Source organism: Streptococcus sp. STC1396, from assembly GCF_058933875.1.
Map to the genome: position 1 here is coordinate 1 of NZ_JBZYCU010000012.1, position 56,390 is coordinate 56,390.

Here is a 56,390-nt window from a genome sequence, read left to right on the forward strand (position 1 = left end):
TTGACTAAAATTGCCACCTCAGAACTTGTTTTACTGACATCAATTCCAAATACTGCACGCATGACATTACCTCTTTTGTCTTGAATAATTCCATGTTTTAGTGATTTTATTTTCAATACGCGACGTTGAGCGTCCCACATACTTTGATCAAACTCCACCTAAAACAAGGTGTCTTGCCAGTTTGTCAAGCGACGTCTAGCGCCATAGAGCCCTACGACTTTACAAGACACCACTACTTTAACATAAAGAAAAAGTAGTGAGTACTCTCTCCCGTCGGAGATTTCTTCACTACTAATCTTAGTATGTTTTCTACAACAAAATAGGCTCCATAATCCCTGCGGTGGATTTACCCACTACAGAAATTATAGAGCCTGATTTTTCACCATTTTCAGCAACATGGCAAGGTCTACATCGCGGTCATCCATTACAAGCATGATGAAACGGAGGAGAAAATCATGCAAGCCTTTGGCAAGATTAAGCATTTCATCAAAGCTAAAACGGCCCGCAAGGGAGCAATGGAGCTTTCGGTAGAAGTATTCTGCAAGGATGAAAATCTGGCTTTTGTGGATAAAATCCGAGCTATCGAGGACATCAATGATATTACCCTTATCCAGTATAATGGTGAATACCACGGCTAATCTGGTTATTTATCCTATTTTCCCACAGCTGTTATGAGCTATACTCGTTTACAGCTGTGGATGACCTAGGGTATGCTGAGAGCTTTTGTATTCTTCTGAAAGGAGTAAATAGTTATGACAATTTTATTAACAGGTGGAACAGGTTTTATCGGAAGCCATACGGTAGTGGAATTGCTTGATGCTGGTTTTGAGGTAGTTCTAGTTGATGACTTTTCTAATAGTTCTCCCGAAGTTCTGAATCGATTAAAAACCATCACAGGACAAAACATTCCTTTTTACAGAGGATCAATCTTGAATAAAGATTTTTTAGACAATGTTTTTTATGAAAATGATATTCAGGCGGTCATTCATTTTGCTGCCTTTAAGGCTGTTGGGGAATCTGTAGAGCAACCTCTGAGATATTACCATAACAATATTTCTGGTACCCTTTCTTTGCTGGAAGTAATGGTCAAGCATCATGTAAAAAACATTGTTTTTAGTTCCAGTGCCACGGTTTATGGTATGAATAATCAATCCCCTTTAACAGAGGATTTACCCACATCAGCGACCAATCCTTATGGACAAACCAAGCTGATGATTGAGCAAATCTTAAATGATATAGCGCAGTCAGATCCAGAATGGTCAGTGACCATTCTCCGTTACTTTAATCCTATAGGAGCTCATTCCAGTGGTTTGATTGGAGAAGCACCAACAGGAATTCCTAATAATCTAGTTCCCTATATTACACAGGTTGCGGCTGGGAAATTAAAGGAAGTGAAGGTGTTTAGTGATGACTATGATACACCCGACGGGACGGGCGTACGTGATTATATTCATGTTGTTGACCTAGCAAAAGGCCATGTCTTAGCCCTCAAACAAAATCTAATAAGCCAAGGAAGTGCAATTTATAATCTTGGTACAGGTAAGGGATATAGTGTGCTAGATCTGATCAAAGTCTTTGAAAAGGTCAATCAGGTAATAGTTCCCTATAGTATCACATCGCGTCGTTCTGGCGACATTGCGACTTGCTTTGCTGATGCCAGTCGAGCTCGAAAAGAACTGGGCTGGATAGCTGAAAAAAACTTGGAAGACATGATGCGGGATTCCTGGAAGTGGCAAATCAGTTTGCACGATTGAATAGATAAATCGACAAAAGTTGTGGGACAAACGTGGTTTAAAAAGCTTTGACAATAGCAGCATATCATATCCTAGGTGCGACATTTGTCTTTAGCCAGGAGCAGGTCTTAAAGTAAAGGGCAGTCGTTCTCCTATGACGGAGAATCACTGGGCCGGATAGCAGACGATTTTCTTCTTTTTGAGGAAAATCTGTAATTGGAAGGCTATATCTTTCGGAAATGTTCTCTTATAAAAAAATTTTATGGCTGAAGCTATAGCAAAAAGAGCCTAATTTTGGTAAGATTAAGGGACTTGGAAAAGACAGGCGAGCAAGCCTAGGAGGAATAAAATGAACAATCTATTAGTTCTACAATCGGACTTCGGTCTGGTAGATGGGGCTGTGTCAGCTATGATTGGAGTGGCTTTAGAGGAATCGCCGACGCTAAAAATCCAACATTTGACCCATGACATCACCCCTTACAACATCTTTGAAGGAAGTTATCGGCTCTTTCAGACAGTGGACTACTGGCCAGAAGGAACGACTTTTGTCTCGGTCGTGGATCCAGGTGTTGGTTCCAAACGTAAAAGTGTGGTTGCCAAGACCAGTAAAAATCAATATATCGTAACCCCTGACAATGGAACGCTATCCTTTATCAAAAAACATGTCGGCATCGTAGCCATTCGTGAGATTTCTGAAGTGAAGAATCGCCGTAAGAATACCGAGCATTCTTATACTTTCCATGGGCGGGATGTCTATGCCTATACAGGTGCTAAGCTGGCCAGTGGGCATATCCGCTTTGAAGAAGTTGGACCTGAGTTGAGCGTTGAGGGAATTGTGGAAATCCCTGTTGTAGAAACAACGCTAGCGGAGAATTTTGTTGGTGGTGCTATTGATATCCTGGATGTTCGTTTCGGCTCTCTCTGGACCTCTATCACCCGCGAAGAATTCTGCACCTTAAACCCAGAATTTGGAGACCGTTTCGAGGTTACCATCTACAATAATGACATGCTGGTTTATCAAAACCAAGTAACCTATGGCAAATCCTTTGCGGATGTCCGAATCGGTCAGCCGATTCTCTATATCAATTCACTTTATCGGGTTGGTTTGGCTATCAACCAAGGTTCCTTTGCCAAGGCCTATAATGTGGGCGTCGGTGCCCAATGGCATATTGAGATTAAGCGCATAGAAAATTAAAGGAGAAGAAAATGAATAAGAAATTTTTAGATACAAAGTTTACCATTAAAGAAGTTGTTGCAACAGGAATTGGAGCTGCACTTTTCGCAGTCATTGGTATGATCAGTGTTCCGACACCAGTGCCCAATACGAGCATTCAGCTACAATATGCTGTTCAGGCACTCTTTAGTGTCGTCTTTGGTCCACTTGTCGGGCTTTTGATGGGCTTGATTGGCCACGTTATCAAAGACGCTATGGCTGGCTACGGTCTCTGGTGGTCATGGATTATCGCTAGTGCCTTCTTTGGTTTTATTCTTGGTTTGTTTAAAAATCGCATCCGTGCAGCAGAAGGTGTTTTTGAAGTGAAAGACATCGTCAACTTCAATATCTTCCAGCTTTTGGCCAATGCTTTTGTCTGGCTCTTGCTCGCTCCGATTGGCGACATCTTGATTTATAGCGAGCCAGTCAATAAGGTCTTTATACAAGGCTTTGTGGCAACTCTTTCCAATGGAGTGACAGTTGCTGTAGCAGGAACCTTGCTCTTACTAGCCTACGCCCGTACTCAGACGCGCTCAGGTAGCCTTAAGAAAGATTAATCGTACTAGATGTTACAGAGTCTGGGACAGACTGCCATGAGGGCTGCTGCGTCCACACTCACAGAATAATGAAACCTGAGAAGATTACGTATAAAAAAGATTTCAATTTTTAAAAATCTTAATTATTAGGCCCTTCAAATCTATAATTAAATGCGAAAAGCGAACAAAGCAGAATTCTGATTACCAGAAAACTAGTTTTGTTCGCTTTTTATATTTGAGGTCGGACTTTTGTCCCAGACTCTTTTTGTATTTACATCGAGGAGTTTTAGATTGACTTCTTGTAAGTTGTTATCATTGACATTTCATCATGGAGGTGTATAATAGTTGTAACAAATAACATTACAATTTAAAAGCGAGGAAATTTATGACATACGAATACAATAGCCGCATTCATTTGGCAGAAGTGGTTTTGAATGTTAAAGATCTGGCGAGCCAGACCACATTTTATCATCAAGTGATTGGTTTAGACCTTCTTTTTCAAAAAGAAGATCAAGCGATTTTGGGTGTTGGAGGAAAAGCACTTGTCCATCTGATTCAGACTGAGCAAATGACAAGTGTTAAAGATAGCTATGGGCTTTATCACTTGGCGATTCTCCTGCCAAGTCAAGAGGATTTGGCGAATATTTTCAAGCATATCGCCGAGTTAGGAATTCCCCTAATCGGTGGAGCGGATCATGGATATAGTGAAGCCCTCTATCTGGAAGACTTGGAGGGAAATGGTATTGAACTCTATCGAGATAAGCCTGTATCTGAGTGGGACATTCGTGAGGATGGTCGTATCATCGGTGTAACGGAGGAGCTAGATGCGCAGAATATATATGAGCTTGGTCGAAAGTTGGAGCCTTTTGTCATTGCTCCAAAAACCCGGATGGGACACATTCATTTGTCTGTTAAGGATAGCCGCCTTGCTACAAAATTTTATCAAGAAGTGTTTGGCTTGCAGGATAAATTTACTCTGCCATCAGCTAGTTGGATCGCATCGGGAACTTATCACCACCATCTAGCAGTGAATGAATGGGGTGGGAAAAATTTGGCACTGCGAGAAAAAGCCTTCCCTGGACTGGCTTACTACGTTATTGAAGTAGAGAGTAAGGAAGACTTACTTGGCATCTACAAGCGGGCGCAAGAGCAAGAGGCCGCGGTCACTTGGCTTTCCTCTAATGAACTGGAAGTCACGGACATGAACGGGATTGTGACCCGTGTGCGAAAGGGATAAGGAAGATCAAGTTTTTATTCATGTATTCAGATAATCAAGTGAAAAGGAGGCTGGGACAAAAGTCCTAGCCTCTCAATTGTTTTTGGATTGTCGAGCAAGACGCAGTGGTTGAGTGGACTCTACTAGGCTGATTTCATCAGCTTTTACAGCCCTACTCAACTGTGCGGAGGTGGGACGACGAAATTGAATTCTAACGAATTACCGATTTCTGTCTCACTTTCTTTTTTCTTAGGTCTATAAAATAGCTCCAGCTATGATTTGCAAATAAAATATAACTTTATGTAATATATATATTGCATTATTTAAGATATATTGTATAATGGACTTATGAAGATGAAAGGAGCGTAGATATGAATAAGAAAGTGAATGATCTGCATGTACTGCTTATTTGTCTTGTATCGGTGACAATTCTACTAGTTGTGGGCATGATTCAAAAAAATCAAACCTTTATCATACTCGCTTGTGCTGATGTCACCCTTGGCTGTACTTTCTACGCCATAGGTGGGCAAAAGAATGATGATAAGGATGGTGACCATGGCAAAAAATCTTAAGCTCAAGATGGCACGGGTTGAGCATGACATGACCCAAGGTGACTTAGCTGATGCTATTGGCGTGACCCGTCAGACCATAGGCCTGATTGAGGCAGGCAAGTACAATCCCAGCCTTAGTCTATGCTTGGCCATTTGTAAATGCCTCAATAAAACGCTGGATCAGTTGTTTTGGGAAGAATAGTAGGAAAGTGAGTAAGAAAATGAAAGACAAATCACAAAAAGTCTATACAGACGAGCGGACTCTACAACTTGAACGAAAATTAGGCAATGAAGTTGCTTTTTTCGCGATTATTTTGCTTGTTATTTCTATTTTTATCAAAATCATGATTTGGCAGGTGCCAGTAGAAGGCTACTTACCAGAAATTCTAGTTATTTTGGGTATGGAAATGTATGCTGGAATTCGTAGCTGGCAATTGGGACTTGATATCAGACGCCACAAGCCATCTACTGGGCTTAAGAGTTTCAGAAGTCGTTTGGCTAACGGGGCTATCTTAGCAATTGTAATCGTGGCTGTTCAGATGTGGAGTGGAAATTCAGTTATTCGACCATTCTTTCGTCATCATCCAATCTTGCAATTTATTTTTATTTTAGCTTTGATGACTGCCTTTTCTAGCATACTTGATCAGTTGGTAAATTATTTTTATCAGAAGAGACAGGTTTTATTGGACCAAGAATTAGAAAATGATGAGAATTAGAATCAGTGAATCTTCAACTTATAAATAAGAAAGTGAGAAAGAAAATGAAGAAGCAGCCTGTTATAAAAGATGAACGAACAGAGAAATTGGACGGTAAAGTTGCGGGAGAACTAGTGCTAGGAATGTTTCTTTTCTTGGCTATCTCTGTGTTTTTCAAAGCCTATGTCCTCCATCTAAGCTTGCTGGCCTATCTGCCAGAAGGTATTCTGCTTACCCTGGTAGGTCTATATGCCTTGCTTCGTCGCTTAAGTCTAGGGATTGATGTTCGTGATATGGTGAGAGAGGAAAAATGGCCAGAGCGTTTTGGCGGTGGAGTCGTCTTTGCTTTCATCGTTATGGGTATTGATTTCTTGGGTCAGCGAGAAAGTCTGGCTAGCATGTTGAGCCTTTTGTATCTGCTCAAGCTGGCTCTTGCAATGGTACTGTTTATGCTTGGAAGCTTGACCATGGACAAGATCAGTCTTTACCTAAACGGCAAAGGTCAGGCAAAGCTCGATCAGGAATTGGAGGATGAAGAATGACTTGGTGGAAACGATTGATCTGGGTTGGCTGCGCTTTTTTAGCCTTGGCCTTGTATGTCCTCCCTATGCTGATTCAGCAGCTAGCAATAACTTATCAATTTCCCAAACAGTGGAGCCTTGGTCTTGGTATTTTGCTGATTTTCCTCACTTTGCTGGTCTTTGTCGTGGTAGCAAAGAAGGCTGGAATCTTATCTCAGTCTGGAAAAATCTTTCAACAAGGAGACGGGAAGCGAATTGCTCTAGGCCTCTTAAGCATGTTGCTCATATCTGTCCTTGGGACGGTATTACTCCGGTGGCTGCATGGAGAAGTGACAACGGCTAATCAGGCATCTTTGATGGAGGAGTTCCGAAGAGGAGATATGATTTCGTTGCCCATCATGCTTGGAGTTTTAGCGCCTATCGCAGAAGAAATTATTTTCCGTGGCATCATTCCTCTAAAAATCTTTAAAGGCTATGAAAGCTGGGGCTATATCATAGGCGGGCTGCTCTTTGCACTTTTTCATGGCCCAACCAATATCATGTCTTTTGTAATTTATGGCGGTTCTTCTGTGATTTTGACCTTGCTGGCTTATCGAACTCGGCGTTTGGAAGTCAGTATTGCAGTTCACATGATAAATAACGGACTTCCTGCCATTTTTATGTTGTTAATCCCTATTTTTGGAGTAGAAGTATAGGAGCTTGAAATGAAAATTAAACTCATCAAACGTCAAATCTTAGACGAACGCGAAGAACAACTGGTCAACAAGGCTGGCATGGAGAGTTTCAGTCTCATGCTATATGGCGGTTTCGCTTTATATATGGGTTCTGTAGCGATGAATGCAGGAGCCGTTCACTATCAGCCCTTCTTACTTCTGATTCTCATTGCCAGTTTCTATTTCATGTGTCGAACTCAGTATCTGGGAGCGAACTATTACAATAGTTTCAGTCTGACTATCTGGGGTGTGCTGGCTGCGACAGGCTTTCTGACTCTTTTGATTGGCTGCCAGAATTTCCAGCTCAATCATGCTATTTATCATAATAGTGTTTTTCACCCCATGTTTCTATTTGTTATTTTAATTACTTTTGTCATTCACTTTCCTTTTATGCTAATGGTCAATATTTTCTTGGAGACTCTCAGCAAGTGGCAGAAGAAGCGCTTTGAAAAGTATTTAGAAGAATTGGAAGAGGAGTGAGTTATCTCTTCTTCAACTGCTCAGCTCAGCTATTTTTCAAACAAATAAATTGCTCAGCTTTTCTTCTCGCGATATAATGAAAGAACTGGATTAAAAATTCAGATAATTTAAGAATAGAAAAGAGAAGAAAATCTGATGGCAAAAGATATTCGCGTCCTACTTTACTACAAATATGTTCCAATTGAGAATGCTGAGAAATTTGCAGCTGATCATCTGGCCTTCTGTAAATCTATTGGTCTTAAAGGCCGTATCTTGGTAGCAGATGAGGGAATCAATGGAACGGTTTCTGGTGATTATGAAACCACTCAAAAATACATGGATTATGTGCACAGCCTTCCGGGCATGGAAGACCTTTGGTTCAAGATTGACGAAGAAAACGAACAAGCTTTCAAGAAAATGTTTGTTCGCTACAAGAAAGAAATCGTTCACTTGGGCTTGGAAGACAATGATTTTGATAATGACATCAACCCGTTGGAGACGACAGGAGCTTACCTATCACCTAAGGAATTTAAAGAAGCCCTCTTGGACGAAGACACTGTTGTCCTAGATACCCGTAACGACTATGAGTATGATCTGGGTCACTTCCGTGGGGCCATCCGTCCAGACATCCGTAACTTCCGTGAATTGCCGCAATGGGTTCGTGATAACAAAGAGAAGTTCATGGACAAGCGCGTGGTGGTTTACTGTACCGGTGGTGTACGCTGTGAGAAATTCTCAGGCTGGATGGTGCGGGAAGGCTACAAGGATGTCGGCCAGTTGCATGGCGGTATCGCGACTTATGGTAAGGATCCAGAAGTACAAGGTGAGCTTTGGGACGGCAAGATGTATGTCTTTGATGAGCGTATCTCAGTTGATATCAACCATGTTGATCCAGTCGTGATTGGGAAAGACTGGTTTGACGGGACTCCTTGCGAGCGCTATGTCAACTGTGGCAATCCAGAGTGTAACCGCCGTATCCTGACTTCAGAAGAAAATGAAGACAAGTACCTCCGTGGCTGTTCTCATGAATGCCGCGTTCACCCTCGTAACCGCTATGTAGCTGAAAACGGCTTGAGCCAGGCAGAAGTGGTGGAGCGTTTGGCTGCGATTGAGGAATCTTTAAATGAAGTAGCTCCTGCATAAAGAGCATAAAGCAGTCCAATTGGGCTGTTTTTTTTGAAATTTTTTCATATTCCTTAAATAACAAAGTTCAAACTATAGATGTGATTTGATAACTGACTTTTGGAGATGAAACTCTTCAATACGTGGTATAATCTAATTATGAATAGCAAGAAGGGGAGGTAGAAAATGACTAAGAAAATTGATGTTTTTGCTCATGTGCTTCTGCCTAATTTTTATCGACAGATGCTGGAAATTGAACCCAAGCTGCCGGAGAGGTTTCCCTTTATCCAGCATCCTCAGCTGACTGATATAGAGTTGCGGCGCAGTTTTTGGGATAAGGAGACCCAGCAGATTATTTCTTTTGTCAATATCAATCCCGAGGACTATGTTAGTCCGGAGATGGCAGCTGTTCTCTGCCGTCGAGCTAATGCCGAGCTGTCTCAGGCAGTGGCGGACAATGCTGATATCTTTGCGGCAGGCGTTGCTATGATTCCTATGAATCATGTGGAAGAAGCAGTGAAAATCCTCCAAGAAATAGCTGTTAATCCTCATCTGGCTGGTGTTCAGCTCTTTACTCGGGCTCTGGGATTGTCCATTGCTGACCCAGAATTTCACCTGATTTTTGAAGCTTGCTCCCGACTGGATCTGCCCATTTGGCTGCATCCCATCTTTGATGAGCGCAAGCCGGACAATAATATCATCTTTTCTTGTGAATATGAGCTGACTCAAGCCATGTTGCAGCTGGTTCAGACAGGGATTTTTCAGGAGTTCCCAAATCTGAAAATCATTGTCCACCATGCAGGAGCTATGGTTCCTTTCTTCAGTGAGCGGATTCGCTATATTCTGCCGGAGGACCAGGAAAAGGATTTTCACAAGTTTTATGTGGATACGGCGATTCTGGGCAATCCTAAGGCTTTGGAGCTTACTATTGAGTATTTTGGGGTGGATCGAGTGCTCTTGGGTACCGACCTGCCTTTAGGCATCCAGCCAGCCGGCGCGACCCAGGTCATTCTCCAAGCTATCGAAGATCTGCCCCTCTCGTCCGCAAATAAGGAGCAGATTCTGGCCGCCAATGCTCAGAAGATCATTTTCAAAGACTAAGGGAGGTTTAAGATGACAACACCCATCATCCATCTTTTTCGGCTGACAGTAGCAGACGGAAACCAGAGTCGTTTTCAAGCAATCGGTCTCAAGAATTTGACGACTTCTCAGGAACAGGAGCCTGGCACCCTAGCTATGTATGCTAGCCCCATCAAGGGTCAGGAGACTGTTTCCTATGTATTTGAGGTTTATCGCAGTGAAGAGGATTATCAGATTCACCGAGCTTCGCCCCAATACCAGTATTTTGTGACAGAAGCAGGGCCGCTCATGACGGAACGGCAAGCCTATGATGTTCAGCCGATTTTTTTGCAGGAAAAGCTGCCTGCTGGCCAATGGACTCAGCCGAATGATTTTTATCTGAAATTTGCTCAGGTTGAGGTGAAGGCAGAGGGGGCTACTGATTTTCAAGCTATTGTGACTGAGGAAATGGTGGCTTCTATGGAGAAGGAAACGGGAGTCTTGGCCATGTATGCCATGGCAGATGCTCAGAAATCGAATCGTTTTTATTTCTTTGAAGTCTATGCGGATGAGGCAGCTTATCTGAACCATCGAGAAACCCAGCATTTCAAAGACTATATCGAAGGCACAGCTGACCTTGTTTGCGATAAACAGCTTTATGATTTGTACAATGGCACCGCTATCAGTCAGGGAGAGCTCAAGACTTACAAGCGCTGACTCTATCTTATTTCATAAAAAACACTAAAGAATTTGGGATTAAAAAATCTCAGATTTTTTAATATTATAGTAACTTTTGGTGAGGTAGCTGATTGTCTTTTGCAAGGCTAAATCACGCATTTTCATTAGCCTAAGAGTTCGTTTTTGGCTCTCAAAAGCTTCGTTGCTGCAACTCTCATCTTCTTTCTCCCTTGCCTCGACTATTGAGCAAGCTCGTGAGGCTGGGACTAGGAACAAAAATAGAATTTTTGTTCTGCCCCTTGCTTTTTTATGGTACAATAAAACAATAAGGAAGGTAGTAGGAACAGAACTCAAACTCTATTAGTAGAGCGTCCCACTCCTTTAGTTCGTTGAAAGAGGACCCTATGATTCTTGAAGAATTTGACCAAAATCGCAAGGCTATCATTAATCCAGAGGACTTAATAGAGCCAATTGAGGGCTTTCCAGAGACGGCGGTTTCCTGCTTTGCTCGCGAAACCTTTGCTCGAATGTTGGCAGATTTTGACCATGAGTTGATTACGACAACTTCTATGGCGAATATTGAAATTCCTATTTACCGAGTTTTTGCGGATGGACGAGAGCTGGCCCTTTTCAATGCGCCAGTCGGTGCTTCAGCTTGCGTAGCTATTCTGGAAGACATGATAGCTTTTGGTATGAAACAGTTGGTTCTCTTTGGGACTTGTGGTGTGCTGGACGAGGAGATTAAAGAAACATCTATCATTATCCCGACGGCAGCTCTGCGGGATGAGGGGACTAGCTATCATTATCAGCCGGCTAGCTCAGAGCTGGCAGTCAACGCCGGCTTACAGGAGTTTCTGTTGAATTTTCTGGACCAGCGGGGGATTTCCCATAGCCTGGGCAAGGTCTGGACGACGGATGGCATTTATCGAGAGACAGCGGACAAGCTCCGCAAGCGAAAAGGAGCTGGGGCTGTCTGTGTGGACATGGAGTGCTCAGCTGTTGCAGCCCTAGCGGCCTTTCGCGGTATCAACATCTGCCACTTCTTTTATGCGGCAGATCATCTGTCTGAGGAGGCTTGGGATATGCGGAATTTAGCCAATCATACGGACTTAGACGAGAAAGACAAGGTGGCCAATCTGGCGATTCAAATCGCTTTGGCTTTATAAAAATGACTATGAAAAAACCAATTATCCAATTTCAAGATTTCACCTTTCAGTATCAGACCCAGTCTGATCCGACCTTAAAGAATATCAATCTGACCATCTATGAGGGCGAGAAGGTTCTTTTAATAGGCCCTTCAGGTTCTGGGAAATCAACCTTAGGCCATTGTTTGAACGGCATTATTCCCAATATTTATAAGGGGCAGGCCAGTGGCCAGTTCTTGATTCAGGGGGAGCCAGCTTTTGACAGCAGTATTTATGACAAGTCAAATCTGGTCAGTACCGTTTTGCAAGATACGGATGGTCAATTTATCGGTCTCAGTGTGGCCGAAGATTTAGCTTTTGCGCTTGAAAATGATATGGTAGATCTACCAACCATGAAAAGTAAAGTGCATTCTTGGGCGGAAAAATTAGATTTATTGAACCTGCTGGATCATCGGCCTCAGGACTTGTCCGGTGGTCAGAAGCAACGGGTCAGTTTGGCTGGCGTTCTGATTGACGAGAGTCCTATCCTGCTTTTTGATGAGCCTTTGGCCAATCTAGACCCCAAGTCTGGTCAGGATACTATTGATTTGATTGATCAGATTCATAAGGAAGCTGGAACCACGACGATTATCATCGAGCACCGCTTAGAGGATGTTCTTTACCGAGCAGTGGATCGGGTTGTTCTGGTCAATAATGGACAAATCCTCTTTAATGGAAGTCCGGATGACTTGTTAAAAACGCAGCTCTTGGCGGAAAATGGTATCCGCGAGCCACTCTATATTACTACTTTACGCCAGCTTGGTTTTGATGTGGCTAGTGTTTCAAGCTTGTCAGATTTAGACAATATGGATCTGTCGGGGCTCTCTGTCAGTCTGCCTTCGCTAACACTTGAGTCCGACAGCCATCAGCAGCCCCTCTTAGAACTGGACCGCGTTTCCTTTGCTTACCAGAGTAGCAGACCTATTCTGCGGGATATCAATCTGACCATTCCCAAAGGTCAGCGGCTAGCTATTGTTGGCAAGAATGGAGCAGGAAAATCAACCCTAGCTAAGGCTCTCTGTTGCTTTATCAATACGGAGGGAGATTATCGCTGGCAGGGTCAAGATATCAAGGGAGATTCGATCAAGGAGCGGGCTGAGCGTATCGGCTATGTCCTGCAAAATCCTAATCAGATGATTTCGACGACCATGATTTTTGATGAAGTAGCTCTGGGGTTGCGACTGCGCGGCTTCGCTGAAGAAGAGATTCAAGAAAAAGTCTTTGCAGTTCTCAAAACCTGTGGTCTGTATGAGTTTCGTAATTGGCCGATTTCTGCTCTTTCTTTTGGTCAAAAGAAGCGGGTGACTATTGCTTCAATCTTGGTGCTGAATCCAGAGATTATCCTTTTGGATGAGCCGACAGCTGGTCAGGACCAGCGAAATTATACGGAAATCATGAATTTCTTGGATGAGCTTCATCATCAGGGACACACTATTATCATGATTACTCATGATATGCAGCTTATGCTGGACTATTCTGATCGGGCCCTAGTTGTCGTGGACGGCCAGATTTTAGCAGATAAAAGTCCGGCCGAGGTGCTGACAGATCAGGAGCTGATTAAACTTGCCAATCTTAAGGAAACCTCTATTTTTGCTTTAGCTGAGAAGCTGGGGGTTGATCCCTTGGCCTTGACAGAATATTACATGCAGCGAAAGGAGGAGAGTCATGTTTAACCAGCAGAAATTGATTGGCTACCACACAGGTACAAGCTTTATTCACAGCTTATCCGGTGCCAGCAAACTTCTATTTTTCATTTTGGTATCAATAACTGCTATGATTAGTTATGATACGCGTTTTCTGCTTTTTGTGGCAGTGGCTTCTCTGGCCTTATTTAAATTATCTGGTATTCGGCTGAAGGATATTTCTTTTGTTTTGGTGTTTGCCGGTAGCTTTGCCTTCTTAAATCTGAGCATGGTTTATCTTTTTTCTCCGCAGTATGCAGTAGAAATCTACCAGAGTAAGAATGTGTTGTGGACGGGATTCGGAGCATATAATTTGACTAGTCAGGAGCTTTTTTACCTCTTTAATCTTTTGGTGAAATATTTTTGCACGATTCCTTTAGCCCTGATTTTCCTGATGACGACTCATCCTAGTCAGTTTGCTTCCAGTCTAAATCAGATTGGGGTGCCCTACAAGGTAGCTTATGCTGTCAGTTTGACTATGCGCTATATCCCAGATTTGCAGGAGGAATTTTACCTCATCAAGATGTCCCAAGAGGCGCGTGGTTTGGAATTGTCAGCCAAAGCCAAGGTGAGCCAGCGAATCAAGGGCAATCTGCAAATTGTTATTCCCCTGATTTTCAGCTCATTAGAGCGAATCAATACGATTGCCACAGCTATGGAATTACGCCGCTTCGGAAAAAATAAAAAGCGGACTTGGTATACTCAGCAAGAATTCAGTAAGCTAGACAAGCTTGTTATCTTCTTGTCAGTGCTCCTATTAGTCATTGGCCTTGGTCTTTTCTTAGTCAATCAGAGTCGTTTCTATAATCCTTGGAGATAAGGAGGCGAGAGGCTGCATTTATGAATGGATGATTGCCTATAGAAACTTCTAATCGCAAGTATAAAAAATCAGGCAGTGATGTGCCTGATTTTGATTATAGCGGTCTTTTATTTGGCATGCCGGCTTTGCGGGGGTATTTATTGGGTGTCTCTTTCTTCTTTTCAACTACCGTAATAAAACGAGGGTCCCCGTTGGGCAGGGCATAGCTGAGGTTGTCTTGAACCTTACTAAAGAGGAGACTCAAGGCATTTTTGGCTTCTTCCAGTTCTTCTGGGGCGTTAGAAGCCTTGAGGGCCAGAAGTTTGCCACCCACTTTCAGGTAGGGAATGGTCAGCTCAGATAGGACCTGCATCCGAGCGACTGCACGGGCGGTGACTAGTTCAAATTGAGCCCGAAAGGCCTTGTCTTGCGCAAAATCTTCCGCACGTCCGTGGTAGAAGTGAACCTTGTCCAGCCCGAGCTCCTCTGCCAGCAGTTTGAGGAAGTTGATGCGTTTGTTGAGCGAGTCGATGATGGTCACATCCAGCTGGGGGCAGATGATTTTCATAGGGAGGCTAGGAAAGCCTGCACCGGCTCCGATGTCCAGCAGCTTGAGCTCTTGATTATCAATCAGGCCTTGCAAAATGGGGGCAATTGAATCATAGAAATGCTTGAGATAGACTTCATTTTTTTCTGTGATAGCTGTCAGATTGATTTTTTCATTCCATTCGACCAAGAGTTCAAAATAGCGTTCAAACTGGTCTTTCTGGCGGTCAGTCAGCTCAATGCCCTCTTGAGCCAAGAGCCGGTAAAATTCTTGCGGTGTCATAGTTTCATCCTTGTCTATCAGTATTCATCCTATTATATCATAAAAAAGAGACCCTGGCATTGTTGCCAAAGGGCCTCTTTTTCTATATGCCAATCTGATTGAGCTCAGCCAAGAGCAGCTGACGTCGCTCATCCTGATTAGCGGTTTGGTCAAAGAGAACTTCTTTTTTTATCTTGCCATCTAAAATAAGCAGCACCTTGTCTGCATAGGTAGCCACGCTGGCATCATGCGTCACTAGGAGAATGCTTGCGCCCTGCTGGTGGAAGTGCTGTATGAGCTCCATAGCCTGACGGCCAGCCTGAGAGTTGAGGGCTCCTGTCGGCTCGTCAGCAAAAATGATTCGAGGCTGGTTCATGAGAGCCCGACAGATGCCAGCTCGCTGGAGTTGGCCGCCCGATACCTGATGGATGCTGCGGTGGGCGATATCCTCGATTCCAGTCAGAGCCATTAACTCCTTGGCTCGCTCATAGGCTGCCTTTCGCTCGCTGCCTTTCTTACCAATAATACTCGGTAGGCGGATATTGTCTAGGATATTGAGATTTTTCAGGAAGGTTGCCTGCTGGAAGACAAAGCCAAAAGCTTCTCTGCGAAGGCGGTCTAAGTCTTTATCTTTCATGGCCAGCAAGTCCTGTCCCTCGTAAAGAATCTGTCCTTGGTCAGGTCTGTCAATGGTGGACAAAAGGTTGAGAAGAGTGGATTTCCCGCAGCCAGACGGTCCCATAATGGCGATGAATTGGCCGCTTTCAATCTCCAGCGACAAATCACGGAGAATGGGCTCCTGATTTTCCTGATAGCTTTTGCTGAGGTTATGTGCGTCTAATAACATGGGCTTCTCCTCGGATGTATAATAAATGCTAAGCGCTCGGAAGCTATCTACTTAAGGTCAATGTTCCTTGAGATAACGTCCGATTTCCAGCTTGTTCAGCGCTCGGAGACTGATGTGTGCTGCTGTGAGTCCACTAAGAAGCAGAGCCAGCGGTGTCCATAGAAAAGTAAAGGACTTATTGATGATGAGCTGGAGTTTGCTGATACCGAAGCTGCTGAGCAGTAGACCGCAGACTTCTTGCCCTAGACTAAGGAGTAGCAGGTCGGCTATTGCCAGAGCCAGCATTAAGATGAAGCAGACAGCGAGCAGGTAGTGGCTCCTGAGTCGTTCACTGCCAAATCCCAGCATCCGATAAAGTGCCAAGTCAGCTTGGTCCTTGGTGAAAATCATATAGACAAAGAGAGTCATAAGGATGAAGATGATTCCCAGCCCTGTCCAGAAAACGCTGGTCTGAATCAGGCGGAGCATAGCTAGAGTGTCATCAAAAGTCTGATGGAAAAAGTCTTCTACGTCGGTTAATTTATAGTTGGAATAGTGTTTTTTCCATTCGTTGATTTTTTTAGCTTTGTTGCTAGCATCTTTAAGGCGGATGGTCGTCAGACTATTGAGCGTTTGCGCTTGCTTTGTCACAAAGACAGCCTTGGCGGTCTTGCCACCGTAGGTCAGGTCTGAGTAGATACCGACTACTTTTAGTCTCCTTGCTTGGCCATCAATATTCAAAGTCAGGCTGTCTCCTACTTTTAGCTTGAGCTCTTCTGCCTGCAGCTTGGAGAGGGCAATTTCATGCTCGTTTTTAGGATAGCGGCCTTGGCTGTATTTGACTGGAAATCCTGCATGGTTTCCCAGAGTTACCCGCAGCTGCTGGGTCTGACCTTGCTGGTCTTGATAGGAGAAATTCTGGCTCTGGTACTGATTAATTTCTGCGATATCCTTGTCTGCCTGCAGTTCTTTCAGAAGCTGGGCAGCCTTGGTATCAATATCTTCAGTCTGAGAAATATCAACCAACACATCTGCCTGACCAGCTCCCAGATACTGGATGAAGTTTTTATCCGTCACAGTGCTGTAGAGACTGGCTGGCAGCAGGATAAGCAGGCTAATCAAACTGACAATGAACAAGATAGTCAAATAGAGTTTTTTATGACTGAGAATCGTTTTCAGGGCGAAATAGGGTCTGTCTAAGAAGGGGATAGTCGGTAAGCCCATTTTCGGAGTAGAACGAGTCTCGGTCAGACTGTTGGAAGAAGCTAATCTTAAAGCTTGGCCGGGTGTCATTTTCTTAAAAGAGCTAAGAGGCCGGGCAGTCAGCCAGAAGACTAAGAGACAGAGCAACAGAGCCACTAGCATTTCCAAAAGATAGCTATAGAATGGCGTCGGACTTTGCCCCATAGACAGTGCCATCTGCTTTTTAAAAGGAGCGCTCAGAAGAAAGGACAGTCCCCAGCCTACGATGATTGTAAGAGCCAGGCAGAAATAATACTTGGTCAGGTAGACCCTGCTGATAAAGCTTTGGGGCAGCCCCATTACCTTCATAACTGCAATTTGCTGCAGGTCTTCTTGAATCTTGGTCAAGAGGGCAAAGCGCATGCAGAGAAAGGTGATGCCAATGATGGCCATAACCAGCAGCCCCATGACCAGGATGACTAGAGCATCATTGAAGCCATTAATCATCTTGATGGTCGGATAGGTAATCATAGGCGGCCCGTTGGACTCAAGCTCTGCACTTTTATAGGCCTGCTCGATGGTAGAAATCTGGCAAAGCTTATGCACTCGAAAAGCAATCAGGTTCTCATTAGATGCAAATGCTTCTTTTTTCAGAGTCTGCAAATCAGCCTGCGAGATCAGAAAGCGCTTGGAGGAAACTAGACCCGCATTCATCTGGGCATCTCGAATAAAGCCCTGAACAGTTAGCTGTAGCTTGCCGACCCTTATTTGGTCACCGATTTTGATTTTTCCACTGTTGTAGTAGTAGAGGGGAATGTAGACTTGCCCCGGCTGAGGCTGAGCAGGCCGGTTATATTGATCCAGCAGAAAGTCAAAGTTTTGGTTTTGACTGGAAAAGCCATTATCCTGAGAGCTGTCCTGAAGTGAGTCTTTCTCATTGATGCGGATGGCTGATCCTTCCACATTGACAAAGTCTGTCAGCTGCCAAGAGGCAATTTCTGGATGCTGCTGGACAAAGTTTTGCAGCCGTTTTCGGTCAACGCTTCCGCTGTGCATTTGTAGCAGGTGAGGACTTTTAGCTGTTTCTACAAAGCGCTCAATCGAGCTAGTGAGACTGACGGTCAGGCGTGTAGCTGCAAAACTCAGAGTCAGAGTCAGAAGCAGGAAAAGTCCGATGACCAGCATGCTGATTTTATTTTCTTTTAGATCATTTTTTATCAAGCGTTGAAACATATTCCAGCTCCTTTACTGAACGTGCTCGGGAGAGCAGGTAAGCACCGATGCTGATAGAGATACCGGATAGGATAAAGAGCAGACCATAGCCTCTGCCTCCGCCAACACCGATGATTTTTCCGACAGAATTGGCCAACCAGCCAAAGTAAGTTAGCGAGGGCTTGAAAAGACTATCTGCCACCCAACCCATGCCAGCATAAGCTAGCACATAGCCCAGCTGGGAAATAATCCCAATGGTTCCCCAGACCTTGCCTTGGTCAGCTTTGTTAATATTGATGCGGACTAGATAGTCAATGGCTGTATTGGCGAAGGGTAGGGCAGCAAAGAGGAGAAAGCCAAAGCTGCAAATCCAGATGAAGTTTTCCTTCATTCCCAGCCCAACCATGAAGAGCCCCAGTAGAAATAGAGATAGGCAGAGCATACGATGGAAGTGCTTTTTGATAGCAAATATCCCCAGAACTAAGCCGCCGATGAGCATGCCGCTGCTGGAGATGGTCATGACCCAACCGGCTGTCTTGGCATCTGCGAAAGCCAGCACCAAGGGAGAAAGCAGGATTTGGACAGTTCCCAGAAAGAAGGAAAAGCCTGTTCCAGCTAGGACTAAAATCCAGATACCTTTTTTTCCATAGACGATTTGAAAACCTTTAAGGAAATCAGCCCAGAAACGACTGTCGCTGCTATAAACTTGTGTGTGAATGGCTCTACGAGCGAGCAAGGTGCAGGCCACTGTCACGAAAATGGTCGAAAAATCCAGCAACAGAATCGTGCTGATATGTCCACTCGCTAAAATCATTCCAGCCAAGGCTGGTGAAATCAGATAGCGGGCAATGCCATTAATCTGGGACAAACCAGTTGCTTTTGATAACTGGTCCTCAGGCAGCAAGTCGGAAATCGTAGCTCGAAAGGCCGGATTGACCAAGGCTGAAAAGAGTGAGCTAATGGAAGCTCCGATACAGATAAAAATCAAAGCAGGATTCTTCAGACTAAAGTAAATCCAGAGAACTCCTAAGCCTGACAGGCCATCTCCCAGAGCCATCAGCAATCTTCGGTCATAGCGATCTGCCAGAATTCCAGCCAGAGGGGTGACCAAAAGACCGGGTAGAAAAGCACAAAGAGTAACAAAAGAAGAAACAGAAACCAAACCGGTCAGCTGGAAGATATAAACTCCTAAAGCGAAAGATGTCATACCGGAGCCGATTTCCGAGATGAGGCTTCCTATCCAAATCAATAAAAAGAGTCTAAAGCCTGATTGTTTCATAGTTGCCTCCTAATCTTGAGACGTCAAGTAAGTGTAAATAGTGAATTAGTAATTAGTCTTCTAGCTGCTTTGAGTCTGAATCAAGTCTAGAAAGGGATTGAAGTAGCCTTGCCGGCTGTGAAAAAGAGTTTCTAAAAGATAGAGAAAAGCCTGTAGTTTTTGCTGCTGTTTTTCTGGGGGTAGAGCCTGAAAACTGCTGCCAAAAACTTGAAGCGAATAAGTAAGAATCATTTCCAGGCTTTCGTAGGGATAGTCGGTCCTCATATCTCCAGCGGTGATGCCGTCTTGGATGATGGGAAGTAAAATCTGAGGTGCCCGTTCAAGAAGAATTTGATTGGTCTTTTCGTGCAGGAGCGCATTTTGTGGCTGATTGAGATGCAGCAGCACTTCCTCTCCCTCTTGGTGATTGAGATTCAGAGCAGCCATGCTGCCAGCCAAGCGCTCTATGATAGTCAGTTCACGATTATCAGCAAAGGCTTGGGAAGCTGTAAATGCTCCTTCAATGGTTCGCTCAATGATGGCATCCATTATCTCTTCCTTAGAAGAAAAGTAATAGTAGAGAGTACCACGGGCGATTTGAGTCGCTTCTAAAATCTGGGAGATAGAGGTCTGGTCAAAGCCTTGCTCCATAAAAAGCTCCTGAGCGGTATCTAAGATAAAGTCTTTTTTATTGGCCATGTTTGCATCCTTTTTAATAGTAAAATTTTATTCGACCGACTGTCGGTTTATTCTTTCCTTTATCATACATCTTTTCAATACCCATGTCAAGAATAAAGACAGTCTCACTATTTTTTGATATAATAAGTCTAATCCAAATTGAAGGAGTATATCATGACTTTTATTATTATTCTTATCGTTGTCGTATTTTTGGCTTTCTTTGTCATTGGCGCTTACAATACACTGGTCAAAAGCCGTATGCAGACTCAGGAAGCCTGGAGTCAGATTGATGTGCAGCTCAAACGCCGTAATGACCTGATTCCCAACCTTTTGGAAACGGTCAAAGGTTATGGCAAATACGAGCAGGCAACCTTGGAAAAGGTGACCCAGCTGCGCAACCAAGTAGCTTCAGCCACTTCACCAGCCCAAGCCATGCAAGCCAGTGATGCCCTTTCTCGCCAGATTTCTGGAATCTTTGCAGTAGCTGAAAGCTATCCAGATCTGAAAGCCAATACCAACTACCTGAAGTTGCAGGAAGAGCTGACCAATACAGAAAATAAAATTGCTTATTCTCGTCAGCTTTATAATTCAGTAACTAGCAACTACAATGTCAAGCTGGAAACTTTCCCAAGCAATATTATTGCAGGTATGTTTGGTTTTAAAGCTGCAGCTTTCTTACAGACGCCAGAAGAAGAAAAGGCTGTCCCAAAAGTTGATTTTGGCAGTACCGGGCTAGGTGACTAAGATGCTATTTGATCAAATTGCCAGCAATAAAAGGAGGACTTGGTTCCTCCTTATCGCCTTCTTTGGTCTCCTGGCCCTCATCGGGGCGGCTGTCGGCTATCTTTGGCTAGATTCTGCCTTTGGTGGCCTGATCCTTGCCTTTATCATTGGTGGCATTTATGCTATCAGTATGATTTTTCAGTCTACGGAGATTGTCATGTCCATGAATGGCGCGAGGGAAGTTTCCGAGCAGGAAGCACCTGAGCTTTATCATATTGTGCAGGATATGGCTATGGTGGCGCAGATTCCCATGCCTCGGGTCTATATTGTAGAAGATGCGTCGCCCAATGCTTTTGCGACTGGATCAAAGCCTGAGAATGCAGCAGTTGCTGCTACAACAGGCTTGCTTGCTATCATGAACCGAGAGGAGCTTGAAGGTGTCATGGGCCATGAGGTCAGTCACATTCGAAATTATGATATCCGTATTTCAACGATTGCGGTAGCTTTGGCTAGTGCCATTACTATGCTGTCTAGCCTAGCTGGTCGTATGATGTGGTTTGGCGGTGGTCGTCGGCGAAGCAATCGGGACAACGATAATGGTCTAGGGGTTATTCTGTTGATTGTGTCCTTATTGGCTGTGATTCTAGCGCCCCTTGCTGCGACTTTGGTGCAGCTGGCCATTTCCCGTCAGCGGGAATTTCTGGCAGATGCCTCTAGTGTGGAGTTGACTCGCAATCCCCAAGGGATGATCAATGCTCTGCTGAAACTGGAGCATAGTCAGCCTATGGAACATGACGTCGATGATGCCAGTGCGGCGCTCTACATCAATGACCCCAAAAAAGAAGGTGGGCTAAAGAAACTTTTCTATACGCACCCTCCTATTTCAGAGCGGGTAGAGCGATTGAGAAAGATGTGAGAAGGAAGCTTTGACTTCCTTCTTTTTTGTTATGAAATTGTAATAGTTCTGTGTTATTATCGAAATAAACCTATTCAGTTATAAAAGGAGTTTTCTAGTATAAGTGGAACAATAAAATCTAGCTCAATAGCAGCAGAGAATGCTATTAGTGAGCTGGTAGGATTTGATACCAGTGACAAGCAAAATTTGCAGGTAGACTTTAGCTATACATCTGATATTGCTGGTATGGAAAACGGTCGTCAGGCAAGTAACCAGATGCTACAAGCTGTTAGTGACTTTAGTGTAGCTGTCTTGGCTCAGGCGAATAAGTTTCCGGAAATTGCCTACAAGATTGAAAAACGCGATATCGAGCAGGCTCAAAGATGGAGTAGCTAAAAATGGCAGATATTAATGAAGAAAAACGTTCTGAACTTTGGCGAGAAATTGTCAAGATTGAGGATAAGGAAGAAAGTCTTCTGGCTATCAAAAGACAATACGAAAAGCAGTTGACTAACTTTTACTCAGATATCCAGACTCTCAACTGCCGGATGACAAACCTGTTGGAGCTATCGCCCAGTTCTCACAAGATAGTGGAACAAATCGAAGAAGATAACTGGTCCATCCAGCGGGCCATTGGCTGGTATGTGGATGAGGAACTGGATGATTTAGATAAACAGACTAAAAAGGCTCGTCGACTTTTAGATGATGTCAGAGAAGAACTGGTTACAGAAAGGAATCGATTACCATGGGAGTAAGATACAGCGCTCAAGAATCCCAAGAGCTGATTCAGGCCATGACCAACAATCTCCAAGTGGCTAATGAAGTGATAGACCGCTTATCCAGTGGTTGTGACCATCTAATCTCTTCCTTGGATTCGGGTGAACTCATGGGAGCAGCCTATACAGCTGGTAAGGGACTTTTTACAGATATCATCCTACCCTCTATCAAGAAATTGCAGGCAGCTGTAGATGATATTCAGGAAGAGTTGACTTCCTACAAACATGCGGATGCCCAAATATCTGAATATGGCGATTTAGATTTAGAACAGCTCAAAGAGCTCAAAAAAGTAAGGGAAGAGCAGTTGGCTGTAGTTGAGGCTCAAATCCAAGTAAGGGAGGCTATTCTCAGCCAAGTCAAGGATCTCTTAAGTATGAATTGGGCATAGGCTTTCTCGGATAGAGCCGTGCTCTACAATGCCAAATCTCAAATTGAGTCGGGTATTCAGGATTTAGATGACAAGATTGAAAAGCTAGAATTCTTTGTTTCACAGGTTTCCCAGTATTTCAGTGATAGTCTAGAAGTCCTTGGCTTAGCTATTCAAGGAGCCACACAACTTAGTAAAGTCATTGTCGACAGTGATGGCAACTACTATGCGGATGGTGTGGACATGAGCTGGGTGGCTAAGATGCAAGGACAGAAGATTGAGACATATAAGCTGGATAAGAATATCCCAGTGACTAAAGCTGAAAAGGAAAAGAAAGTGATTGTGGATGATTTAATGTCATCTTACAACTTGGATGAGCCTACGGCAAATGTGATCTATAAGCTTCAGCAGGGGATTTTGAAAAAGGCAGAACAAGAAGGCTGGACTAATGAAAAAGTTATCTATGAGTATAATAGACTAGTTGCATCTCCAGTTTATGGGGTAAGGGCAACCTGGAGAGGTCTTGCGGGTGTTGTTGATGCCAAAAATACAAGTGATTTAGATAGTGCTTTGGCAGATTATGGTTTTTCAGAGGAAGAATGTATACTCTTTAAAGATAAAATTAGAAAACAGTATGAATCTAATCATAGTAAAGACTTAGCGCATGAAGCTGTTCAAATTGCTAGTTTTACTGAGTTATCATGGGGTGATAGAGACTTATCTAACCTAGATGGCTGGAAGGGACTAAGCGCCCATATTCTTAGCACAATTGGAAATTCAATTCGGATTGGAGACCTATCTGTAAATACTGAAAAGTATGAAAGTTCCTTCAAAGGAGACATTGATTCTGGTAGATATGATGATGCAGATTTTAATTCAGATTTAGATGCTATTGTTTCTTACGAAAGAATGGTTGCAAAAGATGTAGAAACAAAAGATGTATTTAAAGTTCAAGCAGATTACAATCATAGTATACAGACAAACCAGATAAATCGTGTTGAAGAATTCTATACTGTGATGGGAAATGGGGATAAATCTAACGGTAAACTTATGGTTAAAACTCTTATTGAAAATAATACGATAGGAGGCAACTTCATTAAATATGGCTTTGACCTCAATATTTTTATTGGAAATCCTAACGACAAGGAAGAGGGTTGGAAACAAGACTTCTATGATTACTTAGATAGAGGAGATGAAAAAAATGTCGGGACTTAAAAAAATACTAATCATGATTGGTTCTGTAACGGTCTTAGTTGCTGGAATGAATTTTTATTTTCATGTTCAAAGCTACCAAGAACGTAGCCAACTAAAAGCTTCCTTTGAACAGAAGGACAACATAGCCGTCTTAGAACATTTAATGGCGTCAGAAAAGTATGCGTCTGACATCCGCAAAGCAGGCTATGTCGTTCCTCCCGATGGTGCTATTCGCTTGGATGGAGGAATTGAAGATATAGAGATAAAAGGAAGTTTAGACTTGAAAATTTCAAACCAAGGAAAGGATGAAGTCGCTGTTTTTTTGAAACAACAGTAAATGAGGAAAAAATAGATGCCTACTATATTTTAGATAATCAATTAACCATAAAACGTAGATATTACTCGCATATTAATAATCAAAATATAAAAGAGAGAGTGACCATCCCTCAAGCCGAAGAAGAACGCCTATTAAAAATTATCCAAAAAGAGCTTGAGGACTTCATGGAAAAGATGTATCATACTTTGTATGATTGATTTTGAAAAGAATCTATAATAGATAAATATAAAAAGACTGAGAATTCTACTTCTCGGTCTTTTTTTCAAAGGTCAATAGTAGGGCAAAGAAGCCGATTAGGCTAAAAATCAGCCAGGCGCCAGTCATATTCCAGAGGGCTAGGCTGGTAAAGAGCATGGTTCCGAGAGGGACAGAGAAGCTAAAAAGCAGGCTGAGAAAGCTGGAAGTTTGAGCGAGGACATCTGATGAGAGCTTGCTAAGGAGCAGGCTATTGATTTTCGGATTGACCTTTCCAGCTATATACATCATAAAGAAAATAGCTACCATGCCTAAAAATACAGGTAAACGAAAAAGATTAATCAAACCCAAAGTTAAGATAGCCAAGGTAGAGGCAAGAGCCAGATGATTGATGGAAAGTTTGCTGAAAAAGTCTTTAGGTGTCAATCCGGCAGAGACAACGCCCAGAATGAAAACAGTCTCAAAAATGAGCAGGGATTGGCTGAAAGAAAGGCCAAAAACAGGATAGTCCAGTAGATAAAGATTGTAGAGAGCCATGACGGAGCCACCCAAGGCATTGAGAATCAGGATTTGAGAGAGCAATTTTAAAAAACTGCTGGCTCCTTCTTGTTCAAAGATAATTTTAGAATTTTGATACAGTTCTTTAAGCTGGGTCTTGAGGGGGAGGGGACTCTGAGAAGATTGGACCGTTTCATGAGTCAGTCTATTGCGAACGATATATAAAATGGAAGAAGAAAGGAGAAAGGATAGAGCATTTAAGAGAGCGACCAGTGCGAAGTTTTGATTGCTGGCAGCAAGTAGCCAGACACCCAGTGCCTGCCCGATTAGATTGCAGATAAAGGTAATCATCTGGGTGAAGGAGAAAGCTTCCATGAGATTTTCCTCTGCCACATTCTTTTTTAGAATGGGCATTTGCAAACCGCTGCGATAATCGCTGATTACATCGGATAGGATATTCATCAGGCAAACCAGAGAAAAAGCAAGATAGCTGATTGACTTAGTCAGGAAAGCCACCAAGATGAACAGCAAGGCTTGGAGATAGCCAAAACGAATCAGCCAAGCAGATTTATGAACAGTTTTGTCTGCCTGTATTCCCACAAAAATCGTAAAGAGAGTCGGTACGAGAACGATTAGATTGGCGGTTGCTACGGCAAATTTTGGTTGAGGCATACTGGAGGCAAAAACTACAAAAACAATGTTGTAGATGGAGGCTCCCAGTGTGTTAAAAATCCGAGAAAGGCTCAGGGCAGCATAAACCCTATTTTTAAAAAATAATTTCATACGTGACTCCTTTTTGTTTTATCAGTCTTGATTATAGCAGGAAAAAAATCACGCTTCAAGGGGTTTTCAGTAAGTGGTAAAACTTAGTAAGCTAAGTGGTAAGAATCCCAATGCGACTTACAGCTTCCTTATGAGCCTAGTATAAGATAAAAATAAAAAAGGAGATAAAAGTTAGATATTTTCAACGAATTTGTTTTCTCAGGAGTTTTTCAATGGCTAACTGGTAATAATCAGCGCTGTTTTGGCAGTCTAACAGATTTTGCTCGTTTTTCTCGCTTTTGGCCTGAAAACTGAAGGAAAATTCATAATATTTTCTAAAATAGCTAGTAATTTTGAGATAGCTATGTCGCTTTTCCCGTTTTCAAATCGGGAGAGCATTGATTTGGAATACACTTGCTCGGCTGCTTGGGATAAGGAGACGTGCCTAGCTTCTCTGAACTCTTTAAATATTTTTCCTAGCATTACCATAAAAATTCCCTCCAAATATTAGTAGTATTATAATAAAAAACGGTTGATTCTAGTTTTCAAGGGGGAATCATGATATAATAAAAGAGAAAATTTAAAGAACGAGGCACTTATGTTAAATATTCAAGAAATTCGGAAAAATCCCGATGGTCTGAAGTTTGAGCAGAATTTTGATTTGGCTCAGGAGTTACAAGAGCGTAACGCTGAGATTTTGGACGTAAAAAATGTTACGGCTAAAGGGAAAGCTCAGTATGAGGATGGACTTTACTTCCTTGATTATGAGCTGTCCTATACCATTACCCTAGCTTCCAGCCGCAGCATGGAGCCAGTTGACTTGCAGGAAGCCTATCTGGTCAATGAAATTTTTGCGGATGGTCAGCATGGAAGATCGCAGCAGGATTTGTTAGAGGAAGATCTGGTTTTACCTATTGAGGGAGATAGAATCGATCTGGCTGAGAGTGTGGCGGACAATATTCTGCTCAATATTCCGCTAAAAATCTTGACTCCAGAAGAAGAGGCAGGTAGTGAGATGCCAACAGGAAATGACTGGCAGGTCATGACAGAGGAAGAATATCAACAAAGCCAAAAAGAGAAAAAGGAAGCGAATAGTCCTTTTGCAGGGCTGCAGGGCTTATTTGACGAGTAGGCCAGTTAGGAGTCTGGTTTAACTTGCGCCTGTAAAAAGATGCAGGAGAGCTAGCACTTTGGCATAGCTGAAAACAGGCATGAAATTAGCTGTTTTTGTAGATTAAGAACGAACAGTAAATATTTTGAAATCCGTTACTTATTTGATATACTGATTAAAAATATATTAGAACGATATTATGATATATTGTTCTGAAAAAGGAAGGAAGTTTTTATGGATATATTATTTATCCCAGGGTGGTTGATTATTGCAATCATTGCTGCCATCGTGCTTATTGTTCTTTTGGCTAAGGGGTATGTCAATGCTAAGCCAAATGAAGTAGTCGTTATTACTGGTCTGCGTAAGCAGCGCCATTTGCGCGGTAAGGCTGGTTTCATGATTCCTTTTGTAGAGCAACGCTCTTATCTAGATATCGAGCAGTTTTCTACCGATGTTCGTACTTCTGAGTCTGTACCGACACTTGACTTTATCAATGTTCGTGCGGATGCTGCTGTTAAGCTGAAGATTGGTACTACGGATGAAATGGTCGAGCGGGCAGCTGAGAACTTCCTCAACTGGAATACAGAGGATATTTCAAATTCTGTCCAAGATGTCCTAGAAGGAAATCTTCGTGAGGTAATCGGTCAGATGGAACTGCGCAAGATGGTCAATGACCGTCAGGAATTTGCCTCTAAAGTGCAGGATAACGTAGCGCCAGATTTGGCTAAGATGGGTCTGGAAGTCATTGCCTTTACCGTTCAGTCTTTCTCTGACGAAGGTGGTGTGATTGATAATCTCGGTATCGAGAATGTCGAAACGATCAAGAAAGACGCCCTGATTGCCAAGGCTAAGGCCGAACGTGAGCGCAAGGAAGTTGAGGCTGAGCAGGATAAGTTGGCTAACGACAAGCGCGTGGCTGCTGACTTAGAAATTGCTCAAAAGCAAAATGAACTGAAACTCAAGCAAGCTGCTCTTAAACAAGAAGCAGACATTGCTCAGGCTAAGGCTGATGCGGCTCAAGGTATCGAAGCAGAAATTCAACGTCGTGAGCAGGAACGTGTGGCTGCCGAAGCCAACATCATGAAGCAAGAAAAAGAAGCGGAAGTCAAGGAGCGGGAAGTTAAGGTTCGTGAGCAGGAATTGGATGCCAATATCCGCAAGCAAGCCGAAGCTGAAAAATATGCCCGTCAACAGGCTGCGGAAGCTCAATTGATTGAGCGTCAGCGTCAGGCGGAAGCTGAACTCTTTGAAACGCAGAAAGAAGCAGAAGCTCGCAAGGCTCAAGCCGAGGCTGAGAAATATGCTCAGTTGCAGGAAGCAGAAGCTATTGAAGCCAAAGGACGTGCCGAGGCGGAAGCCATTCGCCTTAAGCTAGAAGCGGAAGCACAAGGTTTGGACAAAAAAGCAGAAGCTATGAAGAAGATGCAGGAAGCTGCGATTACGGAAATGATTGTCGATAAACTGCCAGAAATTGCTCGTGCTGTAGCAGAGCCATTGACCAAGGTAGACAAGATTACCATGTATGGGGATGGCAATGCTTCTAAGATGGTCGGCGACATCATGCAGAGTATTGATCAAGTTTCTCAAGGGGCAGGCTTTGATATTCGCCAACTCCTAGCAGGAGCACTTGGCGTCAATATGACTGTCAACAAACTTAAACAAGATGAACAACCGGTCATTGAGATCGAAGATAAATAAATCAGAATCTTACTAAAATAAAGCAAACAGCTGGAAGTTGGAACTTCTGGCTGTTTGCGTATCCTTCCCCAGAAAAACATTTCTATCAGCTAAATACTTTTCATTACCTTGTAAAAATGTTAAAATATAACAAATTAAACAACTAAGTCAAGAGGAGTAGAAAATGACTAAAGCAAACTTTGGTGTTGTTGGTATGGCTGTGATGGGGCGTAACCTCGCTCTCAATATCGAATCCCGCGGCTATACTGTTGCGATTTATAACCGTTCAGCAAATAAAACGGAAGATGTAATCGCTTGTCATCCTGAGAAGAATTTCGTCCCTAGCTATGATGTGGAGTCTTTCGTTCAATCTATCGAAAAACCACGCCGTATCATGCTGATGGTTCAAGCAGGGCCTGGTACAGATGCGACGATTCAGGCTTTGTTGCCTCACTTGGACAAGGGCGATATCCTGATTGACGGTGGGAACACTTTCTACAAAGACACGATTCGCCGGAATGAAGAGTTGGCCAACTCTGGCATCAATTTCATTGGTACAGGCGTTTCTGGTGGTGAAAAAGGAGCCTTAGAAGGTCCATCTATCATGCCGGGCGGTCAGAAAGAAGCTTATGAATTAGTCGCAGATGTTCTAGAAGAAATCTCAGCTAAGGCACCTGAAGACGGTGCACCATGTGTGACCTATATCGGTCCTGACGGTGCAGGTCACTATGTGAAAATGGTCCATAACGGGATTGAATACGGAGATATGCAGCTTATCGCAGAAAGTTATGACCTCATGCAGCACTTGTTGGGGCTATCTGCAGCTGAAATGGCGGATATTTTCACTGACTGGAACCAAGGCGAGCTAGATAGCTACCTGATTGAGATTACAGCAGATATCTTGACACGCAAGGACGATGAAGGCCAAGACGGCCCAATCGTTGACTACATCCTTGATGCTGCAGGAAACAAAGGAACTGGTAAATGGACCAGTCAGTCTTCTTTGGATTTGGGTGTGCCACTGCCATTGATTACAGAATCTGTTTTTGCCCGCTATATCTCTACCTACAAAGATGAGCGCGTGGCCGCTAGCAAGGTATTGCCAAAACCTGCAGCCTTTAGCTACGATGGTGACAAGGCTGAGTTGATTGAGAAAATCCGTCAGGCTCTGTACTTCTCAAAAATCATGTCTTATGCCCAAGGGTTTGCCCAATTGCGTGTAGCATCTAAAGAAAACAACTGGGATCTGCCGTTTGGTGAAATTGCTTCTATCTGGCGTGCTGGTTGTATCATCCGTGCTCGTTTCCTGCAAAAGATTACAGATGCTTACAAGCGCGATGCAGACTTGGCTAACTTGCTCTTGGACGAATACTTCATGGACATTACAGCTAAATATCAACAAGCTGTCCGTGATGTGGTTAGCTTAGCAGTACAAGCAGGCGTACCGGTACCAACCTTCTCTAGCGCTATCGCTTACTTTGACAGTTACCGAGCAGAAAATCTGCCTGCTAACCTGATTCAGGCTCAGCGCGACTACTTTGGTGCTCATACATATAACCGCAAAGACAAAGAAGGAACTTACCACTATTCTTGGTATGATGAAAAATAGGACAGGCCTATGGCAAAGCGAATTTTATTGGTAGAAAATGAAAAGAATCTTGCACGATTTGTGACTTTGGAACTGCAAAAGGAAAGTTTTCTTGTAGACATGGCTGAAACGGGTAAAGAAGGCCTAGCTTTAGTTAGAGAAGCAGATTATGATCTGCTCTTGCTCAACTATGCTCTTCAGGATATGACTGCCAGTGATTTTGCCGAACAGCTGAGCTTAATCAAGCCAGCTTCTGTTATCATTGTCCTTGCCAGTCGTGAAGAAATCAAAGAGCATGCAGATGAGATTCAGCGCTTTGCTGTGTCCTATACCATAAAACCCTTTATTATCAATGATTTGGTTGAAAGGGTATCAGGGATTTTTCGAGGTCGGGACTTTATTGACCAGCATTGTAGCAAGCTGAAAACACCGACTGCTTACCGCAATCTACGAGTTGATTTGAAAAATCATATCGTCTATCGTGGAGAGGAAGTGATTGCCTTAACACGACGGGAATATGATCTACTAGTGACGCTGATGAGCAACCAAAAGGTCATGAGCCGAGAGCAACTTTTGGAACGTGTCTGGAAGTATGAAGGTGCTACTGAAACAAATGTCGTTGATGTCTATATTCGTTATCTGCGCAGCAAAATTGATATTCCTGAGCAAGCCAGCTACATAAAAACCGTTCGAGGTGTAGGCTATGCCATGCAGGAATAACTGAAGATGCTTATTTTTAATAGTAATTAAACTGCACTCCCAAATCTAGATTTTTAGTGTCTGATTTTTGGGAGTGTTGTTTGTGTTTATAAGGAAGTTTTCGCTATGGAAGGAAAAATTCAATATAATAAATTCAGAGATAATCACCGAACTTCAATGCAATCGTTTTCTCTAAGAATAGCTAGCTTTTATCTGCTTTTTCTTCTAAAATCTAAATTTTTTGCAAAAAATTGACAAATATTTTTTATAAAAGCCTTTACAAAATTTAAAAAAATGATATAATAGTATTGTTGAATGCAAACGATTTCACGAAGGAATGGTTTGTGAAAAATATAAGGAGGTCTGGATGATGAAAGATTCATTCAAAAGCATTTTTAGCTTTGAATTTTGGCAAAAATTCGGTAAAGCTTTGATGGTGGTTGTTGCGGTTATGCCCGCAGCAGGTTTGATGATCAGTATTGGTAAGTCAATTCCGATGATCAATCCTGAACTAGGTTTTCTAGTGACTACTGGTGGCGTTTTAGAACAAATTGGTTGGGGGGTTATCGGTAACCTGCATATCCTCTTTGCTCTTGCTATTGGAGGTAGCTGGGCGAAAGATCGTGCTGGTGGTGCCTTTGCGGCAGGTCTATCCTTCATTTTGATTAACCGTATCACTGGGGTTATGTTTGGTGTATCAGGTGATATGCTGAAAGATCCAGAAGCAATGGTTAGCACTTTGTTGGGAGGAAGCATTAAGGTTTCTGACTACTTTATCAGTGTCCTTGAGTCTCCTGCTTTGAACATGGGGGTTTTCGTCGGAATCATCGCTGGTTTTGTTGGAGCAACAGCTTACAACAAATACTACAACTTCCGTAAATTGCCAGATGCTTTGTCATTCTTCAATGGTAAGCGTTTTGTACCGTTCGTTGTTATTTTGCGCTCAGCAATCGTAGCAATTGTTTTGTCATTTGTATGGCCAGTTGTTCAAACAGGTATCAACAACTTTGGTATTTGGATTGCGAATTCACAAGACACAGCTCCAATCTTGGCACCGTTCTTGTACGGTACTTTGGAACGTCTCTTGCTTCCATTTGGTTTGCACCACATGTTGACGATCCCAATGAACTACACACAGCTTGGGGGAACTTATGAAGTATTGACTGGTGCTGCTAAAGGAACTCAAGTATTTGGACAAGATCCACTTTGGTTGGCTTGGGTAAATGACTTGGTTGGTACAAAAACAGCTAATCCGTCTACTTATCAGCACTTACTTGATACTGTTCACCCAGCTCGCTTCAAAGTTGGACAGATGATTGGTTCATTTGGTATCCTTATGGGGGTAGTAGCAGCTATTTACCGCAATGTTGATGCTGATAAGAAACACCAATACAAAGGGATGATGATTGCTACTGCTTTGGCAACCTTCTTGACAGGTGTTACTGAGCCAATCGAGTACATGTTCATGTTCGTGGCAACTCCACTTTACTTGATTTACTCATTTGTACAAGGTGCTGCCTTTGCTATGGCTGACATTGTAAACCTTCGTGTACACTCATTCGGTTCTATCGAATTCTTGACTCGTACTCCAATGGCGATCAACGCTGGCTTGGGTATGGATATTATTAACTTTATTTGGGTAAGTGTCCTCTTTGCTGTAATTATGTACTTCATCGCTAACTTCATGATCAAGAAGTTCAACTACGCAACTCCAGGACGTAATGGTAACTATGAAACAGCTGAAGGTTCAGACGCTGGTTCTTCAGCTCAAGGCGGTGAAAAAGTAGCAGCATCTTCTCAAGTAGTGAATATCATTAACTTGCTGGGTGGTCGTGCTAATATCGTTGATGTAGACGCATGTATGACTCGTCTGCGTGTGACTGTCAAAGATGCAGAAAAAGTCGGAACAGAAGAACAGTGGAAAGCTGAAGGCGCTATGGGCTTGGTTATGAAAGGTCAAGGCGTTCAAGCAATCTACGGACCAAAAGCTGACGTTCTTAAATCTGATATTCAAGACTTGTTGGATTCAGGAGAAGTGATTCCTGAAACTTTGCCAAGCCAAAAAGCTGAGTCTGCAGCTGCAACAGTTAGCTACAAAGGTGTGACAGAAGCAATCGAAACCGTTGCTGATGGTGAAGTCATTAAGTTGGAAGATGTGAAAGATCCAGTCTTCTCACAAAAAATGATGGGTGACGGATTTGCGGTTGAACCAGCAAATGGCAAAATCTACTCTCCAGTAGCTGGTAAAGTGACAAGCGTCTTCCCTACAAAACATGCTCTTGGTCTCTTGACTGAAGCTGGTCTCGAAGTGCTTGTTCATATCGGTCTTGACACTGTTAGCCTTGAAGGTAAACCATTTGAAGTACATGTAGCAGAAGGACAAACAGTTGCTGCAGGTGATCTTTTGGTAACAGCAGATTTGGCAGCTATTAAAGAAGCAGGTCGTGAAACAACAACTGTTGTTGTCTTCACAAATGCTCCAGCAATCAAATCAGTAACAGTTGAAAAATTCGGCAAAGTCGCTGCTAAGACAGTTGTGGCTAAAGTAGAATTGTAAGATAGAAAAGAGAAATCATGGCAAAATTCCTGACTTTAAATACTCATAGTTGGATGGAAGAAGAGCAAGAAAGCAAGCTAAATCAGCTAGCTGAGCGGATTCTCCAAGAAAAATATGATGTCATTTGCCTGCAGGAAGTCAATCAATTAGTGGAGTCTGAACAGGTTGTTCAGGCTCCCTTCTATTATGCGGTAGATGGCGCCATTCCGATTCACCAGGACCACTATGCCCTGCGTCTGGTTGAGAAACTAGCTGAGGCAGGTCTGGACTATTTCTGGTCTTGGGCTTATAATCATATTGGGTTTGATATTTACAATGAAGGGGTCGCAATTCTGTCAAGAAAGCCCTTAACGGCAAGAGAGCTCTTGGTGTCTGATGTCAATGATCCAACTGACTATCATACGCGCAAAGTCTTGCTGGCAGAAACGGAGCTTGAAGGACAGTTCATCACGGTTGCTTCCTGTCACTTATCTTGGTGGGATAAAGGCTTCCAAGGAGAATGGGCTAAGTTTGAATCAGAGCTTTTGCAGGTTCAGACTCCGCTGGTTCTCATGGGAGATTTTAACAATCCTGTCGGTTATGAAGGCTATCAGCACATTCTAAAAAGTCCGCTTGCTTTGCAAGATAGTCATGCAGTTGCTAACACAGTCGTTGGTAAAGCAACAGTTGAAGGTGATATTGCTGGCTGGGCAGGAAACAAAGATGCTCTAAAAATTGATTATATTTTTACAAGTAAAGATTTTAACATTGAGAAATCAGCTGTTGTCTTTGATGGCCAGCGTGGACCAGTCGTTAGTGATCACTTTGGCTTGGAAGCTGACATAGAGTTTTAAGTAAGAAAAAGGCAGTTCGCACCATGAAAAGAACTGTCTTTTTTTGATAGGAACTTGTGTTTATCTTCAACTAATTTCTTGAATGATTTTTCTAAATTTTGAAAATTTAAGTAAGGATATTGAAAGCGTTTGAAATCATTGAGAAAATACAGTATAATAAAATCAAAATAAGATAAGAAAATGCTGAGGAGGCTTCTCATGGCAGTAAAAGATTTTATGACACGCAAGGTCGTATACATTAGTCCAGACACAACGATTGCGCATGCAGCGGATATTATGCGCGACCAAAAACTGCACCGTCTGCCCGTTATTGAAAATGACAAGCTGGTAGGTCTTGTGACAGAAGGAACGATTGCAGAAGCAAGTCCATCGAAGGCGACAAGCTTATCCATCTATGAAATGAATTATCTTCTAAATAAAACTAAGGTAAAAGATGTGATGATTCACGATGTAGTTACTGTTTCCAAATATGCCAGTCTGGAAGATGCGACCTATTTGATGCTGAAAAATAAAATTGGGATTTTACCGGTTGTTGACAATGAACAAGTCTACGGGGTTATTACAGATCGTGATATTTTCAAGGCCTTCCTTGAGGTTTCTGGCTACGGAGAAGAGGGTGTCCGCATGCGTTTTGTCACAGAAGACAAGGTCGGTGTGCTGGCTAAAATCGTCACATTGATTGTCGAAGAAAATCTGAATATTTCTAATACAGTCAATATCCCAAGAAAAGATGGGAAAATTGTGATTGAAGTACAGATTGATGGAAACGTTGATATGACTGCTTTAAAAGCTAAGTTTGAAGAGCACGGAATTGAAGTGGCAGAAATTACTCGCACTAGTGCTAAAGTTTTGTAAGGACAAAAGAAAAAACCTCAATATAGAGGTTTTTTCGTTATCGTACGATAGGTTGCTTGTTAGCATCTAGGGTAAAGCCTTCTCCTAATATTTCATGGGCTTCACTGATGGTCGTGAAGGCAAATGGATCTACGCTATTGATGATTTTCTTCATCTGCTGCATTTCATTACGAGAGACGACACAGTAAACGATTTGTAGATCCTGCTGGCTATAAAAACCTTGTCCCTTCAGATAAGTTACCCCGCGATTCAGCTTTTCATTGATAGCTTCGGCTAGCTCGGTTGGCTTGCTGGTAACGATGAGGAAGCCTTTACCCGCAAAGCCGCCTTCTGCAATCAGGTCAATGACGCGGGAGGTGATGAAGACAAACATCAGGGTATAAGACACCATGCGCAGATCTTTGAAGACCAGAAGAACCAAGGAAATCACCACAAAGTCAACCGTCAGCATGAGTCGGCCCATGGAAATGCTGGTATATTTATTGAAGATGCGGGCTACAATATCGGTGCCACCAGTGGTTCCACCTGCATTGAAGATAGTGCCCAGCCCAATTCCCATCACAATCCCTGTTCCCAAGCAGGCCAGCAAGACATCGCCATCCAGAGCTGAAAAGAAGTACTCTTGTAGATGCTTGGAGGCTGGTAGGATTTCAAAAATCTTGAGCCAAGCGGACACAGAAAAAGTACCTAGAATGCTGAGATAGAGAGTTCGAGAACCTAGTAGCTTCCAGGCAATAATAAAGAGCGGAATATTGATAATCAGATTGGTGGTCGAGACAGGTATTTTAAACAGATAGTAGGTAATCAAGGTCAGACCCGTTGCGCCGCCCTCATATAAATGAAAAGGAATGACCAAATAATGAATCGCAAAAGAAAAAACTCCAGCCCCCAGAATGATGGCCAGTATATTTTTAAATTTAAACATCATATTCTCCTAAGAATTTTCTGATTCTATTTTATCAAAAGTTTTCATTTTATGAAAATAATATGAAATATTTTTCGAAAAATTCTTCTATGGGCTTTTGAGATAATTTTTGGTACAATAAAAGGTAGATTAAAATAAAAGATTCTGCCGTTAGTTAGCAGAAGATATGTAAAAGGGAAACGATGAAAAAAGGTATTTTTATATCGCTGGAAGGTCCGGAAGGTGCTGGGAAGACCAGTGTCTTAGAGGCATTGATTCCTCAGCTGAAAAAGATGGGGTGTCAGATAGTGACGACCAGAGAGCCTGGTGGTGTGGCCATTTCTGAAAAGATTCGCGAGGTGATCTTGGATAGGGGGCATACGGCCATGGATGCGAAAACGGAGTTGTTGCTTTATATTGCCAGCCGGCGCCAGCATCTGGCGGAGAAGGTTCTGCCTGCTTTGGAGCAAGGAACGTGGGTCCTGCAGGATCGTTTTATTGACAGCTCGGTAGCCTATCAGGGCTATGGACGGGGCTTGGCAGTTGACGAGGTGGAATGGCTCAATCGTTTTGCTACAGATGGACTCAAGCCGGATTTGACACTTTATTTCGATATTGATGTCAAGGAGGGTCTAGCACGCATTGCTAGAAATAAGGATCGCGAAGTCAATCGTTTGGACCTAGAAGGTCTGGATCTGCATGAGCGCGTGCGTCAAGGCTATCTTACTATTTTAGAAAAGGAACCAGAACGTGTCATTAAGATAGATGCCAGTCAGCCACTGGATCAGGTGGTGGCTGATAGTCTGGAGGCTATCAGAGAACGTTTTGCAGAGGAGAAATGACAGTAGAAGATTTACGTCAGGCCCAGCCCAAGCTTACAGAGATTTTTCAGCATATTTTGGAAACTGGACGACTCAACCATGCCTATTTGTTTTCGGGGAATTTTTCCAGCTTTGCGATGGCCCTGACCCTGTCCCAGAGCCTCTTTTGTGAGAATAGGCAGGGGGTCTGGCCTTGTGGTAGCTGTCGCTCCTGTCGGCTGATTGAAGCTGAGGATTTTTCGGATGTGACGGTTGTAAGACCGGTGAGTGGCATCATCAAAACGGAGCGAATTCGTGAGCTGGTGAGAAATTTTTCCCAGAGTGGAGTGGAAGGGAACAGGCAGGTCTTTATCATCTGCGATGCGGATAAAATGCACCTTAATGCCGCCAATTCCCTTCTCAAAGTGATTGAAGAACCCCAGAGTGAGATTTACATTTTTCTCCTGACAGCGGATGAGCATCTGATCCTGCCTACCATCAAGAGTCGAACTCAGATTTTTCACTTTCGGAAGAATCAGGCTGCCCTCCAGCACCAGCTGGAAGAGGCTGGCTTAATCAAAAGTCAGGCTGAACTCTTGGCTGCTTATAGCCAGACTCAGGAAGAAGCCGAGCAGCTTATCTCTAATAAGCTTTTCTTTGATTTAGTCAGTGAGAGTCAGCGCTTTGTCAAGGCTGTGCTGACCAATGAGAATCTGGCTTACCTACAGGTGGCTAAGCTGGCTAAATTGGCTGAGGACAAGGACAAGCAGGAGCAGATATTGAAAATATTGGAAGTTTTGCTTGCCAAGGAAATTGGAAGCGAGTCAGGTCGCAGCAAACTGGAAGACTTACTGCAAGCCAAAAAGATGTGGCGGGCTAATGTATCCTTCCAAAACGCTCTGGAATACATGGTTTTAAAAGATGGTGCTTAAGCAGGATAGGAGCAGACAATGAATAAAAAAGAATTATTTGATGCTTTGGATGATTTTTCTCAGACGCTTTTGTTGACTCTTGCTGAAGTGGAGGCAATTAAGAAGAATCTCAAGAGTGTTGTAGAAGAAAATATCGCCCTTCAACTAGAAAATGACAAGTTGAGAGATCGTCTCGGTGAAGTAGAGCAAGCGACACCAGTCAAGAGCAATAAAAATCGGGACAATCTCCGCAAACTTTATTACGATGGTTTTCATGTATGTACAGATTTTTATGGTCAGCGCCGAGAAAATGACGCGGAGTGCATGTTCTGCGACGAGTTGTTATTCAGGGAGTAGAAATGCAGATTCAAAAGAGTTTTAAGGGACAGTCGCTTTATGGTAAGCTGTACTTGGTAGCGACTCCCATTGGGAATATGGATGACATGAGCGTTCGCATGGTCAATACTCTCAAAGAAGTGGATGTCATTGCGGCCGAAGATACCAGAAATACCGGTCTTCTGCTCAAACATTTTGGGATTGAGACTCGACAGATCAGCTTTCATGAGCACAATGCTCAGGAAAAGATACCGGTCTTGCTGGACTGGCTCAAGTCAGGACAAAATTTGGCTCAGGTGTCGGATGCTGGCTTGCCAAGCATTTCGGATCCGGGTCATGATTTGGTTAAGGCGGCTATTGCTGAGGACATTGCTGTGGTAACGGTTCCTGGGCCAAGTGCAGGGATTTCAGCTCTGATTGCCAGTGGTTTAGCGCCCCAGCCTCATATTTTTTATGGTTTTCTGCCTCGCAAGGCTGGGCAGCAGAAGGAGTTTTTCCAGAGTAAAAAATCTTATCCAGAGACACAAATCTTTTACGAATCTCCCCACAGGGTCAAGGCTACGCTGGAAAATATGCTGGAAGTCTATGGCGACCGCCCGGTGGTCTTGGTTCGGGAGCTAACCAAAATATATGAAGAATATCAGAGGGGGACAATTTCTGAGTTGATAGATTATCTGGCGGAAAATCCCCTCAAGGGTGAGTGCCTCCTGATTGTGGCCGGTGCTAGTCTGGAGAAGGAAGATAAAGCGGATGCAGACCTCTTGGCTGAAATTGATAGCTTAGTCCAATCTGGCAGCAAGAAAAATCAGGCTATCAAGGAAGTGGCCAAAAAATACGGGCGCAATAAGAGTCAGCTCTATGCCCTTTATCATGAAGAAGACAGAAACTAGTCCTATCCGGCTAGTTTTTTTGCTAAAAATCCTCCTTTTGTTCGGAAATTCTCCTCAAGTAGGAATTTTTTTGGAAGAGTTATAGAAATTTTCTGAATATTGTGATATGATAAACAAAATAGATTTTTGGAGGTAGGATATGACCATTTACAATTTCTCTGCTGGACCAGCAGTATTGCCCAAGGAAGTCTTGAAAAAAGCTCAGGCTGAGTTTTTAGACTATGCCCAAAGTGGCATGAGTGTGATGGAGCTATCCCACCGATCCAAGGAGTTTGACGACATTATCAAAGAAGCGGAGAGCTTGCTGCGTGAGCTCATGGCTATTCCGGATAATTACCGCGTACTCTTCCTGCAGGGAGGGGCCTCTACTCAGTTTTCTATGATTCCGCTCAATCTCGCCAAGGGGGGGAAGGCTTACTACTTAGTGGCTGGTTCTTGGGGCAAGAAGGCCTACACAGAGGCTGTCAAGCTGGCTAAGACCCTGCCTTTTGAGCCCATTCTCTTGGCTTCATCTGAGGATTCGATTTATGCGGAAATTCCAGTTTTTGATCCAGCGGCCATCGATCCTAAAGCGGCTTACGTGCATCTGACAACCAATAATACTATCGAAGGAACGGCTATCTACGACCTGCCGGCGACCAATGGCGTGCCGATTGTGGCGGACATGTCTTCTAATATCCTAGCTGCTCAGTACCGAGTAGAGGATTTCGGGTTGATTTATGCTGGTGCTCAGAAGAATATCGGACCTGCTGGTGTAACGGTGGTCATCATTCGTGAAGATCTGCTCAATGATGAGCCCGTTCTGTCTAGTATGCTGGACTACCGCATTCAGGCGGACAATGGTTCTCTCTACAATACACCGCCGACTTTTGCCATCTATATTGCCAAGCTGGTCTTTGAATGGGTCAAGGAGCTGGGTGGCGTAGCAGAAATGGAAAAGCGCAATCGCGAAAAATCAGGTCTGCTATACGACTTCATTGAGCAGTCAGACTTTTATCGCAGTCCAGTCCGTTACAAGGAGCAACGCTCAGTAGCCAATATTCCTTTCGTATCTCCAAGTCCAGAGCTGGATGCCAAGTTTAACAAGGAGGCTGCTGCGGCAGGCTTCAAGAATATCAAGGGGCACCGCAGCGTGGGCGGCATGAGAGCCAGTCTTTACAATGCCTTTCCGCTCCAAGGTGTCAAGGATTTGATCGCCTTTATGCAGAAATTTGAAGAAGAAAATTCTTAAGAGAGGGAAACTATGGTCTTTAGTGTCAAAACTTTTAACAATATCAATCAAATCGGGCTCAAAGAGCTGGGCAACGCTTTTCAGATTGACGGAGACAAGTCTGACAATCCGGATGCTTATATCCTGCGCAGTCAAAACCTGCATGGACAGGATTTTCCAAGTAATCTAAAAGCTATTGCGCGGGCAGGTGCAGGAACCAATAATATTCCTGTTGACCAAGCAACAGCTCAGGGAATCGTAGTCTTCAACACGCCTGGAGCCAATGCTAACGCGGTGAAAGAAGCTGTCTTGGCTTCCGTCCTTTTGTCTGCTCGTGATTATATTGCAGCAAACAGCTGGGTCAATGGTCTCTCCGGAGACGATGTTCCTAAGCAAGTGGAGGCTGGCAAAAAGCAGTTTGCAGGTACCGAAATTGCCAATAAAACCTTGGGTGTCATTGGTCTGGGAGCTATTGGTGGGCGTATTGCCAATGATGCCTACCGTCTGGGAATGAATGTCCTAGGTTATGATCCTTATGTATCCATTGAAACGGCTTGGAATATCTCTAGCCATGTCAAACGGGTAGCAGATATTAAAGAAATCTTTGAAAAGAGCGACTACATCACCATTCATGTGCCCTTGACTGAGGATACTCGTGCGACCTTTAATCAAGCGGCTTTTGAAGTCATGCAAAAAGGCACCACAATTATCAACTTCGCACGGGGGGAGTTGGTGGACAATGCAGCCCTCTTTGATGCCTTAGAAGCTGGTGTAGTCAAGCGCTATATCACAGACTTCGGCGTGGAGGAATTGCTCAACCATCCTCAGATTACTGTCTTTCCGCATCTGGGCGGTTCGACCGAAGAAGCCGAGCTCAACTGTGCCATCATGGCTGGCAAGACTATTCGTCGCTTCATGAAAACGGGCGAGATTATCAACTCAGTGAATTTCCCTAATGTCCGTCAGGCGCTCTCAGCTCCTTACCGAATTACTTTGATTAATAAAAATGTACCGAATATTGTGGCTCGGATTTCAACAGCAGTCAGTGATTTGAATATCAATATTGATAATATCATCAACCGTTCTAAAGGCGATTATGCCTATACTCTGCTGGATCTGGATGAGTCGGACGAAAGCAAGATTCAGGAGTTGGTTGACAAGTTTGAGAATAGCGACAATATCGTGCGCGTGCGCTTGATTAAGAAATGATCTATTATAAAAAAATTTACAAAAGTCCCTTAGGGGATCTTTCCTTAGTTGCCGATGAGTCTGGACTTGTCGGCGCTTGGTTTTTAGGACAGAATTATTTTGAGCGAGGTTTGTCAGAAGTTCCTATTCTAGGGAACCATCCTTTTTTGGACTTGGCCAGTAACTTTTTGGATGCCTATTTTTCCGGTCAGCAGCCCGATCCAGCTGCCCTTCCCTTGTCTGCCCAAGGGACGGACTTTCAGCAGCGAGTATGGGCCTATCTCCAGACCATCCCCTATGGACAAACGGTGACTTATGGCCAGCTTGCTCGGGAGCTGAAGGTCAAATCTGCCCAAGCTGTGGGCGGGGCTGTGGGTCGTAATCCCTTGTCTATCCTAGTCCCCTGCCACCGAGTTTTGGGGAGTCAGGGGCAGTTGACAGGTTATGCGGGTGGTCTTGATAAGAAAATTTGGCTTTTGGAGCATGAAGGTGTCCAGCTTGACAGAAGCGCAAAAGTCCTCTAAGCTAGAAGAAGCAGAAAGAGGAGGAAAAATTTATGTTGCAATTTATCGAATATCCTAAATGTTCTACTTGCCGTAAGGCCAAGGCTGAGCTGACTCAGTTGGGACTGGACTTTGAAGCGGTGGATATTGTCAAGGAAACGCCCAGCCAGGAGGAGCTTTTGCAGTGGATGACCAATTCTGATTTGGAGATTAAGTCTTTCTTTAACACCAGTGGTATCAAGTACCGAGAACTGGGGCTCAAGGACAAGGTTCCTCAGTTTTCTGCGGAAGAGGCAGCAGCACTTTTGTCTACAGACGGCATGCTGATTAAGCGACCACTCTTGGTTCGAGACAACCAGATCTTGCAAATTGGCTACCGCAAGCAATATGCGGAATTGGGATTATAAAGAAAACCGAGGCGACTCGGTTTTTTGAGTTGTCTGGCTTGGGTCGCATCAGCTTTCATGATATACTGTTAGTATCCTAATCTTAGAAAGTAATAGTATGGTTTTATCAAAAAAACGGGCTCGCCATGTGATTGAGGAAATTATTGCTCTTTTCCCTGATGCTAAGCCCAGTCTAGATTTTCGTAATCATTTTGAACTCTTAGTAGCAGTCATGTTGTCGGCTCAGACGACGGATGCTGCGGTCAATAAGGCGACGCCAGCTCTGTTTGAGGCTTATCCGACCCCGCAGGATATGGCTGTGGCGGGTGAAGCAGACATTGCAAAACATATCTCCCACCTAGGGCTCTATCGCAACAAGGCCAAGTTTTTGAAGAAATGTGCCCAGCAGCTTTTGGATGATTTTGATGGCCGAGTGCCGCAAACGCGAGCTGAGTTGGAAAGTCTGGCAGGTGTCGGTCGCAAGACGGCTAATGTGGTCATGAGTGTTGGCTTTGGCATACCAGCCTTTGCTGTCGATACCCATGTGGAGCGCATCTGTAAGCACCATGATATTGTCAAAAAATCTGCAACGCCGTTGGATGTCGAAAAGCGAGTCATGGAGGTGCTTCCGCCCGAGCGCTGGCTGCCGGCTCATCAGGCCATGATTTACTTTGGACGGGCCATCTGCCATCCTAAAAATCCCGAGTGTGATCACTATCCGCAACTCTATAACTTTAAAGAGAGTTAAAAAGCGAGGTCTGATGACTTCGCTTTTATTTGATAGGGAAGAAGGAAAGGTAGAACCAGGAAATCAGCAGAGCTATTGCACCGATTCCAAGTCCGAATAGAATAGGAAGGATGATTCTTTGGTAGGGAGCTTTACCTCTTTCTTCGGCTTCTTCAATCTCGCTCAGGCTGCGTCCTTGGTCATAGGCGACAATCTGGCGATAGGTACGAAGATTATGCTTTTTCTTGAATTTCTCAATGCGTAGGGTGTAGAACATCGCGATAGCAAAAATCAAGCAACTAATAGCGATGCCGTACCAATCCAAATAAAAAATTAGGGAAATGCTGATGATAGGACTGCCAATTAGCAGCAAGCTAAAGACCACTCCATCTTTTTGATAGCGCATAAATTCTTGGTCGTGAATAATTTGTTTCATGGTTTCCAAATCTCCTTTTACTAGTTTGTCCAACGACACTTCAAAGACCTTGCTCAGTAAGAGCAGATTTTGAATATCAGGGTAGGTCGCGCCGCGCTCCCAGTTGGAAATGGATTGACGGCTGACAAAGATTATTTCAGCTAAATCATCTTGAGATAAATTTTTCTCTTTACGATAGTGCTGGATTTGTTTTCCGACTTGCATAAGATTTCCTCGCTTTCTGATTTCATTCTACTCAATTTTACTGAAAGTGGCTATCAAAGTTCTTTGACATGCTGATTTTATGGGCTTTAGCAAAGGTTTTTGTCACTGGATTTACAGGTCTGTCAATTTATATTTACCTACTGAAAAAGGGGGCAGCAGCCTCCTTTTTCTTATTCACTAAATCTTAAAAAATAACCATCTGGGTCCAAAATCGCAAATTCATGAGGATAGATAAAGCTATTCCCTACGCGAAATTCTCTTTTCGTTAGCGGACGATGGATGGGATAGTCAGCTTCCAGAAGTGTTTGGTAGAGCTGTGGGACATCCTCAATGCCAAAGGAAATATTGACACCGAGCCCGAAAGGATAGGTCAGCTGAGCTAACTCATCAGCGCTACCTTCTTCTAGCATAAGTTGGCAGTCTTCAAGTGAGAGGAAGAGAAACTTTTCCTCTGGACGCTCGTATTCGACAGAGAATCCAAGCAAGTTGCAGTAGAAGTGGCGCGACTTTTCGATGTCGGATACTATAAATTCGGGAATGACAGCCTGATAGTCCATCAGTTTTCTCCTTAAAGTTCAATCTCCATGACAATCGGTGTGTGGTCTTGGCGCGCACCGGAGTCAATCATATAAGATTTGGTTACCTTGTCAGCTACACGGTTGCTGGTCAGCCAGTAGTCGATTCTCCAGCCTGTGTTGTTGATTTTAGAAGTCTTGCTGCGCTGCGCCCACCAAGTGTATTGATTAGGGATATCGCCGTGCAAGTGACGGAAGGTGTCGGTAAAGCCTTTGGCTAGCAGGTTGGTGAAGCCAGCGCGCTCTTCGTCGGTAAAGCCTGGTGAACGGCGGTTGCTGGCTGGATTGGCCAAGTCGATTTCCTTGTGGGCCACATTGTAGTCGCCAGTAGCGAGTACTGGTTTTTGTTCATCTAGTGTTGCCAAGTAGTCAGCGTATTTGGCATCCCAGACTTGACGGTCATCCAAGCGTTTGAGGCCATCGCCAGCATTAGGCGTATAGACCTGAGTGACGAAGAAGCTGTCAAACTCCAGTGTAATAATGCGACCTTCGACATCCATAGTCGACGGAGCACCGATTTCTGGGAAGGTCACGATTGGTGTCAGTTCATTTTTGTAAAGGAACATGGTTCCTGCATAGCCCTTGCGGGCCGGCTCTTGGGACGAACGCCAAGTGCTTTCGTAATCTGGGAAGAGGTTTGTCAAGATTTTTAAGTGCTTTTTAGTAGGACCTTTAGCAGATAACTTTGTTTCCTGAATGGCGATAATATCTGCCTTTTCTGCCTGAAGCGTCTGAAGAACAGCCTGAGAGAGCTGAGCGCGGGCAGAATCACTGGTCAGGGCAGCGTTGAGGGAGTCAATATTCCAAGAGATGAGTTTCATAAGGGTACCTTTTCTAGACTTATTTTTTTCTATTTTACCAAAAAAAGCCTAAGCAGGCGAGTTTTGGGTTTGTCATTTTCTTTGTTACCATAGGAAGGGAATGATTTTTGTAGGGACTTGATTTTTGTATTCTTGATAGCCTTCTAGATTCTTTTCTAAGAAAGCCTCTTCTCCTTTTATGCGCTGGTTGATAATAGGAAGATAAAGAAGCATGACAAGGAAAGCTAAAAGTGAACCTAAAATGAGCGGAATGCTCAGAAACAGGCCAAGGGTTGCTAGATACATAGGATGTCTGACGATTCCGTAAAGCCCAGTTGAAATGACGTTTTGCTGGTCTTGAACATCAATAATTCTAAATAAATGGTTATTTTCTTTCAGAACTTCAGCATAGAGGAGATAGGATGCTAGAAAAATGAAACTTGCACACCATGTGATTAGGCTGGGGACTTGAAACCAAGAGAAACGATAGTCTAAACCAGCTAAGATAAAGGTAGCAAGAAAAAGTAAAGCACTTAAAAAAATGATCTGCTTTTGTTCCTTTTCTTTCTCTTTCATTTCCAGTCTTTTTCTGAGGAGGTCAGGTTTATAAAGGAACAGAAGGATTCCAATCAAGAGCATTGGTAGAAAGACCAATCCCACGAGAAGCCAGCCCTTCCAAAAGTCTAAACTTCCTGCTGGTATAAAAATGAGCAAAATCAAAAACATAAGACCAGACAGGTATTTTAGAATAGCTTGGCTAATAAGATGTGTTTTCATTTTTAGCCCTCCTTTTCTTCATTATACTAAAAATCTGTGTAAAAATTCACTCGGAAGACGTCTATTGCTAAAAATTCTTTGCAAAAATTCACTCGAAGAGCATCAAATACAAAAATTTATTTGTAAAAATTAGTTAGAAAAGCACAGATTCCATAGATTTACTTGTGAACGATTTGTCGAATGGTAATAATTCAAAAGATTTATGGGTAAAAAGTACCTCGAAAAGCGTGATTTCCCATAAATTATTGTCAAAAAGTTCGTCGAGAGACTGACTAAAAGCGGTTATCCTGACATTTCTAATATCTTTATCGCAGAATACGAAAGCGGCAGTTTGAACGTTGTGACATATTAAACCTAGAATCTTGTCTAGGTCTTTTTTATGCTTACAGAAGAAGAATTTGTCCTGTCGCAAACCCCGTGAAATATGATATAATGAAGTGTTATCAAAAAAAGGTTTCATTAGCCTTGAAAGGATTAAAAAATGACTACAAAACAACCGTTTTATATTACGACACCTATTTATTACCCGTCTGGCAAGCTCCATATCGGTAATGCTACTACAACTATTGCCTGCGACGTTTTGGCTCGCTACAAGCGTCTCATGGGCTACGATGTTTTCTATCTGACTGGTCTTGACGAGCATGGACAGAAGATTCAGGCTAAGGCTGAGGAGGCTGGTATTAATCCGCAAGCCTATGTCGATGGTATGGCAGTTGGGGTTAAAGAACTATGGAAACAGCTGGATATTTCTTATGACAAATTTATCCGAACAACTGATGACTACCATGAAAAGGTTGTAGCGGATGTCTTTGAAAAACTCTTAGCACAAGATGATATTTACTTGGGAGAATATTCAGGCTGGTATTCTGTATCTGACGAGGAATTCTTCACTGAAAGCCAGTTGGCAGAAGTCTTCCGTGATGAAAATGGGAAAGTGACTGGCGGAATCGCACCGTCTGGACATGAAGTGGAGTGGGTATCAGAAGAGTCTTACTTCCTTCGTCTCAGCAAGTATCAAGACCGCTTGGTAGAATTTTTCAAATCGCATCCAGATTTTATCACGCCGAATGGACGCCTCAATGAAATGCTGAAAAACTTCATTGAGCCGGGTCTGGAAGACTTGGCCGTATCTCGGACGACCTTTACTTGGGGTGTGCCGGTACCTTCTAATCCAAAACACGTGGTCTATGTCTGGATTGATGCCCTGCTCAACTATGTGACTGCCCTTGGTTATGGTCAAAATAACCATGGTAACTTTGTTAAATTTTGGAATAGTGGAACAGTTTATCATATGGTAGCTAAGGACATTCTGCGTTTCCACTCTATCTACTGGCCAATCCTGCTCATGATGCTGGATATCAAGTTGCCTGACCGCTTGATTGCTCACGGTTGGTTTGTCATGAAGGATGGCAAGATGTCCAAGTCTAAGGGAAATGTGGTCTATCCTGAAATGTTGGTAGAACGCTATGGTCTAGATGCTCTACGCTATTACCTCATGCGCAGTCTTCCAGTTGGATCTGATGGAACTTTCACGCCAGAAGATTATGTTGGCCGTATCAACTATGAGTTGGCCAATGACCTGGGGAACCTGCTCAACCGTACTGTTTCCATGATTAACAAATACTTTGACGGTCAGGTGCCAGCCTACGAAGAAAATGTGACGGACTTTGATGGGGCTCTGGCTCAGGTAGCAGCTGACTCCATCGCTGACTACTACAAACACATGGATGCAGTGGACTACCCACGCGCGCTGGAAGCAGTCTGGACGCTCATCTCCCGCACCAATAAATACATTGACGAAACAGCTCCTTGGGTTCTGGCTAAGGATGAAGCTAAGGTCAAAAAACTGGCAGCAGTTATGAGTCACTTGGCAGCGAGTCTTCGTGTTGTGGCGCACTTGATTGAGCCTTTCATGATGGAGACCAGCAAGGCTGTCCTCAGTCAACTCGGCTTGCCTCAAGCAGTTTCGTTGGAAAACCTAGCAATTGACCAGCTCCCAGCAGGTCTGACAGTTGTAGAAAAAGGAACACCAATCTTCCCGCGTCTCGATATGGAAGAAGAAGTCGACTATATCAAGGGGCAAATGGAAGCTGGCAAACCAGCGGCTCAAAAAGAATGGAAGCCAGAAGAAGTGGAGCTCAAACTTAACCGTGAAGCGATCAAGTTTGACGACTTTGATAAAGTAGAAATCCGTGTCGCAGAGGTCAAAGAAGTTTCTAAAGTTGAAGGCTCTGACAAGCTGCTTCAGTTCCGCTTGGATGCAGGAGACGGTGAAGACCGCCAAATCCTCTCAGGTATTGCCAAATACTATCCAAATGAACAAGAACTGGTCGGTAAAAAAGTCCAAATTGTTGCTAACCTTAAACCACGTAAGATGATGGGGCGCATCAGCCAAGGTATGATCCTTTCAGCTGAACACGGCGACCAACTGACTCTCCTTACCGTGGATGAGAAAGTACCAAATGGAAGTTTGATTGGATAATGTTATTTAGAACAATTTCTATAATAGGAAATGTCGATTAACAAACCAACCTAATAAGTAATGAATCCCGGCAAGATGCTGGGATTTTTTGTGAATAATTTTTTAAAAACACTTGACAATTCATATATATATATATATATAATACCTAATGAAAAGATTTTAGGAGTTATATTATGAAAATAGTAAAAATTGCATCACTTGTTTTGTTGTTGCTTTTAATTGTCCTTCTTTTTCCGCTGAATCCTTATTTAGCCGCTTTTCTGGCTCTGGCTAGTCTTGGTGCAGCATTTTTGATTCGGAGGAAGTAGTATAATGAAAATAGTTAAGGATTTCATAAAAAAGTTTTGGGAGCTAAGATTTACGTTTGGATTGTGGTAGCCATTCTCGCTATCTTTTTTGTTGTTGCAAAAACGTATAATATTATTGGGTACTTCCAAGGGAAAAATGCTTCAAATGAACAGACCCAAGTCTATACTCGAATCACTCACTTGGAACAAGTTAACGAAAGTGTCTTTTTAAATGTTGGAATTCAAAAGGTTGAAACGATTGAGAAAGATAAAAAAATACCTGGTACCAATATCAGTATTCCACTCTCTGTTAAGAAAGTAATTATCATTCTCAATTATACGGCTAAATTTGAAATTAAAGAAGGAGTCAAGGTTAGGAAAATCGCTGAGCATGAATATGAGCTAACGATACCTAAATATCAAGTCATAGGAGTTAAGGTTCCAGATAATCCCAAAGATCGATATAAACTATATGATACGAGTGGACAGTTGTTGAGCGGTTCAACAGAAAATATTGATACTGGAGAATATGTTAGTAAGGAGCTCAGCAATAAAGAACAAGAAGAATATCTTAAACAATATAAAAATCTTATCACACAATCAGCTGAGCAATATTATAGAGCTATTGTAACTGGTATTGACCCAGAAGCTAAAGTAACATTTAAAAATGTGAATGAATAAATCAATCTCATAATTTTATAATTATTTCTAATATATAAAAATCAGGAACAGTATGAATACTATTCCTGATTTTCTTTTAGATTAGAGAGTTGCCAAGTGCTGTATTTATAGCTTATTGCTCATTGGGTTCATCTGTTTGAGCGGGATCATTGCTTGTGAAAGGAAGATTCTTAGTGAATTCGGATAGATTTTCCTTGACCTCTTGGACAAGTTTGCTAGGCGTCAGCAGGTTTATGTCGTCTTTCCAAGATTGGTAGCGCATGTCTACCAGTAGTTTGGCGAGGCGCGTCAGCATATCCCGCTCCTCATCTGTGAGAGCATTGGCATTTTCAAAAACAGCCAAGATTTTGTTGAAATTTTCCAGCTTGGTGAGGTCATTGATGGAGCTGATACCAGCATCCAGGATGAGGCCGAAAAAGAGGTCGAAAAAGTCTTTTAATTCCTCATCAGAAACGCTATCTACCCAGTTTTTCAGAGTTTTATCTACTTGAAGGCTGTCTGGATTGAGGTTGTCCAGTAAGACAAAAGTCTGATCACTGATCTGCCAAGTGAAGGTATCGTGCTGGGCCAGACCGCCGATAGCTGTACTTTTGACAATCTGAGCCTGCTTAGGTGTTTCGAGCATCATTCCGACGATAGAGCCCTGTGGAATGTAGCGCTTTATCTTGTCTGAAATAGTTTGGTAGCCTTGACTGGTGATGACCGAGTGATTCAGTCCAGGGGCATCATAGCTGTAAATGCTCTGAATCCGCTCTTGATATTTTGGCTCGATCTGACTAGCAGCGTAGGAGGCTAGATTTCCGCCCTTTGAGTGACCCGTCAGGATGAACTGACCAGGCAGAGCATCCATGGCTTTTCGCAGATAATTGACTGCCGTTTTTTGAGCTGGTACCTGATCCATATAAGTCATGTGGAAGTCCTCTTTCCAGCCGATAATGGAATCATCGGTTCCGCGGAAGGTCAGGACATAACTATCGGGCTTTATTTTGAAAATCATAGCTGCAAACTGCTTTTGAACATCCGGATCAATATCATTGACATAGCCCATGAGCTTAATATTTTTGAAGCGGGTTGAGCTAGCTACCTTCTCTAAAAGTTTTAGCCGATTTTTAGTCACTAACATGGACAAATCTTGGGGCATCTTTTCAGCAGCTTCAAACAAGCGGCAAGTACAATCAGGGGATATCTGATCAGATACAATCTGGTCAAAAGGCAGATAAGTTATTTCTGTCAGCATCAGCATATCCAGTTCATTAAAGGGGGTGTCGTAGATACTGTCGTAAGCTACTTGGTCTAGGTAATCAAAAATTATTCCCATATCGATCTCCATATTCTATCTTCTTACAGTATAGCATAAGTGGGGCTAGTTGTCAGAAAGGGAAAAAGAAAAGAGCGGAAACCTGAAGATATTCTTCAGTATTTCCAGCTCTTTTGATCTAGTAAGCTTTACCGATGAGGATGGCGTAGATAAAGAATAAAGCGAAGCCAAAGAGGAAGATCAAACCAAGGATGGAAAGACCTTTTAGCCATTTACCCAGATGTTTATTCTCGCTCGTAACGAGGAGATAGTTTAGGAGGGCAAAAAATGGAGTAGTCAGGAAGGAAGCAATCATGGCAAAACGAAGCATGAGGGCCACACTACCTTGGAAGAAGTAGATGATAATGCCACCGATAATGGCTGTAGCTGTCATCCAGATATGTAGAGTTTTCTGAGAAGTCTTCTCTTCATTGAGAAGGAGGCGTAGGGATTCAGCGTTTACACGAGAATAGCCATCAATAACGGTAATAACGGTACCGAAGATACAGAGAAAGGCAATGAAAGTAATCAGAATCCGTGTCCAATCACCAAGGACAGATGCGTACATCCCAACGAATTGCTGGATGTAGGCAGCGCCAGCATCTTGAACTGGTTGACCAGTTGGATACTGGACGAGAGCTCCCATAGCGACGAAGAAGATGGCCAGAATGGCCGTACCGATATACCCAACGTTAAAGTCAAAAAGTCCGTCCGTGACAGAGATGTTGACAGATTTTCCTTTCTCAGCAGTCCAGAGGGAGTTGATTGCCGAAATCTCGATTGGAGCTGGCATCCAGCCCATCAGAGAAACGATGAAAGGTAAGGCAGCCATCTGCCAAGGTGTCTTTTCAACGAAGTCTGCTCCGTACTCAGGATGCTTGATAATAGCAACGATGACCGCAATTACGGTTGCAAAGGTTAGAGCAGACATGATCCATTTGGCAAGGCCATCTAGGAACTTGTAGCCACCAAAGAGTAGCATTGCCCAGATCAGGATGATGAGGATCAGAGACCATTGAGTAATACTGAGTCCAAGGGCATTTGGAAAGGCGCTGGCGATAATGGCAGCACAGAGAATCCCGACCCCTGCTGTATTGACCAAGGCGGAGAATACATTTAAAACGAAGAAGATGCCTAAGTAGACTTTTCCTTTTTGGGCATAGCCTTCAACTAAGCTGTGACCAGTTTCTAAGGTATACTCAGCACCGAAGCGAAAGAAGGGATATTTGAAGAGGTTGGCCAAGATGACCAGTCCCATCAAAGCCCAGCCATACTTGGCGCCTGCTTGAGCAGAGGAAACAATGTGAGAGCCACCAACAGCAGCAGAGGCCATGAGGATCCCAGGACCTAGAGCTTTTAGTTTAGACTGCCAGGTAGATGTCTGAGTTTGTTCTAGCATAATAATCTCCTTATTATAAAAAATGAATTTTCAGACAATTCTGAATGTAGTGTTATTTTATCTTTTTACTCTACTTTTGTCAACATTTCTTGAATGATTTCTTGAAATTCTCTGAAAACAAAATGAATTTCAATCTAAAAAAGTCTCTGTGATTTAAGGGAGAATTTGATATAATAGCAGTAAGAAAAATGAGTGAGGAAATGGAATGCACAAGATTTTACTGGTCGAGGATGATGCGGTCATCCGTCAAATGATCAAAAAAATGCTAGAGCAGTGGGGCTATCAGGTTGTGGCGATTGAAGATTTTATGCAGGTTTTGACGACCTTTGTCAAGGAGGAGCCCCAGCTGGTGCTGATGGATATTGGTCTGCCTCTCTTTAACGGCTACCATTGGTGCCAGGAAATTCGGAAGATTTCGACGGTGCCGATTATGTTTCTGTCTTCGCGCGACCAGTCTATGGATATCGTCATGGCCATCAATATGGGCGCAGATGACTATGTGACCAAGCCTTTTGATAATAATGTCTTTCTGGCAAAAGTTCAAGGCCTGCTGCGACGTTCGTATGAGTTTGGAACGGATCAAAGTCTTTTGGAATATCAGGGTGTGATTTTAAATCTTAAATCCATGGATTTGGTCTATGAGGGCGAGCTTGTGACGCTAACCAAGAATGAATTTCAGATCTTGCGGGTGCTCTTTGAGCATTCCGGTAGTATCGTGGCGCGTGATGATTTGATGAAGGAGCTCTGGAACAGCGATTTCTTTATCGATGACAATACCTTGTCCGTCAATGTTGCCCGCCTGCGCAAGAAGCTGGAGGAGCACGGCCTGAAGCATTTTATTGAGACGAAAAAAGGGATAGGATATGGTTTGACCAATGGACATGCAGGATAAATTTTTCTTTTTGAAGCATCATCTCTACTCCCGTCGCTTCATTTTGTCGCTCTTGCTGATTGTATTTTCGATTATGGGGATGTTTGCCTTTATTTTCGAGGATGGGCGCAGTCTGCTAGAGTATCAGTTGCTCTTAGCCTTTCTCCTCGCTAGCTTTTTCTTGGGAATGGACTTAGCTAGCGCCTATAAGGAATACCGCAACCAGCTCTTTTATGCCTCAGGTCGGCCTCAGACAGCCTTAGAGGATCTCCTTTTTGAGAAACTGGCTCTTTTGGAAATGGACAAGAAGAACCGTGCGATTGAGGAGAGGGAGAAGTTAAATGACCTGATGGACTATTATACGCTCTGGGCTCATCAGATTAAGACGCCTATTGCGGCTAGTTCCCTGCTGGTCGGAGAGATTGAGGACAAGAAGGTCAAGAACCAGCTGGAGCAAGAGCTCTTTAAGATTGAGTCCTATGTCAATATCGTCTTGCAGTACCTTCGTTTGGAGAGTTTCCACGAGGATTTGGTCTTGAAAAAGGAAAATGTTGAAGACTTGGTCAAGGAGATTGTCAAAAAGTATGCGATTTTCTTTATCCAAAAGGGGCTGAGCCTCAGCCTGCATGATCTGGACCGAACTATCATCACAGATAAGAAGTGGTTCGTCGTTATTTTGGAGCAAGTGCTGTCGAACAGTCTGAAATACACCAGTCAAGGCGGGATTGAGATTTATTTTCAGGAGGATAGGCTTTATATCAAAGACAGCGGTCTGGGCATTCAAGATGCGGATTTACTACGCGTTTTTGAGCGAGGTTTTTCGGGCTATAATGGTCGCCTGACCCAGCAGTCATCTGGCTTGGGGCTTTATCTGTCCAAGAAAATCGCAGATGAGCTGGGGCACCAGATTAGCATCGCTTCGCAGGTCGGACAGGGAACGACTGTCATGATTCGCTTTTCTGAGAAAAAAATGATATTTGAATAGGGCAATCTTACAAACTTGTAAGATTGGCAAGTGAAATTGAAAGGTTAGGTTATGGTACCGACCTTTCTTTTTTTGTAAGATAGATGTATAAAGAAGACAAGGAGATACGAAATGAAAACAAGAGGATTAAATGCTTTCCAACTCAAGCTCTTCATGGCCTTTCTCATGGTTTTTGATCATATTTACAAGATTCCAGGACTCTTGCCGACAGGCTGGGATGGAATTTTCCACCTGCTGACCCGTTGCGTAGGCGCTTGGTTTGCTTTTAGCGCAGTAGAGGGTTTTCTGCATACGCGCAACCGCTTGGCCTACAATGCACGCTTGTTTATCTGGGCGGCTATCATGCAGCTGGGCAATAGCATCTTGACGCTGTTGTTCCAAGGCAAGGGAATTTATCTTGGCAACAATATTTTTCTTACTCTGGCCTGTGGCCTTCTGGTGCTCAATCTTGTATTTGGCTTTTCAAAAAATAGGCAAGCTCCTAGGGATGAGAAGCGCTATTTGCGGCTTGGTGGGGCGGTATTGGTTGGTTTAGCAGGAGTCGTTTTGACAGAAGGTGGGATGACCATCATTCCCTTTATGCTGCTTAGCTATATCTTCCGCAATCAGCCTGTACTCAGAACTCTTTCTTACATTGTCTTGGCCTTTCTGCTCTTTTGTCTGAGCATTGAAATCTACCCAACCATGGGAGCTACCATTTCCATGCTGCTCTACAATTCAGACTGGGCCTTTATTACCGTCTTGCCCTTCCTCCATCTCTACAATGGAGAGCGAGGCTATAATGGCAAATGGGGCAAGTATTTCTTTTATATCTTTTACCCAGCCCATCTCTGGCTCATCACGCTGATTGCTTATCTGGTGCAGAGATAGACAAGTCAGTTTAGTCATGAAGTGCTAGAAATAGCAATAGACAAGTATCTGTATTAAAATAATAATAGAAAAAGGAGAGAATGATGACATTATTAGACGTACAACACGTGAAAAAAATTTATAAAACTCGCTTTCAGGGCAGCCAAGTAGAGGCGCTAAAGGATATTCACTTTACAGTGGAGAAAGGCGAATATGTCGCCATCATGGGAGAATCCGGCTCTGGGAAATCCACCCTGCTCAACATCCTAGCCATGCTGGACAAGCCGACTGAGGGCCGTGTTTTCCTTAATGGAACTGACACGGCAACCATCAAAAACAGCCAGGCTTCCAGCTTCCGCCGGGAGAAATTAGGCTTTGTCTTCCAGGATTTCAACCTGCTGGACACCCTGTCGGTCAAGGATAATGTCCTTCTACCCTTGGTACTCTCTCGTCGTCCCATTACCGAGATGATGCAAAAGCTGGTCACGACCTGCAACGAGCTGGGGATTAACAAGCTTCAAGAGAAGTTTCCTTATGAGATTTCCGGTGGTCAGAAGCAGCGGGTGGCAGTTGCTCGCGCTATCATCACTGAGCCTGAGATTTTGCTGGCGGATGAACCAACAGGAGCCTTGGATTCCAAGTCTTCAGCTGCTCTCTTGGATGTCTTTGACGACATCAATGCCCGCGGCCAGACCATTCTCATGGTGACCCACTCGACCTCGGCAGCCAGTCGTGCCAAGCGGGTGCTCTTTATCAAGGATGGGATTCTTTACAACCAAATCTTCCGCGGCAACAAGACCGAGCGGCAGATGTTCCAAGAGATTTCTGATACTCTGACAGTTATGGCAAGTGAGGTGGGCGATTATGTTCAAACTAACGAGTAAACTGGCCTTGTCAAATCTGATCAAAAATCGCAGTTTGTATTATCCATTTACTTTGGCGACGATACTGGCAACAGCGATTTTGTATAGTTTTGTCTCACTGGCTCACAGTCCAAATATGGAGACCTCTTATGGTGGTACAGCAGCCCGCATGACCTTGCAGTTTGGTATCTATGTCATTCAGATTGCCGTCCTTATCCTCATCACCTATGCCAATAGCTTCGTCATGAAAAACCGCTCCCGAGAGTTGGGAGTCTATAGTCTGCTGGGCATGGAGAAAAAGCATCTGTTAGTCATGACCTTCTTTGAACTCTGTGTCTTTTATCTAGCTACAGTTGGTCTGGGTATCTTGTCTGGCTTAGCTTTGGACAAGATGCTTTACGCAGTCCTTTTGAAATTGATGGGAATGCCTGCCGTTATTGCCTCGACCTTCCAATGGCAGAATGTTTGGTTGACTCTGGCCAGTCTGGGTGTCGCTTTTGCGGTGATATTGTTGCTCAATTCTTTACGCCTTCTACGCCATAGCTCTCTTAATCTAATGAAAGAAAAGAAAGCTGGCGAGAAGAAGGGACGCTTCCTTTTGCTGCAAACCTTGCTGGGGCTTCTGCTCATGGGTGTAGCTTATTATATGGCTTTGACCGTTACCAAACCTGTCGCTGCTATCGGCAATTTCTTTATCGCTGTGATCATGGTTATCCTAGCAACTTATCTGCTTTTTAATGCAGGTTCGATTACACTATTGAAATTTCTCAAAAAGCGCAAAGGCTACTACTACAAAACGCAGAATTTCATTTCTGTTTCCAATCTCATCTCGCGGA

Annotated in this window: 58 protein-coding genes and 4 pseudogenes (1 of these 62 running past the window's edge); 48 read left to right on the forward strand and 14 right to left on the reverse strand. The window is 43.4% G+C overall.

Translation table 11 applies throughout. The features are described 5' to 3' along the window. Positions 1-455: 455 nt before the first annotated feature. From AC5FEC_RS05370 to AC5FEC_RS05450, 17 genes are all read left to right on the forward strand, one after another. Entirely contained in the window at positions 456-638 is a 183-nt protein-coding gene (locus AC5FEC_RS05370; protein ID WP_493661540.1) for a hypothetical protein, read from the forward strand. 114 nt (positions 639-752) lie between these two features. Next, entirely contained in the window at positions 753-1,754 is a 1,002-nt protein-coding gene (galE, locus tag AC5FEC_RS05375) for a UDP-glucose 4-epimerase GalE (protein WP_493661541.1), read from the forward strand. Positions 1,755-2,082: 328 nt separating this feature from the next. Then, complete coding sequence (locus tag AC5FEC_RS05380; protein WP_234549857.1) at positions 2,083-2,928, forward strand: SAM hydrolase/SAM-dependent halogenase family protein; 846 nt, start codon at positions 2,083-2,085, stop codon at positions 2,926-2,928. 11 nt (positions 2,929-2,939) lie between these two features. Next, positions 2,940-3,503 (forward strand): ECF-type riboflavin transporter substrate-binding protein, encoded by a 564-nt coding sequence (locus tag AC5FEC_RS05385; protein ID WP_037615506.1) that lies wholly within the window; start codon positions 2,940-2,942, stop codon positions 3,501-3,503. Positions 3,504-3,867: 364 nt separating this feature from the next. Beyond that, entirely contained in the window at positions 3,868-4,719 is an 852-nt protein-coding gene (locus tag AC5FEC_RS05390) for a VOC family protein (protein WP_037615508.1), read from the forward strand. A gap of 350 nt (positions 4,720-5,069) precedes the next feature. Continuing rightward, positions 5,070-5,270, forward strand: coding sequence for a potassium transporter (locus AC5FEC_RS05395; RefSeq protein ID WP_493661542.1), 201 nt, complete (start codon positions 5,070-5,072; stop codon positions 5,268-5,270). Then, complete coding sequence (locus AC5FEC_RS05400; protein WP_015605663.1) at positions 5,254-5,451, forward strand: helix-turn-helix transcriptional regulator; 198 nt, start codon at positions 5,254-5,256, stop codon at positions 5,449-5,451. The genes AC5FEC_RS05395 and AC5FEC_RS05400 overlap by 17 nt, the downstream gene beginning before the upstream one ends. A 19-nt stretch (positions 5,452-5,470) precedes the next feature. Then, positions 5,471-5,965 (forward strand): DUF6773 family protein, encoded by a 495-nt coding sequence (locus AC5FEC_RS05405; protein ID WP_493661543.1) that lies wholly within the window; start codon positions 5,471-5,473, stop codon positions 5,963-5,965. A 44-nt stretch (positions 5,966-6,009) separates the two neighbouring features. Further along, positions 6,010-6,486, forward strand: coding sequence for a DUF6773 family protein (locus AC5FEC_RS05410; protein ID WP_149518032.1), 477 nt, complete (start codon positions 6,010-6,012; stop codon positions 6,484-6,486). Next, positions 6,483-7,160: a CPBP family intramembrane glutamic endopeptidase gene (locus AC5FEC_RS05415; RefSeq protein WP_493661544.1), complete on the forward strand. Its 678-nt coding sequence runs from the start codon at positions 6,483-6,485 to the stop codon at positions 7,158-7,160. The genes AC5FEC_RS05410 and AC5FEC_RS05415 overlap by 4 nt, the downstream gene beginning before the upstream one ends. 9 nt (positions 7,161-7,169) lie before the next feature. Further along, positions 7,170-7,658 (forward strand): DUF6773 family protein, encoded by a 489-nt coding sequence (locus AC5FEC_RS05420; protein ID WP_304948893.1) that lies wholly within the window; start codon positions 7,170-7,172, stop codon positions 7,656-7,658. 135 nt (positions 7,659-7,793) lie between these two features. Beyond that, complete coding sequence (trhO, locus tag AC5FEC_RS05425; protein ID WP_493661545.1) at positions 7,794-8,780, forward strand: oxygen-dependent tRNA uridine(34) hydroxylase TrhO; 987 nt, start codon at positions 7,794-7,796, stop codon at positions 8,778-8,780. A gap of 165 nt (positions 8,781-8,945) precedes the next feature. Next, positions 8,946-9,860, forward strand: a complete 915-nt coding sequence (locus tag AC5FEC_RS05430; protein WP_493661546.1) for an amidohydrolase family protein — start codon at positions 8,946-8,948, stop codon at positions 9,858-9,860. Positions 9,861-9,872: 12 nt separating this feature from the next. Continuing rightward, positions 9,873-10,535 (forward strand): putative quinol monooxygenase, encoded by a 663-nt coding sequence (locus AC5FEC_RS05435; protein ID WP_037615534.1) that lies wholly within the window; start codon positions 9,873-9,875, stop codon positions 10,533-10,535. Between the two features lie 365 nt (positions 10,536-10,900). Continuing rightward, the gene (locus tag AC5FEC_RS05440) at positions 10,901-11,662 is read left to right on the forward strand and encodes a nucleoside phosphorylase (RefSeq protein ID WP_493661547.1); all 762 of its coding nucleotides are present in this window, start codon (positions 10,901-10,903) and stop codon (positions 11,660-11,662) included. 8 nt (positions 11,663-11,670) lie between these two features. Then, positions 11,671-13,353, forward strand: a complete 1,683-nt coding sequence (locus AC5FEC_RS05445; protein ID WP_234549866.1) for an ABC transporter ATP-binding protein — start codon at positions 11,671-11,673, stop codon at positions 13,351-13,353. Then, positions 13,346-14,182 (forward strand): energy-coupling factor transporter transmembrane component T family protein, encoded by an 837-nt coding sequence (locus tag AC5FEC_RS05450; RefSeq protein WP_493661548.1) that lies wholly within the window; start codon positions 13,346-13,348, stop codon positions 14,180-14,182. The genes AC5FEC_RS05445 and AC5FEC_RS05450 overlap by 8 nt, the downstream gene beginning before the upstream one ends. A 94-nt stretch (positions 14,183-14,276) precedes the next feature. Here AC5FEC_RS05450 and rsmG read toward each other — a convergent pair whose 3' ends face one another. The 5 genes from rsmG to AC5FEC_RS05475 all read right to left on the reverse strand — a co-directional run bounded on the left by rsmG (position 14,277) and on the right by AC5FEC_RS05475 (position 20,146). Beyond that, positions 14,277-14,990, reverse strand: a complete 714-nt coding sequence (gene rsmG / locus AC5FEC_RS05455) for a 16S rRNA (guanine(527)-N(7))-methyltransferase RsmG (protein ID WP_493661549.1) — start codon at positions 14,988-14,990, stop codon at positions 14,277-14,279. Positions 14,991-15,072: 82 nt separating this feature from the next. Further along, positions 15,073-15,816 (reverse strand): ABC transporter ATP-binding protein, encoded by a 744-nt coding sequence (locus AC5FEC_RS05460; RefSeq protein WP_493661550.1) that lies wholly within the window; start codon positions 15,814-15,816, stop codon positions 15,073-15,075. A gap of 57 nt (positions 15,817-15,873) precedes the next feature. Next, a complete protein-coding gene (locus AC5FEC_RS05465) occupies positions 15,874-18,210 on the reverse strand; it encodes an ABC transporter permease (protein WP_493661551.1) in 2,337 nt (778 codons plus the stop codon). Continuing rightward, the gene (locus AC5FEC_RS05470) at positions 18,185-19,468 is read right to left on the reverse strand and encodes an MFS transporter (protein ID WP_493661552.1); all 1,284 of its coding nucleotides are present in this window, start codon (positions 19,466-19,468) and stop codon (positions 18,185-18,187) included. The genes AC5FEC_RS05465 and AC5FEC_RS05470 overlap by 26 nt, the downstream gene beginning before the upstream one ends. Positions 19,469-19,528: 60 nt before the next feature. Continuing rightward, positions 19,529-20,146: a TetR/AcrR family transcriptional regulator gene (locus tag AC5FEC_RS05475; protein ID WP_493661553.1), complete on the reverse strand. Its 618-nt coding sequence runs from the start codon at positions 20,144-20,146 to the stop codon at positions 19,529-19,531. Between the two features lie 153 nt (positions 20,147-20,299). Here AC5FEC_RS05475 and AC5FEC_RS05480 point away from each other — a divergent pair, with 153 nt between their 5' ends. The 6 genes and pseudogenes from AC5FEC_RS05480 to AC5FEC_RS05505 all read left to right on the forward strand — a co-directional run bounded on the left by AC5FEC_RS05480 (position 20,300) and on the right by AC5FEC_RS05505 (position 24,615). Next, the gene (locus AC5FEC_RS05480) at positions 20,300-20,869 is read left to right on the forward strand and encodes a LemA family protein (protein ID WP_037615272.1); all 570 of its coding nucleotides are present in this window, start codon (positions 20,300-20,302) and stop codon (positions 20,867-20,869) included. A gap of 1 nt (position 20,870) precedes the next feature. After that, positions 20,871-21,764 (forward strand): zinc metalloprotease HtpX, encoded by an 894-nt coding sequence (gene htpX / locus AC5FEC_RS05485; RefSeq protein WP_493661554.1) that lies wholly within the window; start codon positions 20,871-20,873, stop codon positions 21,762-21,764. Positions 21,765-21,863: 99 nt separating this feature from the next. Next, positions 21,864-22,139, forward strand: coding sequence for a hypothetical protein (locus AC5FEC_RS05490; protein ID WP_037615276.1), 276 nt, complete (start codon positions 21,864-21,866; stop codon positions 22,137-22,139). Between the two features lie 2 nt (positions 22,140-22,141). Next, positions 22,142-22,498 carry a hypothetical protein gene (locus AC5FEC_RS05495; RefSeq protein WP_493661555.1) on the forward strand — a complete coding sequence of 119 codons (357 nt, stop codon included), beginning with the start codon at positions 22,142-22,144 and terminating at the stop codon, positions 22,496-22,498. Continuing rightward, a pseudogene (locus AC5FEC_RS05500) lies at positions 22,489-24,102 on the forward strand (T7SS effector LXG polymorphic toxin). The gene AC5FEC_RS05495 and the pseudogene AC5FEC_RS05500 overlap by 10 nt, the downstream one beginning before the upstream one ends. Then, positions 24,089-24,615 (forward strand): annotated as a pseudogene (locus AC5FEC_RS05505) (thiol-disulfide isomerase). The pseudogenes AC5FEC_RS05500 and AC5FEC_RS05505 overlap by 14 nt, the downstream one beginning before the upstream one ends. Before the next feature lie 46 nt (positions 24,616-24,661). Here the strand turns inward: AC5FEC_RS05505 and AC5FEC_RS05510 are convergent. Continuing rightward, the gene (locus AC5FEC_RS05510) at positions 24,662-25,894 is read right to left on the reverse strand and encodes an MFS transporter (protein ID WP_493661556.1); all 1,233 of its coding nucleotides are present in this window, start codon (positions 25,892-25,894) and stop codon (positions 24,662-24,664) included. 249 nt (positions 25,895-26,143) lie between these two features. Then, positions 26,144-26,362: a helix-turn-helix domain-containing protein gene (locus AC5FEC_RS05515; protein ID WP_493661557.1), complete on the reverse strand. Its 219-nt coding sequence runs from the start codon at positions 26,360-26,362 to the stop codon at positions 26,144-26,146. Positions 26,363-26,471: 109 nt separating this feature from the next. Here AC5FEC_RS05515 and AC5FEC_RS05520 point away from each other — a divergent pair, with 109 nt between their 5' ends. The 7 genes from AC5FEC_RS05520 (at position 26,472) to AC5FEC_RS05550 (ending at position 35,193) form a co-directional block, all read left to right on the forward strand. Further along, positions 26,472-27,005, forward strand: coding sequence for a DUF177 domain-containing protein (locus AC5FEC_RS05520; RefSeq protein ID WP_493661558.1), 534 nt, complete (start codon positions 26,472-26,474; stop codon positions 27,003-27,005). A gap of 213 nt (positions 27,006-27,218) precedes the next feature. Continuing rightward, the gene (locus tag AC5FEC_RS05525) at positions 27,219-28,682 is read left to right on the forward strand and encodes a flotillin family protein (RefSeq protein ID WP_037615296.1); all 1,464 of its coding nucleotides are present in this window, start codon (positions 27,219-27,221) and stop codon (positions 28,680-28,682) included. Positions 28,683-28,845: 163 nt separating this feature from the next. Continuing rightward, positions 28,846-30,270, forward strand: a complete 1,425-nt coding sequence (gene gnd / locus AC5FEC_RS05530; protein WP_148881666.1) for an NADP-dependent phosphogluconate dehydrogenase — start codon at positions 28,846-28,848, stop codon at positions 30,268-30,270. Positions 30,271-30,279: 9 nt separating this feature from the next. Continuing rightward, positions 30,280-30,969: a response regulator transcription factor gene (locus AC5FEC_RS05535; protein WP_493661559.1), complete on the forward strand. Its 690-nt coding sequence runs from the start codon at positions 30,280-30,282 to the stop codon at positions 30,967-30,969. A 346-nt stretch (positions 30,970-31,315) separates the two neighbouring features. Continuing rightward, positions 31,316-33,505, forward strand: coding sequence for a PTS transporter subunit IIBC (locus AC5FEC_RS05540; RefSeq protein ID WP_493661560.1), 2,190 nt, complete (start codon positions 31,316-31,318; stop codon positions 33,503-33,505). Between the two features lie 17 nt (positions 33,506-33,522). Then, entirely contained in the window at positions 33,523-34,338 is an 816-nt protein-coding gene (locus tag AC5FEC_RS05545; RefSeq protein ID WP_493661561.1) for an endonuclease/exonuclease/phosphatase family protein, read from the forward strand. A gap of 198 nt (positions 34,339-34,536) precedes the next feature. Further along, the gene (locus AC5FEC_RS05550; RefSeq protein WP_217472244.1) at positions 34,537-35,193 is read left to right on the forward strand and encodes a CBS domain-containing protein; all 657 of its coding nucleotides are present in this window, start codon (positions 34,537-34,539) and stop codon (positions 35,191-35,193) included. A gap of 37 nt (positions 35,194-35,230) precedes the next feature. On the opposite strand, the gene AC5FEC_RS05555 is transcribed toward AC5FEC_RS05550, so the two are convergent. Then, entirely contained in the window at positions 35,231-36,118 is an 888-nt protein-coding gene (locus tag AC5FEC_RS05555; protein ID WP_493661562.1) for a YitT family protein, read from the reverse strand. Positions 36,119-36,300: 182 nt separating this feature from the next. Between AC5FEC_RS05555 and tmk the strand changes: the two genes are divergently transcribed. From tmk to nth, 9 genes are all read left to right on the forward strand, one after another. Then, positions 36,301-36,939 (forward strand): dTMP kinase, encoded by a 639-nt coding sequence (gene tmk, locus AC5FEC_RS05560; protein ID WP_304948910.1) that lies wholly within the window; start codon positions 36,301-36,303, stop codon positions 36,937-36,939. After that, complete coding sequence (locus tag AC5FEC_RS05565; RefSeq protein WP_234549879.1) at positions 36,936-37,829, forward strand: DNA polymerase III subunit delta'; 894 nt, start codon at positions 36,936-36,938, stop codon at positions 37,827-37,829. Before tmk ends, AC5FEC_RS05565 begins: the two co-directional genes overlap by 4 nt. A gap of 18 nt (positions 37,830-37,847) precedes the next feature. Further along, on the forward strand, positions 37,848-38,165 hold the full coding sequence (yabA, locus tag AC5FEC_RS05570; RefSeq protein ID WP_037615318.1) for a DNA replication initiation control protein YabA: 318 nt from the start codon (positions 37,848-37,850) through the stop codon (positions 38,163-38,165). Positions 38,166-38,167: 2 nt separating this feature from the next. Then, complete coding sequence (gene rsmI / locus AC5FEC_RS05575; RefSeq protein ID WP_493661563.1) at positions 38,168-39,034, forward strand: 16S rRNA (cytidine(1402)-2'-O)-methyltransferase; 867 nt, start codon at positions 38,168-38,170, stop codon at positions 39,032-39,034. Positions 39,035-39,173: 139 nt separating this feature from the next. Further along, entirely contained in the window at positions 39,174-40,265 is a 1,092-nt protein-coding gene (serC, locus tag AC5FEC_RS05580) for a 3-phosphoserine/phosphohydroxythreonine transaminase (protein WP_493661564.1), read from the forward strand. Between the two features lie 12 nt (positions 40,266-40,277). Continuing rightward, a complete protein-coding gene (locus AC5FEC_RS05585; RefSeq protein WP_493661565.1) occupies positions 40,278-41,453 on the forward strand; it encodes a 3-phosphoglycerate dehydrogenase family protein in 1,176 nt (391 codons plus the stop codon). Further along, positions 41,450-41,956, forward strand: a complete 507-nt coding sequence (locus AC5FEC_RS05590) for a methylated-DNA--[protein]-cysteine S-methyltransferase (protein WP_493661566.1) — start codon at positions 41,450-41,452, stop codon at positions 41,954-41,956. Before AC5FEC_RS05585 ends, AC5FEC_RS05590 begins: the two co-directional genes overlap by 4 nt. Positions 41,957-41,988: 32 nt before the next feature. Then, positions 41,989-42,342, forward strand: coding sequence for an arsenate reductase family protein (locus tag AC5FEC_RS05595; protein ID WP_493661567.1), 354 nt, complete (start codon positions 41,989-41,991; stop codon positions 42,340-42,342). Positions 42,343-42,439: 97 nt separating this feature from the next. Continuing rightward, a complete protein-coding gene (gene nth / locus AC5FEC_RS05600) occupies positions 42,440-43,069 on the forward strand; it encodes an endonuclease III (protein ID WP_493661568.1) in 630 nt (209 codons plus the stop codon). A 25-nt stretch (positions 43,070-43,094) separates the two neighbouring features. On the opposite strand, the gene AC5FEC_RS05605 is transcribed toward nth, so the two are convergent. The 4 genes from AC5FEC_RS05605 to AC5FEC_RS05620 all read right to left on the reverse strand — a co-directional run bounded on the left by AC5FEC_RS05605 (position 43,095) and on the right by AC5FEC_RS05620 (position 45,840). Next, on the reverse strand, positions 43,095-43,688 hold the full coding sequence (locus AC5FEC_RS05605; protein ID WP_493661569.1) for a helix-turn-helix domain-containing protein: 594 nt from the start codon (positions 43,686-43,688) through the stop codon (positions 43,095-43,097). 170 nt (positions 43,689-43,858) lie between these two features. After that, entirely contained in the window at positions 43,859-44,245 is a 387-nt protein-coding gene (locus AC5FEC_RS05610) for a bleomycin resistance protein (protein ID WP_493661570.1), read from the reverse strand. Positions 44,246-44,256: 11 nt separating this feature from the next. Beyond that, a complete protein-coding gene (locus AC5FEC_RS05615) occupies positions 44,257-45,084 on the reverse strand; it encodes an exodeoxyribonuclease III (RefSeq protein ID WP_493661571.1) in 828 nt (275 codons plus the stop codon). Positions 45,085-45,168: 84 nt separating this feature from the next. Continuing rightward, positions 45,169-45,840 (reverse strand): methyltransferase family protein, encoded by a 672-nt coding sequence (locus AC5FEC_RS05620; RefSeq protein ID WP_493661572.1) that lies wholly within the window; start codon positions 45,838-45,840, stop codon positions 45,169-45,171. Positions 45,841-46,099: 259 nt separating this feature from the next. Here AC5FEC_RS05620 and AC5FEC_RS05625 point away from each other — a divergent pair. From AC5FEC_RS05625 to AC5FEC_RS05640, 4 genes and pseudogenes are all read left to right on the forward strand, one after another. Next, positions 46,100-46,192, forward strand: a pseudogene (locus AC5FEC_RS05625) (DUF421 domain-containing protein); the annotation flags it as partial. A gap of 129 nt (positions 46,193-46,321) precedes the next feature. Beyond that, a complete protein-coding gene (metG, locus tag AC5FEC_RS05630; protein ID WP_493661573.1) occupies positions 46,322-48,322 on the forward strand; it encodes a methionine--tRNA ligase in 2,001 nt (666 codons plus the stop codon). Between the two features lie 173 nt (positions 48,323-48,495). After that, complete coding sequence (locus AC5FEC_RS05635; protein ID WP_262366323.1) at positions 48,496-48,630, forward strand: hypothetical protein; 135 nt, start codon at positions 48,496-48,498, stop codon at positions 48,628-48,630. Between the two features lie 4 nt (positions 48,631-48,634). Next, a pseudogene (locus AC5FEC_RS05640) lies at positions 48,635-49,290 on the forward strand (DUF4230 domain-containing protein). 112 nt (positions 49,291-49,402) lie between these two features. Here AC5FEC_RS05640 and AC5FEC_RS05645 read toward each other — a convergent pair. Continuing rightward, on the reverse strand, positions 49,403-50,608 hold the full coding sequence (locus AC5FEC_RS05645; protein WP_493661574.1) for a DUF2974 domain-containing protein: 1,206 nt from the start codon (positions 50,606-50,608) through the stop codon (positions 49,403-49,405). Between the two features lie 118 nt (positions 50,609-50,726). Beyond that, complete coding sequence (locus tag AC5FEC_RS05650) at positions 50,727-51,986, reverse strand: NRAMP family divalent metal transporter (RefSeq protein ID WP_149517909.1); 1,260 nt, start codon at positions 51,984-51,986, stop codon at positions 50,727-50,729. A gap of 205 nt (positions 51,987-52,191) precedes the next feature. On the opposite strand from AC5FEC_RS05650, the gene AC5FEC_RS05655 reads away from it, so the two are divergent. The 5 genes from AC5FEC_RS05655 to AC5FEC_RS05675 all read left to right on the forward strand — a co-directional run. Continuing rightward, positions 52,192-52,878 (forward strand): response regulator transcription factor, encoded by a 687-nt coding sequence (locus tag AC5FEC_RS05655; protein WP_037615348.1) that lies wholly within the window; start codon positions 52,192-52,194, stop codon positions 52,876-52,878. After that, positions 52,862-53,842 (forward strand): sensor histidine kinase, encoded by a 981-nt coding sequence (locus tag AC5FEC_RS05660; RefSeq protein ID WP_493661575.1) that lies wholly within the window; start codon positions 52,862-52,864, stop codon positions 53,840-53,842. Before AC5FEC_RS05655 ends, AC5FEC_RS05660 begins: the two co-directional genes overlap by 17 nt. A gap of 111 nt (positions 53,843-53,953) precedes the next feature. After that, the gene (locus AC5FEC_RS05665; RefSeq protein ID WP_493661576.1) at positions 53,954-54,712 is read left to right on the forward strand and encodes a TraX family protein; all 759 of its coding nucleotides are present in this window, start codon (positions 53,954-53,956) and stop codon (positions 54,710-54,712) included. An 83-nt stretch (positions 54,713-54,795) separates the two neighbouring features. Next, positions 54,796-55,575: an ABC transporter ATP-binding protein gene (locus tag AC5FEC_RS05670; RefSeq protein WP_493661577.1), complete on the forward strand. Its 780-nt coding sequence runs from the start codon at positions 54,796-54,798 to the stop codon at positions 55,573-55,575. Beyond that, positions 55,556-56,390: the start of an ABC transporter permease gene (locus AC5FEC_RS05675; protein ID WP_493661578.1), read on the forward strand. Its footprint extends 1,166 nt past the window's final position; the window shows 835 of its 2,001 coding nt (coding positions 1-835); its start codon is at positions 55,556-55,558; its stop codon lies beyond the right edge, outside the window. Before AC5FEC_RS05670 ends, AC5FEC_RS05675 begins: the two co-directional genes overlap by 20 nt.

Bases quoted from the DNA above. Each gene is read 5' to 3' on its own strand.
- AC5FEC_RS05370 (WP_493661540.1), top strand. From the start codon at position 456: ATGCAAGCCTTTGGCAAGATTAAGCATTTCATCAAAGCTAAAACGGCC.
- galE (WP_493661541.1), top strand. From the start codon at position 753: ATGACAATTTTATTAACAGGTGGAACAGGTTTTATCGGAAGCCATACG.
- AC5FEC_RS05380 (WP_234549857.1), top strand. From the start codon at position 2,083: ATGAACAATCTATTAGTTCTACAATCGGACTTCGGTCTGGTAGATGGG.
- AC5FEC_RS05385 (WP_037615506.1), top strand. From the start codon at position 2,940: ATGAATAAGAAATTTTTAGATACAAAGTTTACCATTAAAGAAGTTGTT.
- AC5FEC_RS05390 (WP_037615508.1), top strand. From the start codon at position 3,868: ATGACATACGAATACAATAGCCGCATTCATTTGGCAGAAGTGGTTTTG.
- AC5FEC_RS05395 (WP_493661542.1), top strand. From the start codon at position 5,070: ATGAATAAGAAAGTGAATGATCTGCATGTACTGCTTATTTGTCTTGTA.
- AC5FEC_RS05400 (WP_015605663.1), top strand. From the start codon at position 5,254: ATGGCAAAAAATCTTAAGCTCAAGATGGCACGGGTTGAGCATGACATG.
- AC5FEC_RS05405 (WP_493661543.1), top strand. From the start codon at position 5,471: ATGAAAGACAAATCACAAAAAGTCTATACAGACGAGCGGACTCTACAA.
- AC5FEC_RS05410 (WP_149518032.1), top strand. From the start codon at position 6,010: ATGAAGAAGCAGCCTGTTATAAAAGATGAACGAACAGAGAAATTGGAC.
- AC5FEC_RS05415 (WP_493661544.1), top strand. From the start codon at position 6,483: ATGACTTGGTGGAAACGATTGATCTGGGTTGGCTGCGCTTTTTTAGCC.
- AC5FEC_RS05420 (WP_304948893.1), top strand. From the start codon at position 7,170: ATGAAAATTAAACTCATCAAACGTCAAATCTTAGACGAACGCGAAGAA.
- trhO (WP_493661545.1), top strand. From the start codon at position 7,794: ATGGCAAAAGATATTCGCGTCCTACTTTACTACAAATATGTTCCAATT.
- AC5FEC_RS05430 (WP_493661546.1), top strand. From the start codon at position 8,946: ATGACTAAGAAAATTGATGTTTTTGCTCATGTGCTTCTGCCTAATTTT.
- AC5FEC_RS05435 (WP_037615534.1), top strand. From the start codon at position 9,873: ATGACAACACCCATCATCCATCTTTTTCGGCTGACAGTAGCAGACGGA.
- AC5FEC_RS05440 (WP_493661547.1), top strand. From the start codon at position 10,901: ATGATTCTTGAAGAATTTGACCAAAATCGCAAGGCTATCATTAATCCA.
- AC5FEC_RS05445 (WP_234549866.1), top strand. From the start codon at position 11,671: ATGAAAAAACCAATTATCCAATTTCAAGATTTCACCTTTCAGTATCAG.
- AC5FEC_RS05450 (WP_493661548.1), top strand. From the start codon at position 13,346: ATGTTTAACCAGCAGAAATTGATTGGCTACCACACAGGTACAAGCTTT.
- rsmG (WP_493661549.1), bottom strand. From the start codon at position 14,990: ATGACACCGCAAGAATTTTACCGGCTCTTGGCTCAAGAGGGCATTGAG.
- AC5FEC_RS05460 (WP_493661550.1), bottom strand. From the start codon at position 15,816: ATGTTATTAGACGCACATAACCTCAGCAAAAGCTATCAGGAAAATCAG.
- AC5FEC_RS05465 (WP_493661551.1), bottom strand. From the start codon at position 18,210: ATGTTTCAACGCTTGATAAAAAATGATCTAAAAGAAAATAAAATCAGC.
- AC5FEC_RS05470 (WP_493661552.1), bottom strand. From the start codon at position 19,468: ATGAAACAATCAGGCTTTAGACTCTTTTTATTGATTTGGATAGGAAGC.
- AC5FEC_RS05475 (WP_493661553.1), bottom strand. From the start codon at position 20,146: ATGGCCAATAAAAAAGACTTTATCTTAGATACCGCTCAGGAGCTTTTT.
- AC5FEC_RS05480 (WP_037615272.1), top strand. From the start codon at position 20,300: ATGACTTTTATTATTATTCTTATCGTTGTCGTATTTTTGGCTTTCTTT.
- htpX (WP_493661554.1), top strand. From the start codon at position 20,871: ATGCTATTTGATCAAATTGCCAGCAATAAAAGGAGGACTTGGTTCCTC.
- AC5FEC_RS05495 (WP_493661555.1), top strand. From the start codon at position 22,142: ATGGCAGATATTAATGAAGAAAAACGTTCTGAACTTTGGCGAGAAATT.
- AC5FEC_RS05510 (WP_493661556.1), bottom strand. From the start codon at position 25,894: ATGAAATTATTTTTTAAAAATAGGGTTTATGCTGCCCTGAGCCTTTCT.
- AC5FEC_RS05515 (WP_493661557.1), bottom strand. From the start codon at position 26,362: ATGGTAATGCTAGGAAAAATATTTAAAGAGTTCAGAGAAGCTAGGCAC.
- AC5FEC_RS05520 (WP_493661558.1), top strand. From the start codon at position 26,472: ATGTTAAATATTCAAGAAATTCGGAAAAATCCCGATGGTCTGAAGTTT.
- AC5FEC_RS05525 (WP_037615296.1), top strand. From the start codon at position 27,219: ATGGATATATTATTTATCCCAGGGTGGTTGATTATTGCAATCATTGCT.
- gnd (WP_148881666.1), top strand. From the start codon at position 28,846: ATGACTAAAGCAAACTTTGGTGTTGTTGGTATGGCTGTGATGGGGCGT.
- AC5FEC_RS05535 (WP_493661559.1), top strand. From the start codon at position 30,280: ATGGCAAAGCGAATTTTATTGGTAGAAAATGAAAAGAATCTTGCACGA.
- AC5FEC_RS05540 (WP_493661560.1), top strand. From the start codon at position 31,316: ATGATGAAAGATTCATTCAAAAGCATTTTTAGCTTTGAATTTTGGCAA.
- AC5FEC_RS05545 (WP_493661561.1), top strand. From the start codon at position 33,523: ATGGCAAAATTCCTGACTTTAAATACTCATAGTTGGATGGAAGAAGAG.
- AC5FEC_RS05550 (WP_217472244.1), top strand. From the start codon at position 34,537: ATGGCAGTAAAAGATTTTATGACACGCAAGGTCGTATACATTAGTCCA.
- AC5FEC_RS05555 (WP_493661562.1), bottom strand. From the start codon at position 36,118: ATGTTTAAATTTAAAAATATACTGGCCATCATTCTGGGGGCTGGAGTT.
- tmk (WP_304948910.1), top strand. From the start codon at position 36,301: ATGAAAAAAGGTATTTTTATATCGCTGGAAGGTCCGGAAGGTGCTGGG.
- AC5FEC_RS05565 (WP_234549879.1), top strand. From the start codon at position 36,936: ATGACAGTAGAAGATTTACGTCAGGCCCAGCCCAAGCTTACAGAGATT.
- yabA (WP_037615318.1), top strand. From the start codon at position 37,848: ATGAATAAAAAAGAATTATTTGATGCTTTGGATGATTTTTCTCAGACG.
- rsmI (WP_493661563.1), top strand. From the start codon at position 38,168: ATGCAGATTCAAAAGAGTTTTAAGGGACAGTCGCTTTATGGTAAGCTG.
- serC (WP_493661564.1), top strand. From the start codon at position 39,174: ATGACCATTTACAATTTCTCTGCTGGACCAGCAGTATTGCCCAAGGAA.
- AC5FEC_RS05585 (WP_493661565.1), top strand. From the start codon at position 40,278: ATGGTCTTTAGTGTCAAAACTTTTAACAATATCAATCAAATCGGGCTC.
- AC5FEC_RS05590 (WP_493661566.1), top strand. From the start codon at position 41,450: ATGATCTATTATAAAAAAATTTACAAAAGTCCCTTAGGGGATCTTTCC.
- AC5FEC_RS05595 (WP_493661567.1), top strand. From the start codon at position 41,989: ATGTTGCAATTTATCGAATATCCTAAATGTTCTACTTGCCGTAAGGCC.
- nth (WP_493661568.1), top strand. From the start codon at position 42,440: ATGGTTTTATCAAAAAAACGGGCTCGCCATGTGATTGAGGAAATTATT.
- AC5FEC_RS05605 (WP_493661569.1), bottom strand. From the start codon at position 43,688: ATGCAAGTCGGAAAACAAATCCAGCACTATCGTAAAGAGAAAAATTTA.
- AC5FEC_RS05610 (WP_493661570.1), bottom strand. From the start codon at position 44,245: ATGGACTATCAGGCTGTCATTCCCGAATTTATAGTATCCGACATCGAA.
- AC5FEC_RS05615 (WP_493661571.1), bottom strand. From the start codon at position 45,084: ATGAAACTCATCTCTTGGAATATTGACTCCCTCAACGCTGCCCTGACC.
- AC5FEC_RS05620 (WP_493661572.1), bottom strand. From the start codon at position 45,840: ATGAAAACACATCTTATTAGCCAAGCTATTCTAAAATACCTGTCTGGT.
- metG (WP_493661573.1), top strand. From the start codon at position 46,322: ATGACTACAAAACAACCGTTTTATATTACGACACCTATTTATTACCCG.
- AC5FEC_RS05635 (WP_262366323.1), top strand. From the start codon at position 48,496: ATGAAAATAGTAAAAATTGCATCACTTGTTTTGTTGTTGCTTTTAATT.
- AC5FEC_RS05645 (WP_493661574.1), bottom strand. From the start codon at position 50,608: ATGGGAATAATTTTTGATTACCTAGACCAAGTAGCTTACGACAGTATC.
- AC5FEC_RS05650 (WP_149517909.1), bottom strand. From the start codon at position 51,986: ATGCTAGAACAAACTCAGACATCTACCTGGCAGTCTAAACTAAAAGCT.
- AC5FEC_RS05655 (WP_037615348.1), top strand. From the start codon at position 52,192: ATGCACAAGATTTTACTGGTCGAGGATGATGCGGTCATCCGTCAAATG.
- AC5FEC_RS05660 (WP_493661575.1), top strand. From the start codon at position 52,862: ATGGACATGCAGGATAAATTTTTCTTTTTGAAGCATCATCTCTACTCC.
- AC5FEC_RS05665 (WP_493661576.1), top strand. From the start codon at position 53,954: ATGAAAACAAGAGGATTAAATGCTTTCCAACTCAAGCTCTTCATGGCC.
- AC5FEC_RS05670 (WP_493661577.1), top strand. From the start codon at position 54,796: ATGACATTATTAGACGTACAACACGTGAAAAAAATTTATAAAACTCGC.